General features: G+C 55.3%; 49 protein-coding genes and 1 riboswitch (1 of these 50 only partly in view). Of the genes, 44 read left to right on the top strand and 5 right to left on the bottom strand.

Translation table 11 applies throughout. From position 1 onward, the window contains the following. The first annotated feature begins 126 nt into the window (after window positions 1-126). From secA2 to JD108_RS19930, 15 genes are all read left to right on the top strand, one after another. A complete protein-coding gene (gene secA2 / locus JD108_RS20000; RefSeq protein WP_198827681.1) occupies window positions 127-2,649 on the top strand; it encodes an accessory Sec system translocase SecA2 in 2,523 nt (840 codons plus the stop codon). A gap of 239 nt (window positions 2,650-2,888) precedes the next feature. Further along, window positions 2,889-4,322 (top strand): S8 family serine peptidase, encoded by a 1,434-nt coding sequence (locus JD108_RS19995; RefSeq protein ID WP_198827680.1) that lies wholly within the window; start codon window positions 2,889-2,891, stop codon window positions 4,320-4,322. Between the two features lie 41 nt (window positions 4,323-4,363). After that, entirely contained in the window at window positions 4,364-4,882 is a 519-nt protein-coding gene (locus tag JD108_RS19990; protein ID WP_198827679.1) for a hypothetical protein, read from the top strand. Between the two features lie 106 nt (window positions 4,883-4,988). Beyond that, window positions 4,989-6,108, top strand: a protein-coding gene (gene prfB / locus JD108_RS19985; protein ID WP_198827678.1) for a peptide chain release factor 2 whose coding sequence is annotated in 2 segments (ribosomal slippage) — window positions 4,989-5,069 and window positions 5,071-6,108 — 1,119 coding nt in all. Because the reading frame shifts where the segments join, the coding sequence is not laid out codon by codon here. An 80-nt stretch (window positions 6,109-6,188) separates the two neighbouring features. Continuing rightward, complete coding sequence (locus JD108_RS19980; RefSeq protein ID WP_198827677.1) at window positions 6,189-6,458, top strand: YciI family protein; 270 nt, start codon at window positions 6,189-6,191, stop codon at window positions 6,456-6,458. A gap of 92 nt (window positions 6,459-6,550) precedes the next feature. Beyond that, window positions 6,551-6,916, top strand: a complete 366-nt coding sequence (gene cccB / locus JD108_RS19975; RefSeq protein ID WP_198827676.1) for a cytochrome c551 — start codon at window positions 6,551-6,553, stop codon at window positions 6,914-6,916. Window positions 6,917-7,036: 120 nt separating this feature from the next. Next, window positions 7,037-8,077, top strand: coding sequence for an N-acetyl-gamma-glutamyl-phosphate reductase (gene argC / locus JD108_RS19970; protein WP_198827675.1), 1,041 nt, complete (start codon window positions 7,037-7,039; stop codon window positions 8,075-8,077). Between the two features lie 13 nt (window positions 8,078-8,090). Continuing rightward, window positions 8,091-8,894, top strand: a complete 804-nt coding sequence (gene argB, locus JD108_RS19965) for an acetylglutamate kinase (protein ID WP_198827674.1) — start codon at window positions 8,091-8,093, stop codon at window positions 8,892-8,894. Between the two features lie 13 nt (window positions 8,895-8,907). Continuing rightward, window positions 8,908-10,089: an aspartate aminotransferase family protein gene (locus JD108_RS19960; protein WP_198827673.1), complete on the top strand. Its 1,182-nt coding sequence runs from the start codon at window positions 8,908-8,910 to the stop codon at window positions 10,087-10,089. A gap of 172 nt (window positions 10,090-10,261) precedes the next feature. Further along, window positions 10,262-11,368, top strand: a complete 1,107-nt coding sequence (locus JD108_RS19955) for a carbamoyl phosphate synthase small subunit (RefSeq protein WP_198827672.1) — start codon at window positions 10,262-10,264, stop codon at window positions 11,366-11,368. Next, window positions 11,361-14,597, top strand: a complete 3,237-nt coding sequence (locus JD108_RS19950; protein ID WP_198827671.1) for a carbamoyl-phosphate synthase (glutamine-hydrolyzing) large subunit — start codon at window positions 11,361-11,363, stop codon at window positions 14,595-14,597. Before JD108_RS19955 ends, JD108_RS19950 begins: the two co-directional genes overlap by 8 nt. After that, a complete protein-coding gene (gene argF, locus JD108_RS19945; RefSeq protein WP_198827670.1) occupies window positions 14,542-15,513 on the top strand; it encodes an ornithine carbamoyltransferase in 972 nt (323 codons plus the stop codon). The genes JD108_RS19950 and argF overlap by 56 nt, the downstream gene beginning before the upstream one ends. Before the next feature lie 93 nt (window positions 15,514-15,606). Further along, a riboswitch (cyclic di-GMP riboswitch) is annotated at window positions 15,607-15,690 on the top strand. A gap of 249 nt (window positions 15,691-15,939) precedes the next feature. Next, window positions 15,940-16,491: a DUF5317 domain-containing protein gene (locus tag JD108_RS19940; RefSeq protein WP_198827669.1), complete on the top strand. Its 552-nt coding sequence runs from the start codon at window positions 15,940-15,942 to the stop codon at window positions 16,489-16,491. Next, complete coding sequence (locus JD108_RS19935; RefSeq protein WP_198827668.1) at window positions 16,475-17,812, top strand: HD-GYP domain-containing protein; 1,338 nt, start codon at window positions 16,475-16,477, stop codon at window positions 17,810-17,812. The genes JD108_RS19940 and JD108_RS19935 overlap by 17 nt, the downstream gene beginning before the upstream one ends. 161 nt (window positions 17,813-17,973) lie before the next feature. Further along, window positions 17,974-18,405, top strand: coding sequence for a DUF4760 domain-containing protein (locus tag JD108_RS19930; RefSeq protein WP_198827667.1), 432 nt, complete (start codon window positions 17,974-17,976; stop codon window positions 18,403-18,405). Between the two features lie 201 nt (window positions 18,406-18,606). On the opposite strand, the gene JD108_RS19925 is transcribed toward JD108_RS19930, so the two are convergent. Further along, a complete protein-coding gene (locus JD108_RS19925) occupies window positions 18,607-19,371 on the bottom strand; it encodes a MerR family transcriptional regulator (RefSeq protein ID WP_198827666.1) in 765 nt (254 codons plus the stop codon). A 161-nt stretch (window positions 19,372-19,532) separates the two neighbouring features. Here JD108_RS19925 and JD108_RS19920 point away from each other — a divergent pair, with 161 nt between their 5' ends. Continuing rightward, window positions 19,533-20,792 carry an argininosuccinate synthase gene (locus JD108_RS19920; protein WP_198827665.1) on the top strand — a complete coding sequence of 420 codons (1,260 nt, stop codon included), beginning with the start codon at window positions 19,533-19,535 and terminating at the stop codon, window positions 20,790-20,792. Continuing rightward, window positions 20,789-22,234, top strand: coding sequence for an argininosuccinate lyase (gene argH / locus JD108_RS19915; protein WP_198827664.1), 1,446 nt, complete (start codon window positions 20,789-20,791; stop codon window positions 22,232-22,234). The genes JD108_RS19920 and argH overlap by 4 nt, the downstream gene beginning before the upstream one ends. A 127-nt stretch (window positions 22,235-22,361) precedes the next feature. Here the strand turns inward: argH and JD108_RS19910 are convergent, their stop codons facing one another. After that, the gene (locus JD108_RS19910) at window positions 22,362-23,519 is read right to left on the bottom strand and encodes an iron-containing alcohol dehydrogenase (protein ID WP_198827663.1); all 1,158 of its coding nucleotides are present in this window, start codon (window positions 23,517-23,519) and stop codon (window positions 22,362-22,364) included. Between the two features lie 312 nt (window positions 23,520-23,831). Between JD108_RS19910 and ftsE the strand changes: the two genes are divergently transcribed. From ftsE to JD108_RS19875, 7 genes are all read left to right on the top strand, one after another. Then, the gene (gene ftsE, locus JD108_RS19905; protein WP_198827662.1) at window positions 23,832-24,518 is read left to right on the top strand and encodes a cell division ATP-binding protein FtsE; all 687 of its coding nucleotides are present in this window, start codon (window positions 23,832-23,834) and stop codon (window positions 24,516-24,518) included. Beyond that, complete coding sequence (gene ftsX / locus JD108_RS19900; RefSeq protein WP_198827661.1) at window positions 24,508-25,404, top strand: permease-like cell division protein FtsX; 897 nt, start codon at window positions 24,508-24,510, stop codon at window positions 25,402-25,404. Before ftsE ends, ftsX begins: the two co-directional genes overlap by 11 nt. 24 nt (window positions 25,405-25,428) lie before the next feature. Then, window positions 25,429-26,628 (top strand): murein hydrolase activator EnvC family protein, encoded by a 1,200-nt coding sequence (locus JD108_RS19895; RefSeq protein WP_198827660.1) that lies wholly within the window; start codon window positions 25,429-25,431, stop codon window positions 26,626-26,628. 99 nt (window positions 26,629-26,727) lie between these two features. Then, complete coding sequence (locus JD108_RS19890) at window positions 26,728-28,206, top strand: S41 family peptidase (RefSeq protein ID WP_198827659.1); 1,479 nt, start codon at window positions 26,728-26,730, stop codon at window positions 28,204-28,206. A 121-nt stretch (window positions 28,207-28,327) separates the two neighbouring features. Next, window positions 28,328-29,596, top strand: coding sequence for a PDZ domain-containing protein (locus tag JD108_RS19885; RefSeq protein WP_198827658.1), 1,269 nt, complete (start codon window positions 28,328-28,330; stop codon window positions 29,594-29,596). Between the two features lie 231 nt (window positions 29,597-29,827). Further along, window positions 29,828-31,513, top strand: coding sequence for a YcdB/YcdC domain-containing protein (locus tag JD108_RS19880; RefSeq protein WP_198827657.1), 1,686 nt, complete (start codon window positions 29,828-29,830; stop codon window positions 31,511-31,513). A 286-nt stretch (window positions 31,514-31,799) separates the two neighbouring features. Next, window positions 31,800-33,515 carry an IS1182 family transposase gene (locus tag JD108_RS19875; protein ID WP_228728225.1) on the top strand — a complete coding sequence of 572 codons (1,716 nt, stop codon included), beginning with the start codon at window positions 31,800-31,802 and terminating at the stop codon, window positions 33,513-33,515. A 14-nt stretch (window positions 33,516-33,529) separates the two neighbouring features. On the opposite strand, the gene JD108_RS19870 is transcribed toward JD108_RS19875, so the two are convergent. After that, the gene (locus tag JD108_RS19870) at window positions 33,530-34,222 is read right to left on the bottom strand and encodes a flagellar hook assembly protein FlgD (RefSeq protein WP_198827656.1); all 693 of its coding nucleotides are present in this window, start codon (window positions 34,220-34,222) and stop codon (window positions 33,530-33,532) included. Window positions 34,223-34,398: 176 nt separating this feature from the next. Here JD108_RS19870 and uvrB point away from each other — a divergent pair, with 176 nt between their 5' ends. The 5 genes from uvrB to JD108_RS19845 are packed head-to-tail and all read left to right on the top strand — an operon-like array spanning window position 34,399 to window position 40,506. Next, complete coding sequence (uvrB, locus tag JD108_RS19865; protein WP_198830198.1) at window positions 34,399-36,375, top strand: excinuclease ABC subunit UvrB; 1,977 nt, start codon at window positions 34,399-34,401, stop codon at window positions 36,373-36,375. Between the two features lie 14 nt (window positions 36,376-36,389). Continuing rightward, entirely contained in the window at window positions 36,390-39,257 is a 2,868-nt protein-coding gene (gene uvrA, locus JD108_RS19860) for an excinuclease ABC subunit UvrA (protein ID WP_198827655.1), read from the top strand. Window positions 39,258-39,264: 7 nt separating this feature from the next. Further along, complete coding sequence (locus tag JD108_RS19855) at window positions 39,265-39,444, top strand: hypothetical protein (RefSeq protein WP_198827654.1); 180 nt, start codon at window positions 39,265-39,267, stop codon at window positions 39,442-39,444. Between the two features lie 18 nt (window positions 39,445-39,462). Next, window positions 39,463-40,092, top strand: a complete 630-nt coding sequence (locus tag JD108_RS19850) for an HD domain-containing protein (RefSeq protein WP_198827653.1) — start codon at window positions 39,463-39,465, stop codon at window positions 40,090-40,092. Between the two features lie 51 nt (window positions 40,093-40,143). After that, window positions 40,144-40,506 carry a phage holin family protein gene (locus tag JD108_RS19845; RefSeq protein WP_198827652.1) on the top strand — a complete coding sequence of 121 codons (363 nt, stop codon included), beginning with the start codon at window positions 40,144-40,146 and terminating at the stop codon, window positions 40,504-40,506. Window positions 40,507-40,785: 279 nt separating this feature from the next. On the opposite strand, the gene JD108_RS19840 is transcribed toward JD108_RS19845, so the two are convergent. Further along, complete coding sequence (locus tag JD108_RS19840) at window positions 40,786-41,403, bottom strand: accessory gene regulator ArgB-like protein (RefSeq protein WP_198827651.1); 618 nt, start codon at window positions 41,401-41,403, stop codon at window positions 40,786-40,788. Window positions 41,404-41,419: 16 nt separating this feature from the next. Then, complete coding sequence (locus JD108_RS19835) at window positions 41,420-42,760, bottom strand: sensor histidine kinase (RefSeq protein WP_198827650.1); 1,341 nt, start codon at window positions 42,758-42,760, stop codon at window positions 41,420-41,422. 241 nt (window positions 42,761-43,001) lie between these two features. Between JD108_RS19835 and hprK the strand changes: the two genes are divergently transcribed. From hprK to JD108_RS19760, 15 genes are all read left to right on the top strand, one after another. Then, a complete protein-coding gene (hprK, locus tag JD108_RS19830; protein WP_198827649.1) occupies window positions 43,002-43,937 on the top strand; it encodes an HPr(Ser) kinase/phosphatase in 936 nt (311 codons plus the stop codon). 26 nt (window positions 43,938-43,963) lie between these two features. Beyond that, the gene (locus tag JD108_RS19825) at window positions 43,964-44,470 is read left to right on the top strand and encodes an acyltransferase (protein WP_198827648.1); all 507 of its coding nucleotides are present in this window, start codon (window positions 43,964-43,966) and stop codon (window positions 44,468-44,470) included. Window positions 44,471-44,708: 238 nt separating this feature from the next. Continuing rightward, the gene (locus tag JD108_RS19820) at window positions 44,709-45,869 is read left to right on the top strand and encodes an ATP phosphoribosyltransferase regulatory subunit (protein ID WP_198827647.1); all 1,161 of its coding nucleotides are present in this window, start codon (window positions 44,709-44,711) and stop codon (window positions 45,867-45,869) included. Between the two features lie 87 nt (window positions 45,870-45,956). Continuing rightward, complete coding sequence (gene hisG, locus JD108_RS19815; protein ID WP_198827646.1) at window positions 45,957-46,607, top strand: ATP phosphoribosyltransferase; 651 nt, start codon at window positions 45,957-45,959, stop codon at window positions 46,605-46,607. Window positions 46,608-46,630: 23 nt separating this feature from the next. Then, the gene (hisD, locus tag JD108_RS19810) at window positions 46,631-47,926 is read left to right on the top strand and encodes a histidinol dehydrogenase (protein ID WP_198830197.1); all 1,296 of its coding nucleotides are present in this window, start codon (window positions 46,631-46,633) and stop codon (window positions 47,924-47,926) included. Beyond that, on the top strand, window positions 47,926-48,525 hold the full coding sequence (gene hisB / locus JD108_RS19805) for an imidazoleglycerol-phosphate dehydratase HisB (protein WP_198830196.1): 600 nt from the start codon (window positions 47,926-47,928) through the stop codon (window positions 48,523-48,525). Before hisD ends, hisB begins: the two co-directional genes overlap by 1 nt. 1 nt (window position 48,526) lies before the next feature. Next, window positions 48,527-49,156: an imidazole glycerol phosphate synthase subunit HisH gene (gene hisH / locus JD108_RS19800; protein ID WP_198827645.1), complete on the top strand. Its 630-nt coding sequence runs from the start codon at window positions 48,527-48,529 to the stop codon at window positions 49,154-49,156. A 2-nt stretch (window positions 49,157-49,158) separates the two neighbouring features. Continuing rightward, the gene (gene hisA / locus JD108_RS19795) at window positions 49,159-49,902 is read left to right on the top strand and encodes a 1-(5-phosphoribosyl)-5-[(5-phosphoribosylamino)methylideneamino]imidazole-4-carboxamide isomerase (RefSeq protein WP_198830195.1); all 744 of its coding nucleotides are present in this window, start codon (window positions 49,159-49,161) and stop codon (window positions 49,900-49,902) included. A gap of 1 nt (window position 49,903) precedes the next feature. Beyond that, complete coding sequence (hisF, locus tag JD108_RS19790) at window positions 49,904-50,662, top strand: imidazole glycerol phosphate synthase subunit HisF (RefSeq protein WP_198827644.1); 759 nt, start codon at window positions 49,904-49,906, stop codon at window positions 50,660-50,662. Next, on the top strand, window positions 50,659-51,366 hold the full coding sequence (gene hisIE / locus JD108_RS19785; RefSeq protein ID WP_198827643.1) for a bifunctional phosphoribosyl-AMP cyclohydrolase/phosphoribosyl-ATP diphosphatase HisIE: 708 nt from the start codon (window positions 50,659-50,661) through the stop codon (window positions 51,364-51,366). Before hisF ends, hisIE begins: the two co-directional genes overlap by 4 nt. 186 nt (window positions 51,367-51,552) lie before the next feature. After that, on the top strand, window positions 51,553-53,493 hold the full coding sequence (locus JD108_RS19780; RefSeq protein ID WP_198827642.1) for a transporter substrate-binding domain-containing protein: 1,941 nt from the start codon (window positions 51,553-51,555) through the stop codon (window positions 53,491-53,493). Continuing rightward, window positions 53,478-54,845 carry a sigma-54-dependent transcriptional regulator gene (locus JD108_RS19775; RefSeq protein ID WP_198827641.1) on the top strand — a complete coding sequence of 456 codons (1,368 nt, stop codon included), beginning with the start codon at window positions 53,478-53,480 and terminating at the stop codon, window positions 54,843-54,845. Before JD108_RS19780 ends, JD108_RS19775 begins: the two co-directional genes overlap by 16 nt. A gap of 179 nt (window positions 54,846-55,024) precedes the next feature. Beyond that, window positions 55,025-56,029 carry a TAXI family TRAP transporter solute-binding subunit gene (locus tag JD108_RS19770; RefSeq protein ID WP_198827640.1) on the top strand — a complete coding sequence of 335 codons (1,005 nt, stop codon included), beginning with the start codon at window positions 55,025-55,027 and terminating at the stop codon, window positions 56,027-56,029. 31 nt (window positions 56,030-56,060) lie between these two features. Further along, entirely contained in the window at window positions 56,061-56,570 is a 510-nt protein-coding gene (locus JD108_RS19765) for a DUF1850 domain-containing protein (RefSeq protein ID WP_198827639.1), read from the top strand. After that, window positions 56,567-57,671 carry the 5' portion of a TRAP transporter permease gene (locus tag JD108_RS19760; protein ID WP_198827638.1) on the top strand. It continues 863 nt past the right edge of the window, so the window shows 1,105 of its 1,968 coding nt (coding positions 1-1,105); its start codon is at window positions 56,567-56,569; the stop codon falls past the right edge of the window. The genes JD108_RS19765 and JD108_RS19760 overlap by 4 nt, the downstream gene beginning before the upstream one ends.

Genomic DNA, 57,671 nt, shown 5'->3' with positions numbered 1-57,671 from the left:
TTTAGGGAAGATGCATATATAGGATGTACACCCTGCAAGCCTCTATGGACTGCTGTAAGTGTGTACAAGAAAATACAAAGGTACTCATAATCGGGGTAGTTTTGCCACTAGAAAAGGGGTGTCCTTATGCTGGGACTCGTTAAAAAGATTTTTGGCGACAGCAACGAACGTGAAGTGAAAAAAATGTTCAAGCGTGTGGAAAAGATCAACGCGCTGGAACCGACAGTAGCGGCATTGTCTGATGAGCAGCTGCGCGCGAAAACAGAGGATTTCAAAAATCGTCTGGCGCAGGGCGAGACGCTGGACGATATTTTAAATGAAGCGTTTGCCGTCGTCCGCGAAGCCTCCAAGCGGGTGCTGGGCATGCGCCACTTTGACGTGCAGCTGATCGGCGGTATGGTCCTGCAGGAAGGACGCATTGCCGAGATGAAGACAGGGGAGGGGAAAACCCTCGTCGCCACGCTCGCTACTTACCTGAATGCCCTGCAAGGCAAAGGGGTTCACGTAGTCACAGTCAACGAATACCTGGCTGAGCGCGACTCCACGATCATGGGGAAGCTGTACAACTTCCTCGGCCTTTCGGTTGGTCTGAACAAGTCCGGCCTGTCCGCAGAGGAAAAGCGCGAAGCCTATGCCTGCGACATTACTTACGGAACCAACAACGAGTTTGGATTCGATTACCTGCGCGACAACATGGTGCTGTACAAAGAGCAAATGGTGCAGCGTCCGCTGTACTTCGCCATCATCGACGAGGTGGACAGCATCCTGATCGACGAAGCGCGTACACCGCTGATTATCTCCGGTGCTGCCAATCGGACGACAGAGCTATACTACATCTGCTCTCATTTTGTGAAGCGACTTGTGCAGGAGACGGATTATACGGTAGACGAAAAATTGAAAATTGTAACCTTGACCGACGAGGGTGTAGCCAAGGTCGAGCAGGCTTTTAATATCGATAACCTGTACGATACCGCCCACATGACCCTGAACCACCATATCAACGCTGCGCTGAAGGCGCAAGTTCTGTTCAAGCGCGATGTGGACTACGTGGTGCAGGATGGCGAGGTCGTCATCGTCGACGAATTTACCGGCCGTCTGATGGTGGGACGCCGCTACAGCGAAGGTCTCCACCAGGCGATCGAAGCCAAGGAAGGATTGCGCGTGCAGAGCGAGAGCATGACGCTGGCCACCATCACGCTGCAAAACTACTTCCGCATGTACCAAAAGCTTTCCGGTATGACGGGGACCGCCAAGACGGAAGAAGAAGAGTTCAAGAAAATCTACGGCCTGGATGTCGTCGTCATCCCGACGAACAAGCCTGTCATCCGTCAGGATCTGCCGGACTTGGTCTTCAAGACGGAGGCCGCGAAATACCGCGCTGTCGTGAATGATATTGTCGAGCGCCATAAAAAAGGGCAGCCGGTCCTGGTCGGTACGATCTCCATCGAGAATTCGGAGATGCTCTCCCACATGCTGAAACAAAAGGGCGTTCCGCACAACGTCCTCAACGCCAAGCAGCACGCTCGCGAGGCGGAGATTATCGCCCGTGCCGGTCAATACGGAGCTGTCACTATCGCGACCAACATGGCGGGGCGCGGGACCGACATTCAGCTCGGCGAGGGTGTAGCGGATCTCGGCGGTCTGCATATCATCGGGACGGAGCGCCATGAGAGCCGCCGGATCGACAACCAGCTGCGCGGTCGTGCGGGTCGTCAGGGTGACCCGGGCTCGTCCCAGTTCTTCCTGTCGATGCAGGATGAGCTGATGCGCCGTTTCGGAGCAGACAACATCATGAACATGATGGACCGTCTCGGCATGGAAGAAGATATGCCGATCGAAAGCCGTCTGGTGACCCGTGCAGTAGAGTCGGCCCAGAAACGGGTAGAGGGCGCCAACTTTGATGCCCGGAAAGTGGTTCTGCAGTACGACGATGTCATGAACCAGCAGCGTGCTGTCATCTACAAACAGCGCCGTGACATTTTGGAGAAAGAAGAACTGAGCGACGTGATCCTGCCGATGATCTACAGCGTGGTGGACCGCCATGTAGAGAGCTTCTGCCCCAAAGAAGAAGTGCCGGAAGAATGGAATCTGGAAGGATTGGTCGAAGCGGCCAACAACGGCTTCCTGCATGATGAGACACTGACTGTCAGCCAGTTGAAAGGCAAAGAGGCCGAGGAGATTGCTGAATTCCTCAAGGAAGAGGTAAACAGGCAGTTCAAACAGCGTGAAGCGGAAATTGGCGAGATGATGCGCGAGTTTGAGAAAGTCGTCGTCCTCCGTGCCGTAGACAGCAAATGGATGGATCATATCGATGCGATGGAGCAACTGCGTCAAGGTATCCATCTGCGCGCTTACGGTCAAAACGATCCGCTGCGTGAATACCAGTTCGAAGGCTACGAGATGTTCCAGTCGATGGTGGCGGCCGTCGAGGAGGAAGTGGCCATGTATATCATGAAAGCGGAGGTCAGCCAAAACCTGGAGCGTCAGGAAGTCATCCGCGGCCAGGCGGCGGACCAGTCTCAGCTGCAGACGTCCGGTCCATCCGAGCGTCCTGTCGGCGAGACATCCGGAGACGCCGATCCCAAAAATCGTGCGCAGCGCCGGGCTGCGGAGCAAGAGCGCCGTCGCCAGATGAAGCGCGGTCAATAAACAGAAACAATCGAGTCCCTTTCCCCACCTTTTCCGTACGGAAAAGGTGGTTTTTTTCGTTATGGTTCCTTACCGTCAGACAGGCTTCGCCGCTTTCCTCATGTTTTCGTAGAGAAAACGGGGAGGCTTTGTCTGACCTTGCAAAAACGAATCGAACGATTCTCCTGGAAAAAGTAGGCATAATCTTTACAATCAAGAGTAATGAACTCACTACTATTCCTGTGTGGAGGATGATAGCGATGAAGAAAACGGTAAAAGTATTGCTCAGTTCTACCTTGGTATTGGGATTGGCTGCTTCTGCTCTGTCTGTGGTGCAGTCACCTGTCTACGGGAAAGGTAAGGAAACGAGCTACCTCATCGCTTACAAAAATGAGCTTCCAAGAGATTTTGAGGAACGGATCGAAGAGTTGGGAGGGACGGTAGAGACAGTCGTCGATGAAGTAGGCATCGTTTCTGCCAGCTCCAATGATCCTGACTTTCTGGATAGAATCAAAGAGGAGCGGAACGTTCTGGCTGCTGAAGAGGAGCTGGAAATCTTCCTCGACCATGAAAAGCCGGATGCGGCAGACGGACAGCCGATTACGGATATTCCCCAGCCGGACTGGGATGACCCGGACCAGAACTACCACGATCTGCAATGGGACATCAAGCGCATCACGAATGATTTCCGCTCGCATGAGATCAGCAAAGGAAATGCACGTACCGTCGTCGGCGTAATCGATACCGGACTGGACTTTGACCACCCCGACCTCAGGGACAATGCGGATGAGGCGGGCAGCCGGACATTCGTGCCGGGCACGAGAGACGCCTGGGATGAAAACGGTCACGGTACGCACGTGGCCGGTTCGATTGCAGCCAACGGCAAGGTGCTGGGCGTAGGCCCCAATCTGACGGTGCGGGCGTACCGCGTCTTCGGCGCAACAGGGGGAGCTCAGCAGTCCTGGATTACCAACGCGCTGGTGGCCGCAGCCAACGATGGCGTCGATGTCGTGAACATGAGTCTCGGCGGTTGGCGGTGGATGGCTCATAACTATGGGGAAAAGGGAGACTCCGCGTCCATGGTGGCCTACCATCGCGCCGTACAGTACGCGGTGCAAAAAGGCGTAACGGTCGTGGTTGCGGCCGGCAACGATTCGCGCAACCTCGGAAGCCTGCATGACATGCAGGAGTACTGGAAGGAAACCTACGGACTGGACATCAAGGGACCATCCCGGGTCGTGCCGGCCCAAATCCCGGGCGTGATTACGGTGTCGTCGTCCAACGAGTGGTCCGAGGACGTGCTCGCCTTCTACTCCAACTACGGCAATCCGATCGATGTCGCGGCACCGGGCGGCGACAACGGTCCGGAGTACGACAGACTGTATCGCGAAGATCCGAAGGGCGACTATCTGCATAAGCGCGATTTCCGCTATCGCACCTTGTCAACGTACCCGACCTACCTGCCGCCGTACTTCACATCCAATCTCGAAGGCTATGCCTTCATGCACGGCACGTCGATGGCTGCGCCGAAAGTGGCGGGAATTGCGGCCGTCATCAAGTCTGAAAATCCGCGGATGAAACCGTCTCAAATTGCCAATTTGATCAGCAAAACCGCCGAGGACTTCGGAAAGCGCGGGGATGACAAATACTTCGGTGCCGGAGAAGCCAATATTTACAATGCGCTGACCGATTAAGCCAAACGAGACGGCGACGAGCCGGATAGGAGGAATGAGGGATGAGGACAGCGGGGAATGTCATGGGAGTTCAAGCCCGATTCATTCTGGAAAAAATAGATGAGACCTGGAAGGTGCTGAGGAGCGGAGCCGAGCAAAGCCATAAAAACTTTCTGTTTTCGGAAACGGAGCCTTGGGAAGCGATTCTTCTCGGGAGCGCCGATCTGCAGAGGGAAGACGAGTCTCGCGAGGAGAAGCCGGTCTATGCCGTGAGAAAGCCTGCCGTTTTTGACGATCAGCGCTTGAGCGAGCTGCCGGAGCCGAACTGGTCTTGCCTGGGCCATGGCTCCCCTCTCCCGGTCATGCTGCTGGCAGACCGGGGGAGGGAGTGCGGCGGAGCTCCAGCCCTGCGCAGCTCCCGCACGAGCCATAGCAGGTACAAGCCGAAGAGACAAAACCGCACGGGCCAAAGTGTGCTCGTATGGATCGGGGAAGCGGGAGGGAAAAAGGAGCCGGTACGTCAAAATGAACCGCAGGATACACGCTCTGCTCCTGCCCCTCCCCACACCGCCCCTGTCTGACATCCCAGGAAGTGGGACCTTGCCTGATCGGCAATCGGTCATGTTGCGAATCCGACAATTTGCGGTACAATGTAACATAGCAAACAAAAGAGTAGGTGATTCGCGCATGGCATTAATTGATATTGCCGATATCAAACAAGAGATGTCGAGCATGGCTAAACGTTTAGCGGATATCAGGGGGTCTCTTTGACCTCCCAATCAAACAGGAGCGCATCGGCGAGCTGGAAGAGCGCATGCTGGCCCCGGACTTTTGGGACGACAATGACGCCGCCCAGAAAACGATCAGCGAACTGAACGCGCTCAAAGGTCTGGTCGAGACCATGGGCAGCCTGGATGCCCAGTACGAGGATTTGCAAGTGATGCTGGAGCTGATCATCGAAGAGGGCGACGCCTCGATGATTCAGGATTTGTACAACAGCACGCAGGAGCTGAAAAAGGAATTCGAGAGCTTCGAGCTGGAGCTGCTTCTCAGCGACCAGTACGATAAGAACAATGCCATCCTGGAGCTTCACCCCGGCGCCGGGGGAACAGAATCGCAGGACTGGGCCTCTCTCTTGCTCCGCATGTATACGCGCTGGGCCGAGAGCAAAGGCTTCAAGGTGGAAACGCTTGACTACCTCCCGGGAGATGAAGCAGGGGTCAAGAGCGTTACCCTTTTGATCAAGGGACATAATGCGTACGGGTATCTGAAATCGGAAAAAGGCGTCCACCGCCTGGTTCGGATTTCGCCATTTGATTCTTCGGGCCGCCGGCACACCTCTTTTGTCTCCTGCAATGTGCTGCCCGAAATCGAGGACGACACGGAGATCAACATCCGCGCAGAAGAGTTGAAAATTGACACGTACCGATCCAGTGGAGCGGGCGGTCAGCACATCAATACGACAGACTCTGCTGTCCGGATTACCCATCTGCCGACCGGCATTGTCGTCACCTGTCAGACAGAGCGCTCCCAGATCAAAAACCGCGAGCGAGCGATGAAGATGCTGATGGCCCGGTTGTTTGAAGCCAAGCGGGAAGAGCAGGAAAAAGAGCTTCAGGCGATCCAGGGCGAGCAAAAGGATATCGCCTGGGGAAGTCAGATCCGCTCCTATGTTTTCCACCCTTACAGCATGGTGAAAGATCACCGGACCAATGTGGAGAGTGGAAATGTGCAGGCTGTGATGGACGGGGAGATCGATATGTTTATCGATGCCTACCTGCGTTCGCAGATCCGCCGTTCGGAATAGTTCTGTATCGCTCTGCCCATTTTGCCGCGGCTGCTGCTTGGCCGGATAGATCTGAATCATAGACAAAGGGAGAGGAAAGCATGCATTACGTAGCGATGCTTACGATTGTGGATCCAGATTTGAATGCCAAAGTTCGACCTGCCCATCTGGCGTACATCGACGATCTGTACAAACAAGGAAAAGTCGTCATGGCCGGTCCGTTTACGGATAAACAGGGCGGCATGGTAATCTATAAAGCGGCATCCCCCGAGGAAGCGCTGGAGCTGGCCAAGGCAGACCCAGTGGTAAAGGAAGGGGCCCGCACACTGGAGCTCCGCGAGTGGAGTCCGTTGGAATTTCCGTTAGGCTGATTGCGCCAAAATAAAGCAATTCAAAGGAATGAAGGCAGCGCAGAGGAGGCATACTTAGCGAAGAACTATTCTTCAATAAGGAGGGAACAGCCATGAAGCGATTCCCATTAGCCGTCCTTTCCGCTGCGCTTATTTTGTTGGTAAGTGCTTGTGGTGGCGGTGGTGGCGGTCAAGCGCAGCCCCCTGCAGGCCAAGGCGGCCAAAATGGCGGCCAAACAGCACCGTCGGGCGGGTATGACGCGGCTACGGCACAGACTCTATATAACAGCAAGTGCTCCAGTTGCCATGGGCAGGATCTTTCAGGGGCAGTCGGTCCGAATTTGACACAAGTTGGCGGCAAATACTCCAAAGATCAAATCTTGGATATCCTGCAAAATGGTAAAGGCGGAATGCCGGGTGGTCTGGTAACGGGTCAAGATGCGGAAACCGTGGCAGCCTGGTTGGCTGACAAAAAGTAAACAAGCAAGCAAAGCGTCCGAGAAAAGTGATCGGGCGCTTTTTTCTATGGCAAAGGGTTGTGTTTTGTATGAATTTTTATTATTATTCATGTATAAAAATACAAAAGAGGGAGAGAGACTATGATCCGGGTCGGAATTGTCGGTGCCACTGGTTACAGCGGCGTCGAGCTGATACGTTTCTTGGCTGGCCATCCCCATGTACAGGTGGCTCATTTATATTCAAGTTCGGCGGAAGGGGAATCGCTGGCGAGCGTCTTTCCTCATCTTCACGCCCATCCGCTGCCTGCTCTCGCCAAAATCGACGCAGAGCAGATGGGAGCGGAAAACGATGTCGTCTTTTTGGCGACGCCTGCAGGAGTGAGCGCCGAGCTATCGCCTGCCCTGCTGCAGCATGGCACCAAGGTGATTGATTTGTCCGGAGATTTCCGCCTGAGAAGCGGTGAAACCTATCAGAATTGGTACAAGAAAAAGCCTGCTGGAGACGAGTGGCTGCAACAGGCTGTATACGGCCTCTCCGAGTGGAATGGCACAGAGGTTGCGGCGGCCAAATTGATCGCCAATCCCGGCTGCTATCCGACGGCCACGCTGCTCGGTTTGATTCCGCTGGCCAAATCCGGCTGGGTTCACTCCAAAAGCTGGATCGTCGATGCCAAGTCGGGAGTATCGGGAGCGGGGCGCGGCGTTTCACTCGGCGTCCATTACAGTGAAATCAATGAAAGCATTCATGCCTACAAGGTAGCGGGCCATCAGCATACGCCTGAGATCGAGCAGGAACTGGGCAGGCAGGCCGGAATGGAGCAGCTCGTGCAGTTTACCCCGCACCTGGTGCCGATGACTCGAGGGATCCTGGTCACTGCCTACGGTCAGCTGGAAAAGAAAGTAAGCGCGGCTGATGTGCAGGAACTGTACGAATCCGCCTATGAGGGCAAGCCGTTTGTCCGGGTGCGCCCGCCGGGGAGCCATCCGCGCACAAAAGAGGTGTATGGTTCCAACTATTGCGACATCGCGCTGCATGTAGATGAGCGGACGGGACGGGTGATCGTACTCTCGGTGATCGATAATGTCGTCAAGGGAGCAGCAGGCCAAGCGGTGCAAAACATGAACCTCATGTTCGGGTTGCCCGAGACAGCCGGTCTGTCTCTCGTGCCGCTTTTCCCCTAGAGGAGGAAACAAGATGCGAGGAATTGTCGTGATCAAATGCGGGGGCAGTACGATGGAGCAGCTGCCCGACAGTTTTTTTCGGATGATTGCCGAGATTCAGCAAAGCGGAAAGCAACTGGTCATCGTCCACGGCGGCGGCCCGGCGATCAACAGCATGTTGGAGAAGCTGGCGATCCCGTCCCGATTCGCGGATGGGTTGCGGGTGACCTGCGAGGATACCCTGCAGGTAGTCGAGATGGTGCTATGCGGCCAAATCAACAAATGGCTGGTGAGGAAATTGACCGAGCACGGGGCCCGGGCTTGGGGCGTAAGCGGTATGGACGGCCGCATGATCTCGGCGGTTCGGACCGAAAGACCGCTCGGGCTGGTGGGCGATGTGCAGGCCGTGAGTGCGGATATCCCGCTGACGATGCTCGCCGCGGGATATATCCCGGTGATCGCGCCGCTGGCCATCGCAAGTGACGGGTGCGAGCACTACAATGTAAACGCCGATGTGTCTGCCGGCGCGATCGCGGCTGCGCTGGGAGCGGAGAGCCTGGTGATGGTGACCGATGTGCCGGGGATCTTGAAGCCGGAGGCGGATGGCAGCCGCTCGCTTGTCGAACGCACCGATGCAGGGGAGATAGACCGCATGATTCAGGACGGCACGATTACAGGCGGGATGATTCCCAAGGTACAGGCGGCTCTCGATGCGTTGTCGGCAGGTGTCGCCCAGGTCGTCATTTGCCGGGGGACAGCGGATGATCTCCTTCGCGTCAGCAAGGGAGAGGCGGCCGGGACGGCGATTGTCGCAGAAAGGATAGAGGCGGGTCTTTGAGAGGAGGAGAAAAATGAGTACGATGACAGCTCCATACCATTTGATGAATAACTATGCGAGGTGGCCGATTCAACTGGTGAAGGGGGAAGGCAACCGGGTGTGGGATGAATCGGGCAGAGAGTACCTGGATTTCATCTCCGGCATCGCCGTTGCCTCGCTCGGCCATGTGCCGCCTAAGGTAGCCAGAAAGCTGCATGAACAGGTAGATACGCTCTGGCATTGCTCCAATCTGTTTCACATTCCCCAGCAGAATATTCTGGCAGCCAAATTGAGCAAGCTGTCCGGACTGGATCGGGCCCTTTTCTGCAACAGCGGGGCAGAGGCAAACGAAGGCTTGATCAAGCTGGCCCGCCGCTACGCGCAAAAAGTAAAAGGCACCGATCGCTACGAAATTATCACTTTCGGGCAGTCGTTTCACGGCAGAACGATGGCGACGCTGACCGCTACCGGACAGGAAAAGGTAAAGGAAGGCTTCCTGCCGCTCCCCGCAGGCTTCGTCACCGTGCCGTACAACGATCTGGAAGCGGTCCGCGCAGCCGTCAATGAGAAGACATGCGCCATCATGCTGGAGCTCGTGCAGGGAGAGGGCGGCGTCCATCCTGCAGAGCCATCCTTTGTCACAGGGCTTCGCCAGCTATGCGACGAGCACGGCCTGCTGTTGTTGATCGACGAGGTGCAGACAGGGATTGGCCGTACCGGGACCTGGTTCGCCTTTCAGCAGTATGGGGTCATGCCCGACGCCATTTCACTGGCAAAGGGACTGGGCAGCGGCTTCCCCGTCGGGGCTGTCCTGGCGACGGAAGAAGCAGCACAGGCTTTCTCACCAGGATCGCACGGGACCACCTTTGGCGGCAATCCCCTGGCGATGGCAGCGGCGATCGCGACGGTAGAGACCATCGAAGAGGACGGCTATCTGGATCGGGTCAACCAGCTGCATGAACTGTTGGTGAGCCGCTTGCAGCAGTTGAGATCGGCGCATCCGGACAAGGTGGCACAGGTTCGAGGCAAGGGTCTGCTTCTCGGCATGGAGCTGTCCATCCCGGCTGCCGACGTGATCGAGCGTGTGCGGGAAAAAGGCGTGCTGCTGATGCTGGCCGGCCCGCAGGTGGTCCGAATGCTTCCTTCCTTCGTCACGACAGAAGCGGAAGTGGAGCGGGTGGCATCCGTACTGGACGAGGTACTGGCAGAGGTGTAGAGGCAGAGAATAATCGCTTCGCCTCCCGCCTAACCGCGAGAAAACATACATGCAATGAGTGAAAGCTGACAAAAAACTCATTGCATTTTTATTACTTCGAATGTATATTAATACATGTAGTTGCATAAATTTTCGTTAAAGCAAGCCCTTCGGAGAGGAGTGGACTTCATAGATGAACAAAGAAAAACAGGGGTATGGCCCCGGATATCTGACACTGGAGAGCGGTGAGGTGTTTGCTGGAACGCTCTATGGCGCTCTCCAGGATGGTTTTGGCGAAGTGGTTTTTCATACAGGAATGACTGGGTATCAGGAAGTGATGAGCGACCCTTCCTTTTCGGGGCAGATCGTCACATTCACCTACCCGCTAATTGGAAATTACGGGATCAACGATATTGATTTTGAAGCGGCAAAGCCTGCACTGGCAGGAATGGTGATCAGTGAGCTATGCCTGGAGCCCAGTCATTATCTCGCCGGGCGCACCCTGGCAGAGGCCGCGGAAGCGTACGGGTTCCCGATACTTGCGGGCGTCGATACGCGGACGATCACCAAGCGAGTGCGGCAGGAAGGCCCTCTGTGGGGAATCATTTCAGATCGCCCCCTCACCTCGGAAGAGTTCGCCGCCCGCGACAGAAAGCATCTCAAAAAATCGCTGGTTGCCGATGTATCCTGCCGCGAAGTGCAGCATTACCCCGGCCCGCATGAACATGTGGTGCTCGTGGACCTGGGCATGAAGCGGTCGATTCTGAATGCGCTGCTCGCGCAGGGCTGCCGCGTGACAGTCGTCCCTTTCGATACCACCTATGAACAGATACAAGCGCTCCAGCCGGATGGCCTGCTCTTTTCAAACGGCCCCGGCGATCCGGAAGATCTGCGCAGCTACTGCACCGAGTGGCGCAAAGCGGCCGAAGCATTCCCGACGATGGGAATCTGTCTGGGGCATCAGGTGCTGGCGCTGGCTTTTGGCGGAAAGACGGAGAAGCTGAAGTACGGCCACCGCGGTGGCAATCATCCGGTAAAAGAGCTTTTGACCGGCAAAGTGTACATGACCTCGCAGAACCACGGATATGTGGTGAAGGAGGAGTCTTTGGACAGTCGGCTGCTCGCGGTCACCTACCGAAACGTTAACGACGGCTCTGTAGAAGGATTGCGCCACCAAACCAAGCCTGTCATGACCGTTCAGTTTCATCCCGAGGCACATCCCGGTCCGAGTGACACCTCTCATCTCTTCGAACAATTTTTGCAGCTAATGCGTACAGAGGGGGCGAAAACCTATGCCTAAATTGACCCACATCCAAAAAGTGCTGGTGATTGGCTCCGGTCCGATCGTCATCGGGCAAGCAGCCGAATTCGACTACGCGGGGGCCCAGGCCTGCCTGTCCCTGCAGGAAGCGGGCGTCCAGGTCGTGTTGGTCAACAACAATCCTGCCACGATCATGACTGATCAGCAGGTTGCCGACAAGGTCTATCTGGAGCCGCTGACGCTGGACTCTCTCACGGCGATTATCGCCAAGGAGCGTCCAGACGGCCTGCTTCCTACACTGGGTGGGCAGACGGGGCTGAATCTGGCCGTTTCACTTTCGGAAGCAGGCGTACTGGAAAAGTACGGAGTGGAGTTGCTGGGTACACCCCTGACTGCGATTCAGAACGGAGAAGACCGCGAGCTGTTCAAGCAGCTGATGAAGAGAATCGGGGAGCCCGTGCCGGAAAGCGCGACTGTTGAATCCGTGGAGGAGGCCGTCAAGTTCGCATCCTCCATCGGCTATCCTGTCATCGTCCGTCCCGCTTACACGCTCGGCGGCGCTGGCGGAGGAATCGCCGACAGCGAAGCGAGTCTCCGGGAAGTAGCAGCAAACGGAATCGCCGCCAGCCCGATCAACCAAGTGCTCATCGAGCGCAGCGTCAAAGGGTGGAAAGAAATCGAATACGAAGTAATGCGTGATGCCAATGATACCTGCATCATCGTCTGCAACATGGAAAATCTCGATCCGGTGGGCATCCATACGGGTGACAGCATCGTCGTCGCGCCGTCCCAGACGCTCACCGACAGGCAGTATCAGATGCTCCGCAGTGTTTCCACCAAAGTGATCCGCGCGCTGGGAGTCGTCGGCGGATGCAACATCCAGTTCGCGCTGGATCCGCATTCGGACAACTATTACCTCATCGAGGTAAACCCGCGGGTGAGCCGTTCCAGCGCACTGGCATCGAAAGCCACCGGCTATCCGATCGCCCGGATCGCGGCCAAGCTGGCGCTGGGGTATCACCTGGATGAAGTGGTCAATCCGATCACCGGGTACACCTACGCCAGTTTTGAGCCGACGCTGGACTACGTTGTCGTGAAAATTCCGCGCTGGCCCTTTGACAAATTTCCGCTGGCGGACAGAGAACTGGGCACCCAGATGAAAGCGACGGGAGAAGTGATGGCCATCGCCCGCAATCTGGAAGCAGGAATTTTGAAGGCAGTCCGCTCCCTCGAACTGGGCTGCACCCATCTGCACCGTCCGGAGCTGGCCGAGGCGGATCGCGACACGCTGATCCGGCTCGGCCGGGAAGCAACCGATATCCGGCTGTTTGCGCTCGCCGAAGCGATTCGCCGGGGATGCTCGGAAAGCGAGCTGCACGAATGGACGGGGATTGACCCCTTCTTCCTCCGCAGCCTGGCCAGGATCGTCTCGCTGGAAAACAAGCTGGCGGAAAGCGATTTGCTGCATGCCGAACTGCTGCGGGAAGCCAAACAGCGCGGCTTCACGGATGAGACGATCGCCGCCTGCACCGGGCGGACCCCGGCAGAAGTGAAGCAGCTTCGCCAGCAATACGGCATCCAGCCTACTTATAAAATTGTCGATACCTGTGCCGCAGAGTTCGACGCGCAGACGCCCTATTACTACTCCGATTGGCAAGGTGTCGATGAAGTGGAGACTTTGTCTGGGAAAAAGATACTGGTGCTCGGTTCAGGTCCGATCCGAATCGGGCAGGGCATCGAATTCGACTACTGTTCGGTGCATGCCGCAAAAGCTTTGCAGGCAAAGGGAATGGCCGCAGTCGTCGTCAACAACAATCCGGAGACGGTCAGTACCGACTACGCGACCGCAGATCACCTCTACTTTGAACCCTTGCACGCGGAGGATGTGCTTCACATAGCGGAGCGGGAGCAGGTAGACGGCGTGATGGTGCAGTTCGGCGGACAGACCGCGATCAACCTCGCTGCCAAGCTGGAAGCGGCAGGCCTCGCCATACTGGGGACCAAGCTGGAAGCGATCGAGCGGGCAGAGGATCGCGAGCTCTTTTACGAGATGCTGCGGAAGCTGGAGATCCCGCACATACCCGGCAGGGGCGTATCGACTATCGAGGAGGCTGTCAGCGCTGCCGAAGAGATCGGCTATCCCGTGCTGCTCCGTCCTTCCTACGTGATCGGAGGTCAGGGAATGGTCGTGGTGCACGACCAGGCAGAGCTGTCGGCGATGATTGCCGAGTGGCTGAATCATCCAAACAGCGCGGCGTTCTTCCCGCTCCTCATCGACAAGTACGTACCCGGCCAGGAAGCAGAAGTGGATGCGGTCTGCGACGGCGAATCCGTCCTGATCCCGGGCATCTACCAGCACGTAGAGAAGGCAGGCATACATTCGGGAGACAGTGTCGCCCTGTTCCCGGCACCCAATTTGACGGAGCCGTGCAAAGAGACCATTGCCCGCTATACGGAAGCGATCGCCCGTGAGATGGGGGCAGTCGGGCTGATCAATATCCAGTTCGTCATCAGCGAAGGGACAGTCTACGTCCTGGAAGTAAACCCGCGTGCTTCGCGAACCGTGCCGATCACGAGCAAGGTTACCGGCATTCCGATGGTTGAGCTGGCCGTCCGTGCCCAATTGGGCGAAAAACTGAAAGAGATGGGCGCCGGCACCGGTTTGCTGCCCGATATTCCGTTTGCCGTGGTCAAGGCACCTGTCTTCTCCACCGTCAAGCTGACCGGCGTCGACCCGGTACTGGGACCGGAAATGAAGTCGACAGGGGAAGTGCTCGGACTGGGGTCTACATTTCCCGAGGCGGCAGGCAAAGCATTTTGCTTTAAGGACAATATCTTTGGCAAGTGGCAGGAAGGCCAGATCTGTCTGGTATCCTTGGCCGATGCAGATAAGACAGCGGCTGTACTGCCCGCTCTGGAGCGTCTGCAGGAGCTGGGAGCTGTCTGGGCAGCGACACCGGGCACTGCCGAATGGATGAGGAATGCAGGCTTTTCGATCGCGTACGAGATCTGCGGCCAGCAGGAACTTACCGAGCTGGTGCAAGCACAGCCCGTCGCTTTTGCCATGATCACGGCGACCAAAGGAAACCGACGCGGACGAAGCGGATTCGCCCTGCGAAGCCGTGCCCTGCAGCTGGGTGTGCCGCTGTTTACATCGACCGAAACATTTGATTTATATGTACAATCCATTTCTGAGAAAAGAGGTGTTGGGCATGCAATCTGTGAAGATATTGGATCAATTTCCAAACGTGCAGTGGGCCAATTTTAAGGGGAAGGATCTGCTGCGCATCGACGAGTTTACCGGGGAAGAACTGATGCAGCTACTGGAGCTGGCCGTCCATATCAAGCAACTGCAAAAGAGCGGGCAGCCGTATCAACCGCTTGTGGGCAAAACCATGGGCATGATATTTGACAAAGCGTCTACCCGCACCCGCGTCTCTTTCGAAGTAGGGATGCACCAACTGGGCGGCATGGCGATGTTTATGAGCGGCAAGGAGCTGCAGCTCGGACGCGGCGAGCCGATCAGCGATACGGCCAAAGTAATGTCCCGCTACGTAGATGTGATCATGATTCGCACGTTCTCCCACGCGGGCGTGGAGGAGCTGGCGAAGCATGCCACCATCCCGATCATCAACGGTCTGACGGATGAGTTCCATCCGTGCCAGGCCCTGGCTGACATGCTGACCATCTGGGAGCACAAGGGCAAGCTGAAAGGCATCAAGCTGGCATACGTGGGAGACGGAAACAACGTCGCCAACTCGCTCGTGCTGGCGGCTGCCCTGCTCGGTCTGGATGTGCGAATCGCCACGCCGCCAGGATATGAAATGAATGAGGAAATCGTAGAGCAGGCAAAAGTTTATGCGCAAACAAGCGGCGGAAAACTGCTCGTGACCCACGATCCGATCGAAGCGGTCAAAGACGCCGACGTCGTCTACACCGATGTCTGGACCAGCATGGGCTTTGAAAAGGAAAACGAACAGCGTTTGAACGATTTTGCCGCTTACCAGGTAAACGACGAGCTGGTCAGCCACGCGAGCCCGTCCTACATTTTCCTGCATTGCCTGCCTGCCCACCGTGAGGAAGAAGTCTCTTCCAGCGTGATCGATGGTCCTCACTCCGTCGTGTTTGATCAGGCTGAAAATAGACTACATGCACAAAAAGCCGTCATGGCCGCAGTTGTGTGAGGACATAGTTCTAGGTATATGTTCCTAGGTTGAATTGAAGCGAATAGACTACGAATCTACCATTGCCGAAAATTGTCAGTTTCGTGTAATATAAAGGCAAGAAGCTGCGAAGAAGTACAGACTGTATTTGGTCGCTTGGTCTGTATGGAGCGAGTAGCGAATCCGGCCTTTTCATTGAAAAGGAGAAAACGCGCGAGGACTTTATCTGGTCGCTTGGTCCTTGCAGTAGCAAATAGCGAATCCAGCTGTTTTCCACTATTTAATATAAGGAGGGAAATGGGCATGAAAAAATGGATCGTTGCTATCATGATGGTTGTTGCAATCGTAGCTGCTACTTCGGCGAACTTCCACATTGGCTAATAATGTTTAAGAAGAAACACCGCTTGGTTGAGTGGTGTTTTTTCTTAAGCTTTGGAGGAAAGTTACATGCTTTTGGATGTGATTTGCTTTTCTTTTATTGTTGCCCTTTTACGGGGAGGTAGAGTAAAGGAGTTACCAAAATTTTATAAGGTCGGGCTACTCGTTGGGAGCATTATTCTTCAAGTTTGTGCAGCTTTTTTTTCCAAATGGAGCGGTGTTTTCATATCCGTAGCCTATGTGCTCATTTTGGGTTTTTTCGTATTTAATCGTCAGTATGAAGATATGAGGATTTTTATGGTTGGCTGGTTTCTCAATGCCTTGGCGATCTGGACTAATCGAGGAAAGATGCCAATCGATCTGGAGCAGGCGAAAAGATTGCCATATGATTTAGAACCGGTCATCAACGGCACAAATTTTAAACACAGTGTGTTAACAGAAGCCTCGAATCTTCCATTCTTAACAGACGTCATTTATATGCCGTCGATTATCCCGAGGGTGATTAGCATCGGCGATATTTTTATCATGCTCGGAGCATTTTTGCTGGTGCAACGCTTAATGAATAAACCCATCTCGCTACTACAACTTCGAGAAGGTAAAAGCTATGCAGCCAAAAACTAGTTTGCGAAGAATTGCCAAGGGTACAGTTGTCCAATTTGGATTTGTTCTGGGAGCAATTCTTATCATTTATTCGTCTTTTTTTGATTGGCAGTCTCGTGATCACTGGGGAGTATTGTCTGCTTATACTCTCCTGACTATTCTTTCGACATTTACTCCAGTTCGACTGTCAAACACCATCTTGACCGTGAATAATGCCGTCATCTTCTCGGGGATACTACTTTTTGGAACTTCGGTTGGTGTGTGGTGTGCTGTCATTGAAGCCCTTATTATTTCTTCGTTAACGAGGGTAAATGTCATTAAAGCTGCCGTGAATATTGGTCAGCTTGTCATGACAATTTGGACTGTAGGATTTCTAAAAGATTGGATAGTTAGTATAAATGCCATTTCACCAATTCTTGCAGACCTTTTTCTAGCCGTTGTGTATTGGTTGGTCAATTTGATTTTATGCGGTCTTGGAATCTCGTATTTTTATAACAAAGGCTGGATAGAAACGGTCAAAGAAATGGCGAAAGGATTTACATCTACATACCTGCTCCTCATGGTATTGGCAGGTGTAGGGTCCCGTCTGGTAGAATCACACGGTCTGCTTACGTTAATCCCTATGATGATTGCTTTTATTACAATCAGCTACGTCTTTCACCAATACTATAGTAATGTTCAGAAACTACAGCAAAAAGTAGAGGAAATCAAAACCTTCAACCACCGCTTCCTCACGACAATGGCCGCCTCAATCGATGCTCGCGACCATTACACGAGCGGCCATTCCCAGCGGGTCGCACACTGGGCACGGGAAATTGCGAAAGCGATCGGCCTGTCGTCGGAAAAAGTGGAGGAAGTGTATTTCGGTGGAATTTTGCACGATATCGGGAAAATCGGCATTGAAGACAGGATTCTAAATAAAAAAGGGAAATTAACACCGGAAGAATACGACCAGATCAAGCAGCATACGGTGATTGGATATGACATTATTTTGCAAGCAGGCATGTTTCATGAGTTGCTGCCTGCCATTCGTTCTCATCACGAAAGAATGGATGGAAAGGGATATCCGGATGGCTTAAAAGGCGAGGACATCCCGCTCATGGCGCGTATCCTCGCAATCTCGGACGCATTTGATGCCATGGTGGCCGACCGGCCATACCGCAAAGGTCTTCCGGTAGAGGATGCGCTGCAGGAGATCAGACGGGGGGCTGGCACGCAGTTTGATTCGGAGTTAGCCCAGCATTTTATTCGGGTCGTCAATCAGTTGTCGCGAGAAGAACTGGAGAAAATCATCCAGCAAGATGGGCACGAAACCAAACAGTTACAGGAGGTGATCGACTAGATCATCCGACTGTAACTGTTTTTCTTTTGCAGCGAGGCTCCGCTCTATTGCCCTTGATCAGGCCAAATCTCGGAATGAATATGCTTGTGCCAATCCCCAACTGCGTGGATAATTATGGGAGAAGTCTACACACAGAAGAGAAAGGGAGAGTAGAACAAAGAATGATCCCAACCTATCAGGATGCTGACATTGTATTGAAGCTGTACGACCAGTTTGAATCGGACCGGCTGCGAGAGGCCAAACGGTGGTTTAGCAGCACCTTTCTCGGCGAGCCGTGGACGTATGAGTCTTTTATGCGGCTCCATCCGCGGGGTAGCGAAGGCTTCCGGCAGTTCGTCACGCTTTACGGATTTTTCGAGATGGTGGGCGTGCTCCATAAGAATGGCCTGGTCCACCCCGATCTGTTGTTTGACATGTGGTTTATAAATGGATATTTTATCCCGCTGTACCCGATCATCGAGGGCTGGAGAGCAGAAGGGGACATCCATGTGGCGGAAAATTTTGAACGACTCGCGCGGGCAGAGCTGGCCTGGATTGCCGAGAAGAAGGGAGCCCAGTATGTTCCGGAGGTGCCTTATCCCACAGCGGGATAAAGGGAGCCAAAGGAGCGTCTTCTCCGTCCGTCAAGTCACGGGAGGGTGTCGTCCAAGCTGTACTGCACCTCGGAGAAATTGCGGATGATCATTTCTTCGGCGAGGCGGTTTCCCGTTCTTTTGTCGATCACCAGTCTCCGAGAGAAAAGGAACAAGGGTGTACCGGGATCTATCCATCCGTCGGTACACCCTTGTTCCTTCTTACTGATCCTGACCGGTGAAAATCAGGATCGCATCTCGGAGAAACGCTGCCGTGCCGGGCTGCTTTTCATCGTAATGAGCCCGAAACCGTTCATCTTCGACATACATGCGGGCAAGTCCGGCATGTGCCTCCTTGCTGTAATCGCTCCAATGAAAGAGCAGCCATTGCTTATGCAAGCCGGCCGCTTTTTGGGCCAGCTCGCCCGCCGGATCGCCGGTCTTGTAGGCTTCGGCCAGGGTGGCGTACAGTTCGTTTGCGATCCGCGTCACTTCATCGTACTCTTCCTGCGTCATGTTCTTCAGTTTTTCATAGGACTTGTTGACCGTATCCTCCCCGTATTTCTCCCGGATCTCTTTGCCGTACTTTTGTTCATTTTCATCCAGCAGTTGTTGTTTGAAGCCTTCAAATTTTTCTTTGTCCGTCATCTTGATTCTCCCTTCCATCTCGGCGATGGTTTTTTCGACGTTGACAATCAAGAGGTCGAGCTGCTTGCGCTTGTCGAGCAGCTGCCGGCGATGTTCTTTCAGCGCTTTTTCCCGATCAAAGGTAGGGGCCGTTACGATTTCTTTGATCAGCTCGAGCGGAACCCCCAGCTCTTTGTAAAAGAGGATTTGCTGGAGGCGATCCACTTCAGCCTGACCGTAAATCCGGTATCCTGAGGAATTGATTCGGGCTGGCTTCAGAATGCCAATCTCATCGTAATACCGAAGGGTTCTGGTGCTGATTCCGGCTAATTGCCCCAGCTTTTGCACGGTGTATTCCACGGTATTCACCTCCTGACAACTTTACTGTACACCTTTACGCATACGTCAAAGTCAATCCCTTTCTCTCAGCTGCTCCCAAAGAAAAAGGTATTGTATTTTTATTAGTTCGTTTGTATAATTACTCAAGAACAATCTTCGATTATGTAAGGAGAGAGAAACCGATGGCAAAAGAAAAAATTGTTTTGGCCTATTCTGGCGGTTTAGATACATCTGTCGCAATCAAGTGGCTGCAAGATACTTACAATTATGACGTCATTGCTGTAGCGCTGGATGTAGGGGAAGGAAAAGATCTGGACTTCATTCAAAAGAAGGCGCTGAAAGTCGGCGCATTGAAATCGATCGTCGTGGATGCCAAAGAAGCTTTCGCCCGCGAATATGTACTGCCTGCCCTGCAAGCAAACGCGATGTATGAAGGCAAGTATCCGCTGGTATCTGCCCTGTCCCGTTATCTGATCTCCCGCGTGCTGGTAGAGATCGCGGAAAAAGAGGGAGCAGTCGCTGTTGCCCACGGATGCACGGGGAAAGGAAACGACCAGGTTCGTTTCGACGTATCCTTTACAGCGCTCAATCCAAACTTGAAAATTGTGGCGCCAGTCCGCGAATGGGGCTGGACGCGCGAAGAAGAGATCGAATATGCAGCCAAGAACAACATTCCGATCCCGATCGATCTGGACAATCCATACAGCATCGACCAAAACCTCTGGGGCAGAAGCTGCGAGTGCGGCGTTCTGGAAGATCCGTGGGCGGCTCCGCCGGAAGGTGCCTATGATCTGACCAAATCCATCGCGGATGCGCCGGATGAGGCCGAAGAAGTAGAGATCACCTTTGTCAAAGGCGTGCCGACTGCCCTGAACGGCGAAGAGCTGCCGCTGTCCGAACTGATCCTGAAGCTGAATAAAATCGCCGGCAACCACGGTGTGGGACGTATCGACCATGTGGAAAACCGCCTGGTGGGCATCAAATCCCGCGAGGTCTACGAAACGCCAGCTGCGACGACGCTGATTCTGGCTCACCGCGAGCTGGAATTCCTGACACAGCCGCGCGAAGTGGCGCAGTTCAAGCCGATTGTGGAGCAAAAAATGGCGCAGGTGATCTACGAAGGTCTCTGGTATTCGCCGATCCGCAATGCCCTGCAAGCCTTTATTGAAGAGACGCAAAAACACGTGACGGGCGTCGTGCGCGTGAAGCTGCACAAAGGCCACGCCATCGTCGTCGGACGCAAATCCGACTCGACGCTGTACAGCCACGAACTGGCAACGTATGCCGCTGGTGACCAGTTTGACCATAAAGCGGCGATCGGATTCATCAAGCTGTGGGGCCTGCCTACCAAGGTATACGCACAGGTGAACGAAGGCGTGCTGCATGAAAACACCAAGACGCCGATCAAGATTTTGGACGAAAAGGATGCGATTACGCAATGAAACTGTGGGGAGGACGCTTCACAAAGCCGACGAATCAGCTCGTAGAAGAATATACGGCTTCCATTTCTTTTGACAAGCAGATGTGGCGGCAAGACATCGTCGGCAGCCTGGCTCACGTAGCAATGCTGGGCAAGTGCGGCATCCTGCCGATGGATGAAGTGAGACAAATCATCGCCGGTCTGAAAAAGGTAAAAGAGAAGATCGAGCGCGGACAGGTAGAGTTCCTCGTGGAAAACGAGGATGTGCATATGAATATCGAAAAAATGCTGATCGAAGAGATCGGACCTGTCGGCGGCAAGCTGCATACAGGCCGGAGCCGCAACGACCAGGTGGCGCTCGACATGCATCTCTATCTGCGGGAAAAGCTGATGGAGATCATCCAGCTGGCGATGTACCTGCAAGAGGCTTTGGTCGAGCAGGCGAACAACCACCTCGATACCGTCATGCCGGGGTATACCCATCTGCAGCGCGCGCAGCCGGTGCTGTTCGGCTACCATATGATGGCCTATGTCTCCATGCTGCAGCGTGACATCGAGCGGATGCGCGACTGCTGGAAACGGGTCAATGTCCTGCCGCTAGGTGCCGGCGCACTGGCCGGGACGACTTTTCCGATCGACCGCGCCTTCGTGGCGGAGATGCTTCAGTTCGACGGCATTTATCTGAACAGCATGGACGCCGTGAGCGACCGCGATTTTATCGTGGAGTTCCTGGCGAGCGCTTCCCTCCTGATGGCTCACCTCTCCCGCCTGTGCGAAGAGTTGGTCATCTGGAGCAGCCAGGAGTTTTCCTTCGTCGAGCTGGACGATGCATTCTGCACGGGGTCCAGCATCATGCCGCAGAAGAAGAACCCGGACGTGGCGGAGCTGGTGCGCGGGAAGACAGGACGCGTGTACGGCAATCTGTTTGGTCTGTTGACGGTGCTGAAGGGGCTTCCCCTGGCGTACAACAAAGACATGCAAGAAGACAAAGAGGGCATGTTTGACACGGTCGCTACGCTGCACGGGGCCCTGGCCCTGCTGACGCCGATGATCCAGACCATGCAGGTGCGCACCGACCGCATGCGCCAAGCGGTGACGCAGGACTTCTCCAACGCGACGGATCTGGCCGATTACTTGGTGCGCAAAGAGATGCCGTTCCGCCAGGCGCATGAAGTGGTGGGGCGTGCCGTGCTCTACTGCATCGAACAGCAGAAATACCTGCTCGATCTGACCATGGAGGAGTACAAATCATTCTCCGCGCTCATCGACGAGGATGTGTACGAAGCCCTGGCTGTCGAGACGGTAGTCAATGCCCGCAACGTCTTGGGCGGCACCGCGCGCAATCAGGTGGAGCTGCAAATCTCGGAATACCGCAAACTGCTGGCGGAAACCCATCAGTGGGTCGATAAAAACAGCCAAAAGGTCATGATTGAATCGCTCATCGATGTAGGCTCGCCTGCATAAACGTGGATAAGCATACGCAAAGGGACAGAGATCATATCTGTCCCTTTTTCGTGTTTATGAAGAAAAAAGGATAGGGGCCTCATCCGGCTCCTATCCTTTTTGCATGCGGCGGGCCGACTGGATCAAACTACAGGCACATCCGCAAAATCTCTCGCACATCTGTGCTGGTCAACTGCTTGAAGTTGCCGATCGGGCCGAAGGGCGTCGCTTTTTCTGCCATGGCATCCAAGTTCTCCTCGCCGATCTGGTAATCGGCCAGGCGGGTCGGCGCCCCGATGCGGGCGAAGAAGGCCTCGGTCGCTTCGATGCCGGCGAGGGACAGCTCCTCGTCCGTCTTGCCGTCCGCATCGATCCCCCAGACTTCTGTGGCGTAGCGGCTGAAGCGCTCCACATTCTCCCGGTAGACGTAGCGCATCCATTTCGGGAAGATGATCGCAAGACCGCCGCCGTGGGGGATGTCGTAGATGGCGCTGACAGCATGTTCGATCTTGTGAGTGGCCCAGTCCGTCTCCACCCCGACGGGCAGTGTGCCGTTCAGTGCCATCGTGCCGCAGTAGAGCAGATTGGCTCTCGCGTCGTAATCGGCAGGCTTCTCCAGGACGCGCTCCGCATTTTCGATGACCGTTTTCAGAATCGATTCGGCGAAGCGGGTCTGTAGCGGGATTTCCGGCGTATGGCTGAAATACTGTTCAAAAACATGCGACATCATGTCGCAAATGCCGTAGATGGTCTGATCGCGAGGGACGGTGAACGTGTACGTCGGATCGAGGATGGAGAAGGCAGGAAATGTCGTGCTCGCTCCCAGCTTCTCCTGGGTCTCCCAATTGGTGACGACACTGCTGCGATTCATCTCGGAGCCCGTAGCTGCGAGGGTCAGCACGGTCCCGAGGGGAAGGGCTTTCTCTGGCACCGCGCGGCGCAGATAGAAATCCCAAACATCGCCGTCATAGGGGACGCCGACAGCCACCGCCTTGGCCGCATCGATCACGCTTCCTCCGCCGACCGCCAGGATCCAGTCTGCTCGCTCCTGACGACAGAGCTCGATGCCTTTTTTCACGGTGGCGAGGCGCGGGTTCGGCTCGACGCCGGGCAGTTCAATGACGCGGCAGCCTGCCTCTGCAAGATGGGCCGTGACTTGGTCATAGAGGCCGGAGCGCTTGATGCTGCCGCCCCCGTATACCAACAGGACAGTGGAGCCAAGCTGCCGGGCCTTTTCAGGCAAATGGGACAATTGTCCTGCACCAAAGATCAATTCAGTCGGATTACGGTAAACGAAATTGTTCATGGTAAAGCTCCCTCCACACCCTGTATTCCTCTCTATTGTAGCCAATCCCCCCCGTTCAAACCAGTTCGCGAGCCCGGCAAAGTGCGAAGACAAGCCCGGCGAAATGCCGATTCGACAAGAAATGAGAGATTTAGTGGATACCATGATCGAAACAGGGTGGTATAATAGGGAAGATGACTATATCTGCTGTCGAGCGAGAACAGCTCGCGGCATCGGCCGACGGATGGTAGCAATCTCTGTCGGATCAGCACCCAAAATCTAAGATCTGCAGCTTGTATACAGAGAGATCTGACAATGTAGGATGTGATTGGCTTGATCGAGATGTTTGACGTATGGAAAACATACCCGAATGGCACCAACGCCCTCAAAGGGATTAACGTACGTATTGAAAAAGGTGAGTTTGTCTATGTCGTCGGTCCGAGCGGCGCGGGAAAATCCACCTTTATTAAATTAATGTACCGCGAAGAAAAGCCGACCAAGGGGCAGATTTTCCTCGGGGGCTTCAATGTCAGCCGCATCAAGGAGCGCCAAATCCCCACGGTCCGCCGCAGCATCGGCGTCGTTTTCCAGGATTTCAAACTGCTCCCTACGCTGAGCGTTTTCGAAAATGTCGCCTTTGCGATGGAAGTGATCGAAGCTTCCCCCAAGCTGATCAAGCCCCGCGTGATGGATGTGCTCGGCCTGGTCAAGCTGAAGCACAAGGCCAAAATGCTGCCGCGAGAGCTGTCCGGCGGTGAGCAGCAGCGCGTCGCCTTGGCCCGCGCGCTGGTCAACAACCCCGGGATCATCATTGCCGACGAACCGACCGGAAATCTGGACCCGGAGACCTCCTGGGAGATCATGAAGCTGTTTGAAGAGATCAACCAGCGAGGCACCACGGTCGTCATGGCTACCCATAACCGCGAAATTGTGAACACCATGAGAAAACGGGTGATTGCCATCGAGGCGGGGCAGATTGCCCGCGACGAACAGAGAGGGGAATACGGTTATGAAGATTAGAACGCTGGGACGCCACGCCCGTGAAGGGGTCAAAAACCTCGTCCGCAACGGCTGGATGACCTTTGCTTCCATCAGCGCCGTGACCATTACTCTGCTCATTCTAGGCGTCTTTCTCATCCTGGCGATGAACGTAAACTTCTTTGCGCAAAACGTGGAAAAACAAGTCGAAATTCGCGTCTTTATCGACACGCTCGCGACAAAAGACAACATTACCGCTCTTGAGCAAAAAATAAAGGCAATTCCCAAGGTAGCCTCGGTTCAGTTTATTCCCAAAGATGAGGGATTGCGGCAGCTCCGGGAAAGCCTGGGCGAGAAAGCATACTTATTTGACGGGATGGAAAAGGAAAATCCGCTCCCGGACGCCTTTGTCGTCAAGACCAAGCTGCCACAGGAGACGGCTGCCGTCGCATCCGAGATCAAGCAGCTCGAATACGTCAGCAGCCTCAACTACGGCGAAGGCACCGTAGAAAAGCTGTTTGCCGCCACCGGCGCGGTTCGCAATGTCGGCATCGGTTTTATCATCGGCCTGGGCTTCACCGCCATGTTCCTGATCGCCAACACCATCAAGCTGACGATCGTAGCCCGCCGCCGGGAAATCGAGATCATGAAGCTGGTGGGCGCGACCAACTGGTTTATCCGCTGGCCGTTTTTCGTCGAGGGTCTTCTGATGGGCCTCGTCGGCGCGCTGATTCCGATCGTCATTCTGATCATCAGCTATCACTATCTGGTCGACGCCATCAATGGAAGCCTGATCGCATCCCAAATGTTCCAACTGTTGCCGCTGTTCCCGCTCGTCTACCAAGTATCGCTGGCTCTCCTGGCGATCGGCGCCTTTATCGGCATCTGGGGCAGCCTGGTGTCCGTACGCCGTTTCTTGCGGGTGTAATCACGCACGTTAGGGAGGAAAACCATGAGGAAGAAGATACTGTTATCCGTCCTGGCAACCGGCCTGCTGACCGCGTCCGTCGCACCTGTCACCGTCAGTTGGGCGGCGAGCAAGTCATCCCTGGAGAAAATCAACCAGGAACTGGAAGCCATTAAGCGAAAGAAGAATGCCCAAAAGAAGCAAGTAAAAGAAACCGAACAAAAAATTGCTTCTGTCAAAAAACAGGCGAAAGATCTGGAGACGGAACTGATGGCCATCGACCTGCGCCGCAACGAGACCCAGAAAAAGCTGGACAAGCTCGAAGCGGAAATGGAAGTGACCAAGGTCAGGGCCGCGGAAGCGCAGGATCAGCTGGATGAGGCCAAAGAACGCGTAGCCAAGCGGGACAGTCTCTTGCGGACGCGGGTCAAGGTCATGTATGAACGCGGTTCCGTGTCTTATTTGGACGTACTCTTGGGCGCCTCGGATTTCGGCGATTTTCTGACCCGTATGCAGGGGTTGAAGCTGATTTTTGAGCAGGATACCAAGATCCTGGAAGAGAACAAGCGCGACAAGGAAACGATCGAAAAGAAGAAAAGCGAGATTGACCATCAGCTGACGGTATTTGCCGCCATGTACGAAGAGGCGGAAAATCTCAAAGCCGAATTGGACAAGCAGTACAAGCGCAGCGTCGTAGTGAAGGCCGAGCTGCAAAAGCAGGAAGAAGAGCTGAACGAGAGTCTGGAAGAATACGGACAGCAATTATTGGCCCTTGTCAAACAGGAAGAGGCCAAGTACGCTGAAAAAGTGCGCGCGCTCAGCTCGAGCAGCAGCGGCTACAAGGGCGGGCGGCTTGCCCTGCCGATTGATGACGGACTGTTTCGCTGGACTTCCGGCTTCGGCGTTCGCAAAGACCCGTTTACCGGTCGCTCTGCTGGGCATAATGGAGTAGATATGGCAGCGCCAAAAGGAACGCCGATCAAGGCTGCGGCTCCGGGGATTGTCGTGTTCGCCGGCTACTACGGGGGATTCGGCAACGCCGTCATGATCAAACACAGTCCGGAGATCACGACGCTATACGGCCATATCCGCGAGGGTGGCATCAAGGTCTCCGTCGGACAAAAAGTGGACGTTGGACAAAAGATTGCAGAGGTTGGCTCCACTGGCCGTTCTACGGGGAACCACCTGCATTTTACCGTATACCAAAATGATGTGGCTGTGAATCCGATGCCGTTCCTGCGATAGGCTTGTTCCGGAGATGTTTGGGCAATATTGCTTGCCAGTTTCGCATACACTAGCTGCATACCTTTTCCACCGGGGAGCACAAAGGATGGTGTCGTAACGATGAAATGGAATGGACGTTCCGTGTTGGCCCTCGTGCTTGTTTCCATGGTCGCGAGCAGCTTTCTGACTATGGGATTGTTGAAAACGTCAGCCAGCACGCAGAGCACCTCAGCTGTCACGGCAGCAGCAGGCGCGCTGTTTAGCGGAGGACAGCAGGAATACCCGAAGGAATTCAAGAAGCTTCTCGATGCCTTTTCTGCCATCAAGCAGGAATACATTCAGGATGTCACGACGGAACAACTGGTTGAAGGGGCCATCAGCGGCATGGTAGGCTCCCTCAAAGATCCGTACAGCGACTATATGGACCCGACCTCCGCAGCGGAATTCAATTCCACGCTGCATTCCACCTTTCAGGGGATCGGGACGGAAGTGACGATGCAAAACGGACGTGTGACCGTGGTTTCTCCTTTCAAAGGGTCCCCGGCCGAACGTGCGGGCTTGCGTCCGAACGACCAGATCATCAGCGTGAACGGCGAATCGCTCGAAGGGCTGGATCTGCACCAAGCGGTCACGAAAATCCGCGGACCGAAAGGCACGAAGGCGGTTCTGCAGATCGTAAGGCCGGGCGTGCCGGAGCCGCTCACGATCGTCTGCATCCGCGACGATATCCCGATCGAGACCGTCACCAGTGAGCTGATGGAGAAAGATGGAGTCAAAATCGGCGTCATGAACCTGAGCCAATTCTCCTCGGAGACCGCGAAACATTTTGCCGACCAGCTGAGCGATCTGGAGAAACAGGGGATGGACGGGTTGGTTATCGACGTTCGCGGCAATCCGGGCGGCTATCTCTTGGCCGTCAAGGAGATCGGCGAAACGCTGATACCGAAGAAGGGCAAGATCGTGGAAATTGAGTATGGCTCGGCTACCAAGCAGCATGAAGAGTATTATTCCAAAATCGACGAAGCGAAGCCGTATCCCATCGCCGTCTTGATTAACGGCGGAAGCGCCAGCGCGTCGGAGATTCTCGCCGGAGCGATGAGCGAAAGCGGCGGCTACAAGCTCGTCGGGGAAAAATCCTTCGGGAAGGGCACGGTTCAGAGCACGATGGAGATGGCGGACAAGAGCCAGCTCAAGCTGACCATCGCCAAGTGGCTGACGCCCAAAGGAAACTGGATTCATGAAAAAGGAATCGAGCCTGACGTCAAGGTAGAGCAGCCCGCCTACTTTAACGCCACGCAGCTTCCCGCAGACAAGGTCCTGGCCCGCGACATGGCCGGCAATGACGTCAAGAACCTGCAGTTGATCCTGACCGGACTGAAGCTTCCGACCGGGCGGGACGACGGCTACTTTGATGAAAAAACTGAGCAGGCCGTCAAGAAGTTCCAGGCCGCGCATAACCTGCCGGCAACCGGAAAAGTAGATCAGGCGACGCGGACTGCGATGGAAGACAGCCTGCGCGAAGAGATGCGCAAACCGGAAAATGATCTCCAGCTGCAAAAAGCGCTTGAGGTCGTGGCCCAGCAGGCAAAAGCAAAATAATCCAGGAGCGAAAGGCAGGGAATTGCCTGCTCTCCGTAGAAGTGGTTACCACGGCTCGATATGGCCGTGGTTTCTTTTTTCTCGGACGATACAGAAGCTGTTCACAGACGAGGTGAAACAGATGGCGATAGAAAGCGATATAGGGGCGGTTCTCTCCGGGTTTGGCCGTTTCTTTCTGAACCCCGTATTTTACCTGTTTCTGCTGTTTATTTACTTGCACTATCGGCGCCAGATGCTGCTGGAAAGACAGCTCTTTGCCGTTCGCATTCAACATCCGCTGGAGCAGACGGTCCGCTCCCTGGGCATGGGCATCGTCGGCGGCTTGTTGATCTCTGTATTGGCTGCCGCTCTGGGGATTGTGATTCAGCTCCAGGATTTGTGGCTGCTCTGGGGATTGGCCGCCATCCTGGCACTCATCCGACTGCGCTACCTCTGTTTTGCTTACGCGGCCGGTTTGCTGACGCTGTTTCACGCGGCGGCGAAGCTGTTGCCCGACTTGACGCACACTCCCGGCATCGGATCGCTATGGAGCCTGTTTATCCAGGCAAAGCCGCTGCCGCTGCTCGGTCTTGTAGCGGTGATGCATCTGATCGAAGCGTTTTTGGTGCGCTGGAACCGGGGAAGGGATGCGTCGCCGATGTTCGTGGAGGGACAGCGGGGACGGATCGTCGGAGCGTATCTGCTCCATTCTTTCTGGGTGACGCCGCTGGCGCTGTTCGTGCCCGTGGAAGCGGGAGCATTTGGCGGAGAGCTGTATGCGGGCTGGCCGTTCTTTGGCACCGAAGCGGCTGCCTATGGTCTCTTGCTCCTCCCTTCGGTCACAGGCTTTTCGGCGTTGACGCAGACGGAGATTCCCGCTCGCAAGGCGGGGCATATTTCCAGACAATTGACTTTTTACGCCCTCCTGCTGCTCGGCCTGACTGCTCTGGCTGTATGGTGGCCGCCGCTCATTCTGCTGGCTGCGCTGTTTGCGCTGATTGGCCACGAAGGCTTGTTCTGGCTGGGCGAATGGCAGGAAAGGCAAAAGGCCCCGGCTTTTATCCAGTCTTCGCGCGGAGTAAAAGTGATGGCGGTGCTGCCCGGCACGCCCGCGGAGGAGATGGGCGTCCGAATCGGCGAGGTCATCGTCCGGGTGAATGGCCAGGCCGTGCGCAACAAAGAAGACTTGTATCCCGCCCTGCAGGCCAACCCGGCCTTTTGCAAAATGGAAGTGCTGACGCTGGAAGGCGAGCTGAAATTCGTCCAGTGCGCCGTCTATGCGGGCAATCATCATCAGCTGGGGATAATCGTCGTACCGGATGCGACGACGCGGGTGTTCGTCGATATGCGGCAGGCGAGTGTCATGCAGCTGGTGAAAGAGAAACTGGAAAAGCTGAATCTGGGTGCCTGATCGCGAAGGATCGATTCCCTATTGTAGAAGGCTCTGCCGACCTTGACTCGGCGGGGCTTTTTCTTTTTCCAATCCCAGGGGCGGTGCGGCCCTCGTCCGAAATAGGAGAGAGCGGTGTCGAAACAGTTAGAAATAGTTAGAATTCTTTATAATTGTTAACGGTGTGGTGCGTAACGCAAAGGCACCCCCCATCGTCTATTAGACGAGTAGAAAAAGGAGGAATTATTCACCATGAAGGCATACAAAAAACACGCCTTGCGCTTATGTGCAGGAGTCGTAGCGACAGCTAGCCTATTTTCCGTCCCGATCCATTCTCATCTGGCTGTGGCTGCCGAGGAGCAAATCGCGATGATGCCGGTTCCGGCGACGATATCCAAGGGAATTCAGCAATTGGCAAAGCTATTGCCTGAATTGCAGAACAGCACGGCAGTGTACCAGGGGCCCGTGGACGGACCTGGTGTCAGCGGGGACAGCGTCTCTTTTGTGCTCAAGACGAATGGAGCGGACGAAGCCGTCAGCAGGGCCATTTTTGATCCGCAAAATGGACAATTGCTGGTGCTGGATCTGCAGCCGAAAGCGCCGGATCAGACGCAAGCGTGGAAGCTGACGGATGAAAGCGCAAAGGAGAAAGCCGCCGCCTTTTTGCAAAACCTGCATCCCCATGGCAAATTCTATACAGCGGGAAGCGTCTCCCATGAGGAAGGCAAGGCGACCGTCCGCTTTGTACGCAAGCATAATCAGGTCGCTCTCACTGATCCTTACGACTGTTTTGTCACAGTTGACGGGACTGGGCGCGTCATCGGGTACCGGACGCATAACGGCGCGATGTACGAGACCCTCGATCCGCAGGGCATGCCATCTGCGCAGCGCGTGATGTCGGAGGCTACTGCCGCTCAGCGCTATGCCGACAGCAAGCCGCTTGAGTTGGTCTATCTCCTGGATGAGAAAGCGGGCGCAGAGGCGGAGTCTGACAGCGCCAAGCAGCCAACGGCCCAATTGGTGTACGCCCTCAAAGGCGGAGTTGTCAAGGGGCCTCATACGGGCGGCGCCCTAGATGCCATGAGCGGAAAACCGCTGGCGAACGCTGCGCAGCAGGGACAAACCGTCTCCGTGACGGGAAAGGCAACGTACGCTTCGTTAAAAAGGGAAGACTCAGTCAAAGCCTTCGCCAAGGAAATCACCGGCGCAGAGCTGGATAAGCTGCCGCTCATTTCCTACGCGGATGAGCAGACGCAGACCCGCTTGTATATTTGGGGCGTCTTTGGCAAAGAGCAGAAGGATGAGGAGAAGGTATACAGCCTCGGCCAGTTTCCCGAGGATGTGAAAAGCGATCAAAAGCTTCACGTGCTGGTCGAGGTGGATGAACAGACCGGACAACTGGTCAGAATGAGTCGGCACGACGGTACAGATCCGCGCAAACCAACCGATAAGGAAAGGGACTTGAAAACGGCGGTCTCCTGGATGGAGCGCCTGCTCCCGACAGGTTCGCATGAGTTCCGGCTGAAGGATGAAGGGGACGAAGAATTCAGCATCTGGGTAGCCGATCCTCTCCGTGAAGGTGTTCCTGTCTATCAGAAGGGGCAAAGCAAGCAGCAGGGAGCATTTGTCGTGCAGGTGAATCCGCTGAATGGCTCGATCCTGTCGCTAAGCCGGGCATCGGCAGAGGATGCCGTATATCCGGAGCGCGGAAAGGCGATCTCCGAACAGGCCGCTCTGGCCGCATTGCTGAAGGCATATCCCCTGGAGCTCGCCTATGTAAAGACGCAAGCGGATGCGGAGAAGGAAGCAGAATGGAAACTGGCGTACGACCTCTCCTTCCGCCAGACGAAACAGCATTGCTTCTGCGGTGTGGAATCCAAGGTAGACACGACGGTGTACGTGGATGCCTTGACAGGAAAAGTCATCACCGAGGAGTAAGCAAGGCGAGAGCGGATGTATTCCTTAGATGAAAATCACAACGGAAAAATAGAGGGGATCCGAAACAAAAAAGGGGGCTGTCCAGAAAGTCAGCATAAACTGACTTCTGGGCGCCCCGTTTTTGTTGAATGTAAAAAATAAGCACAAAAAAACCGTCTTTTCTTGTAAAATGGAAGTTACCACACTACCAATTCAAGAAAGGACGATTTTCTTGCGTAATCGGACGACTACTAATCATGATTATACCATGCAACTGGCTCTTCCTCTACAGGATGTGGAAGAAAAAATGATGCCCACGCGACATCTTGCCCCTACCTTCAAACCGTACGACAACAAGCAGGCTCAGATGATTCTGGATTTGGAGATGTATGTTCCCACCCATCATGTGGCTCGTGTCATTGATGAAATGATCGAAGCCATTCCGGATCAGCAGTTGTTTGCTCATTACACGGGCGGAGGCCGCAGTTCCTACCATCCCAAAATGATGCTTAAGGTGATCCTTTACGGCTACTCACAAAAGGTTTATTCCTGCCGCGGTATTGAAAAGCTGTTGCGTGAGAACCTCCCGGCCATGTGGCTGGCGGCGATGCAGCAGCCTGACTTCCGTACCTTGAACGATTTTCGCGGCGTGCGCATGAAAGCGTTCATGGACGAACTGTTTGAAACGATGATCCGCAAGCTCATCGCGGACAACTACATTTCGATGGAGCAGTACTTTTTGGATGGCACAAAGATTGAAGCCGATGCGAACAAGTACTCTTTTGTGTGGAAAAAATCCACGCTTCGCTTCGAGGAAAAGCTCAAGGAAAAGGTGCAGGCCACCCTTGCGCATATTCATACGCTCACGCAGCAAGAAGCTGGCGAATATGCAGCGGCAGACCCGGAAGAGCTCCCTGCCAAGCTCGAAGAAGCAGCGGCCGTGCTGGAGGAAAGAGTCGAAGGCTTAACCGAACAGCTCACGCAGACCAGCGGCAGCGAAGAGCGGAAAGCCTTGCGCAAAGCGCGCAGTGCCTTGAAGAGGCCGCTGAAACAGATTCGGAAGGATTTCCTTCCTCGCTTCGCCAAGTATGAGCAGCAGAAAGCCTGCTTTGGCGATCGCAACAGCTACTCGAAAACCGATCCGGACGCCACGTTTATGCGCATGAAGGAAGATCACATGAAAAATGGCCAACTGAAGCCAGGCTACAATGTGCAAATGGCCACGGAAAACCAGTTTGTTTTGTTCTACAGCATCCATCAGCGTCCTACGGATACACGATGCTTTATTCCGCATATGGAGCGATTGGCGGCGTCTTCGTTGCCGATGCCCAAAACCGTGATTGCCGACGCTGGCTATGGCAGCGAGGAAAACTACTTGTATGCGATGGGCGAAGAAAAACAGCCGCGATTTGAGTTTCTCATACCCTACGGCAACTATTTGAAGGAGAAAACCCGACGATACCAGAAGGACATCCGGCACGCTTCCAACTGGACGTATGAAGAGCAGGATGATCGCTTTGTTTGCCCGAATGGTCGATACGTTCGCTTTAAGAAATACCAGACGAAAAAAAACGCTTCTGGCCTGGAGCAAAGCTTCAAGATCTATGAATGTGAGGATTGTAGCGATTGCCCGCTCAAGCTCTCGTGCACCAAAGCAAAAGGGAATCGCCAGGTACACTGGAACACGATATGGGAAGAGTTAAAGGCAAAGGCCAAAAGAGCCCTTGAGGATGACGAGAAGTCCGCGATCTATGCTCGGCGTAAAGTGGAGGTAGAAAGCGTGTTCGGTCACCTCAAGGGCAACCGGTCGTTCCGACGGTTCTCCTTACGGGGGCTGGACAAGGTTCACGTCGAGTTTGGGATTGTGGCATTGGCCCACAATCTATTGAAAGTGGCAGGCATCCGCCTCGCTACTTTCCTGCAAAAGCAGCCGCACAAAAAAGTTGGACGGAAAACATTACGTTTTTCCGCCCAACTTTTTATTTTGGGGACTTATTGGACAGCCCCCTTCTCTGCGTACTAACGTCTGTTCTTGCCTTATGAAAACGTGCTTGCTTGCGCTTCGTAGCCGACGATCTGATTCAGCTTTACTTTTTTGCCGTCGCCGAGGACGAATTCAACCAATCCGTTTCTCATGCTGACGGCTTGAATCACGCCGCTCGATTCGCTCGTCGACTGCGAGCCGTCCGGCTGTGTGGCGGTTTCGGTGTAGGTAATCCCGTAGCCGATCATCTGCGCGTACTTCAGGCTGCTGTCCAGATTGTTGCCGGACAAGCCCTTGGACTCCAGGCCCTCAATCCAATCGCGTGGGATCGGCGTGGCCTCGCCCTGGATGCGGAAATAGATTTTTCCCTGGTCGAGATAGACCGCTTCGATCACGCCCGATTTTTTCTGGTGGCTGACTTCGCCGGTCAGCTCGTCCTTTGTCTGCAAATCATAGGTAGCGGTTCGGCCGACCAGGCTCTCATACTCGCGCAGGGTCAGCATGCTGTTGTTGGATTGCTCCATCAGGCTGGCCATCTTCGTTATTTTTTCCACCATGGTCATCATGCTGGTCTGCTGCAGGAATTGGGAGTTGTCCATCGGCGAGAGCGGATCCTGCTGCTTCAATTGCTCCAGCATCAGCTTCATGAATGCGTTTTGATCCAGCTCGGTGCTAAACTCCTTTTTCCCCTTGTAGCTGAGGTGAGGCTGTATATAGGCATTGTTATTTACGCGCGTATCGGACATGGTGAACCTCCCTGTCTTGGACGGGTCCGTCAATCTGACGAAAAAGCCGCTTCTTTAACAGGTATCGGCAAAAGGCTCCGGGAAATAAAGACAAACATTTGTTCGAATTTCCGGCTTATTTTTTGAATGATTGTGTTATAATGGAAATGAGAAGGTACAAGGAGATGAACGAGGGAATGGACCGTTTTGAATTGGTATCGGAGTTTCAGCCGTCCGGGGACCAGCCGACCGCCATTGCCGGACTGGTGGAGGGTGTACTCGCAGGGAAGCGGCACCAGACACTGCTCGGGGCGACGGGCACGGGGAAGACCTTTACGGCCGCCCAGGTGATCGCCAAGGTCAATAAGCCGACGCTGGTGATGGCCCACAACAAGACACTTGCCGCCCAGCTGTGTGCCGAGTTCAAGGAGTTTTTCCCGAACAACGCGGTGGAATACTTCGTCAGCTACTACGACTACTATCAACCGGAAGCGTACATTCCCCACTCGGATACGTATATTGAAAAAGATGCGAGCATCAACGACGAAATCGACAAGCTGCGCCACTCTGCCACCAGTGCGTTGTTCGAGCGGCGTGACGTCATCATCGTCGCTTCGGTGTCTTGCATATACGGCTTGGGTTCTCCCGAGGAGTACCGCGAGCTTCTGCTGTCGCTGCGGGTCGGGATGGAAAAGGGACGGGACGAAATCCTGCACCGCCTGGTGGACATCCAGTACGACCGCAATGACATCAACTTTACGCGCGGCACGTTTCGCGTGCGGGGAGATGTGGTGGAGATTTTTCCCGCGTCTCAGAGTGAACACGCCATACGCGTCGAGTTTTTCGGTGATGAGATCGAGCGGATTACATCCATTGATGTCCTGACCGGAGAAATATTAGGCGAGCGCGACCATGTGGCGATCTTCCCGGCTTCCCACTATGTGACCCGGGAAGAGAAAATGAAGCGCGCCGTTCAAAATATTGAGCGCGAGCTGGAGGAGAGGCTAGCCGAATTGCGGGATGCCGGCAAGCTGCTGGAAGCGCAGCGTCTGGAGCAGCGCACCCGTTACGATATTGAGATGATGATGGAGATGGGCTTCTGCTCCGGGATTGAGAACTACTCCCGCCATCTGACCGGCTTGCCTGCAGGACATGCGCCGTATACGCTTATCGATTATTTCCCGGATGACTTCCTGCTCATCGTCGACGAGTCCCATATGACCCTGCCGCAGGTGCGGGCCATGTACAACGGAGACAAGGCCCGCAAAGACGTGCTGGTGGAGCACGGCTTCCGTCTGCCCTCGGCGCGGGACAACCGGCCGCTCACCTTCCAGGAATTCGAGGCCAAGATCAAGCAGGCGATCTACATCTCCGCCACGCCGGGTCCTTACGAGCTGGAGCATTGCCCCGAGGTGGTGCAGCAGGTCATCCGTCCGACCGGATTGGTGGACCCGACCGTTACGGTACGCCCGATCAAGGGTCAAATTGACGATCTGATCGGCGAGATTCAAGCGACCATCGCCAAGGACGAGCGGGTGCTGGTGACGACGCTGACCAAAAAAATGTCAGAAGACTTGACCGACTATCTGAAGGAGATCGGCATCAAGGTCCGCTATCTCCACTCCGACATCAAGACGATTGAACGGATGCAGATACTTCGCTCCCTGCGCCTAGGCGAATTCGACGTGCTGGTCGGGATCAACCTGCTGCGGGAAGGCCTCGATTTGCCGGAGGTGTCTTTGGTCGCCATTCTCGATGCGGACAAAGAGGGCTTCCTGCGCAATGAGCGTTCCCTGATTCAGACGATTGGGCGCGCGGCGCGGAATTCCGAGGGACGCGTCATCATGTACGCCGATAAAATCACGGATTCGATGCAGGCGGCGATTCGCGAGACCGAACGCCGCCGGGCGATCCAGATCGAATACAACGAGAAGCACGGCATCACGCCGCAGACGATCAAAAAGGCCGTTCGCGAAGTCATCGAAGCGACCAGGGTCGCGGAGGAGAAAGCCGACTACCTGCCGCATGCCGAGTTTAAGAAGATGCCGAAGAAGGACCGTCTGCTCGTCATCGAGCGGATGGAGGAAGAGATGAAGGAAGCGGCGCGCAACCTGATGTTCGAGCGCGCGGCGGAATTGCGTGACTTGATTCTTGAGCTGAAGGCAGAGCTCTAAGGAGAGGTAAACTCATGCCATTGGAACATATTGTCGTAAAAGGGGCCCGTGCTCACAACCTGAAAAACATCGACGTCGTCATTCCGCGCGACAAGTTTGTCGTGCTGACGGGGTTGTCGGGTTCGGGCAAATCATCGCTTGCATTTGACACGATTTACGCCGAGGGACAGCGCCGATACGTCGAGTCTCTCTCCGCTTACGCCCGCCAGTTTCTCGGGCAGATGGACAAGCCGGACGTAGACTCGATTGAGGGGCTTTCCCCGGCGATCTCCATCGACCAAAAGACGACCAGCCGCAACCCGCGTTCGACCGTCGGGACGGTCACGGAAATTTACGACTATTTGCGCCTCCTCTACGCGCGCGTCGGCAGAGCGTTCTGTCCGCAGCACGGGATCGAGATTCAATCCCAGACCATCGAGCAGATGGTGGACCGCGTGATGGAATACCCGGAGCGCACCCGTCTGCAGATCCTGGCGCCGATGGTGAAAGGGCGCAAAGGGGAGCATGTGAAGCTCCTGGAGGACATCCGCAAGCAAGGCTTTGTCCGGGTGCGGGTAAACGGAGAGGTGCGCGATCTCTCCGAGGAGATCAAGCTGGAGAAGAATAAAAAACACAGCATCGAAGTCGTCGTGGACCGCATCGTGGTCAAGCCGGAAGTGCAGCCTCGTCTCGCCGACTCCCTGGAAACAGCGCTGCGTCTGGCTGACGGGAAAGTCATCGTGGACGTGATGGAGCATGAGGAGCTCTTGTTCAGCGAAAAGCATGCCTGCCCGGTCTGCGGCTTTTCCATCGGCGAACTGGAGCCGCGGATCTTCTCTTTTAACAGTCCGTTTGGCGCCTGCCCGGAGTGTGACGGCCTTGGCGTCAAGCTGGAGGTCGACCCCGACATGGTCGTCCCCGACATTACCAAGACATTGAATGACGGAGCGATCGGAGCGTGGGAGCCGAAGTCCTCTACGTACTACCAGCAGCTGCTGGAGTCTGCCTGCCGTCACTTTGGGATTCGGATGGACATCCCCTATGAGGAGCTGTCCGATGAGCACAAGCAAATCCTCATGTTCGGCAGCCAGGGTGAAAAGATCCAGTTCCGCTACGAAAATGAGTTTGGGCAGGTGCGAGAGGCAACCGTTCCTTTCGAAGGGGTGATCCCCAACCTGCAGCGCCGTCATTTGGAGACCAGCTCGGATTACATCCGGGAGCAGATCGAGGGCTTCATGAGCCAGAAGCCTTGCCCGGTCTGCAAAGGGCATCGCCTGCGCCAGGAAAGCCTGGCGGTGAAGGTCGGCGACCGCAGCATCTCCGAGTTGACCGATCTCTCCATTACCGAAGCGTTCCAATTCGTTGACTCGCTGGAGCTGTCGGAAAAAGAAGCGAAAATCGCCAATCTGATCGTCAAGGAAATCAAGGCCCGCCTCAATTTCCTGATCGATGTCGGGCTGGATTACCTGACGCTGAGCCGGGCGGCCGGGACGCTCTCCGGCGGCGAGGCGCAGCGGATTCGTCTGGCGACGCAGATCGGCTCCAGTCTGATGGGTGTCCTCTACATCCTGGACGAACCCAGCATCGGACTGCACCAGCGGGACAATGCCCGCCTGATCAAGACGCTGGAGCATATGACCAAGCTGGGCAATACTTTGATTGTCGTCGAGCACGACGAAGATACGATGATGGCCTGTGACTACATCATCGACATCGGGCCGGGTGCGGGCATCCACGGCGGGCGGATCATGGCTGCCGGCACGCCTCAAGAAGTGATGGAGAATCCCGACTCCCTGACCGGGGCCTACCTGAGCGGGCGCAAGTTTATCCCGGTGCCGATGGAGCGCCGTCAGCCCAATGGCAAATGGCTGACCATCGAAGGGGCCCGAGAAAACAACCTGAAAAACGTGACGGTCAAAATCCCGCTGGGGCTGTTCGTCGCCGTTACCGGTGTGTCCGGTTCCGGGAAAAGTACGCTGATCAATGAAATTCTGTATAAAACACTGGCCCGCGAGCTGAACCGGGCCAAAGCGAAGCCGGGTGAGCACCGCCGCATTACCGGTCTGGAGCATTTGGACAAGGTCATCGACATCGACCAGTCACCGATTGGGCGCACGCCTCGCTCCAATCCGGCTACCTATACCGGCGTCTTCGACGACATCCGCGACCTGTTTGCCTCCACGAATGAAGCCAAGGTGCGCGGCTACAAAAAAGGCCGCTTCAGCTTCAACGTAAAAGGGGGCCGCTGTGAAGCTTGCAGCGGGGACGGGATCATCAAGATCGAGATGCACTTCCTGCCCGATGTCTACGTCCCGTGTGAAGTCTGCCATGGCAAACGCTACAACCGGGAGACGCTGGAAGTGAAGTACAAAGGCAAGAGCATCGCCGATGTATTGGAAATGACCATCGAGGATTCGCTGGAATACTTCCGCAACCTCCCGAAAATCGAGCGGAAGCTGCAAACGCTGGTAGATGTCGGCTTGGGCTACGTGAAGCTGGGCCAGCCGGCCACGACGCTGTCCGGGGGAGAGGCGCAGCGCGTCAAGCTGGCCTCCGAACTGTACCGCCGCAGCTCGGGCCGCACGCTCTACATCCTCGACGAACCTACGACCGGTTTGCATACGGACGATATCGACCGTCTGCTGAAGGTGCTTCAGCGCCTCGTGGAAAACGGGGATACGGTGCTGGTGATCGAGCATAATCTCGATGTGATCAAGACCGTCGACTACATCGTGGACCTCGGACCAGAAGGAGGCACGCGGGGCGGACAGATCGTCGCCACCGGGACACCCGAAGAAGTGGTGAACGTAAAAGGTTCCTATACGGGTGAGTTTCTGGCCCCGGTGCTGGAGCGCGACCGTGCACGTACAGTCGCCCGCTGGGAGCAGCTGGCCGTCAAGTAGGCTTGCGATGACAGCAGCAGTCGCAGCCACGGTGACTGACAGCCGTGAAAACGGCAACAGCAATCAGAACAACAACAGCAATCAGCACAACAACAGCAATCAGCACAACAACAGCACGTTTCACACATCCCGGAGTCGCCGCTCCGGGATTTTCTTTCCTCGCTGCGAAACGAATGCTGAGGTGTGAGTACAGGAGGAATAGAGGATGGATTACGCACAGCAGGCACTGAGCCAGTTGCCCGTGTCCTTGGTCGAACAAGCCAAACAGTTTTTTGACGGCCAGGACCCGGCTCATGACTGGCAGCATAATTTGCGGGTCATCGGACTTTGCGAACGAATCGGCGGAGAGGAGTCTGCGGATATGGAGGTTTTGCGCCCTGCCGCCTTGCTTCACGATATTGGACGCGCCGAAGAGCGCCAGACGGGAGAGTGCCATGCCGAGATCAGTGCGCGGTTGGCTCCGGCGTTGCTGGCCGCATACGGCTATGACCAGGATGTGGTGGGACGCATCCAGCAGGTGATCCTGGCCCACCGCTTTCGCAAGGAGCGGCCCCCGGCCAGCCTGGAGGACAAGATCCTGTTTGACGCCGACAAGCTGGATTCGATTGGCGCGATCGGGATCGGCCGGGCCTTTGCCTATTCGGGCGTCATCGGGCAGCCGATCGCTTCCGATGACCCCGGCCAGCACACGCCGCTGAAAGAGTACGAATGGAAGCTGTGCCGCATTCAGGAACGTCTCCTGACCGCGACCGCTCGCCGCATCGCCCGCGAGCGTCACTCGTTCATGGTCCGTTTTTTCGAACAGTGGAAAAAGGAAATGCAAGGGGTCCTGTAGTCGTACTTCCGAACGGAGATTCATATATCTGGGAAGAGGGGGGACGAGGACATGATTCGCTGGATCATCAAGCTATTGTTGAATGGTGCGGTCCTTTTGCTGATCAGTCAATGGTTTGAGGCGGTCACGATCTCCGGGTTTGGAGTGGCGGTGTGGGCAGCATTTATCCTGGGCTTGGTCAATACGTTCATCCGGCCGATCTTGCTCTTTTTTTCGCTGCCGCTGCGCGTCATGACACTCGGTTTGTTCTGGTTTGTCATCAATGCCCTCACCTTTGCACTGACGGCCTATTTGATCAATGGATTCGAGGTCGGCGAATGGCCGGGCTCCTTTGGAACGGTGCTGATGGCGGCAGCTGTGATGAGCCTGTGTGGCTGGATAATCGAAAGCATCATTTCCAAAAAGAAGGGCTGACTAACAGGCTGTCCAGGGGTGACATCCGATAGGACAAACGCCGGCTGCTAGGAATGCATCAGAAACAGAAACAGGAAAGACCGCTCTTCCACAAGGCAAGAGCGGTCTTGTTTTTGCAGATCAATGACGATAGAGAGGTACCTGACGATAGGGACTACGACTGCTTATCTCGTTGACCAGGAGGCAGAGGCTCGTAAAAGACGCCTCCCTTTAAAACACCGGCAACACTGAGGGCAGACAAGGATGCAAAGAAACTAGACGCCAGAACACGCAATTTCTTCATTTGAAACCACCCTTTCCCATCGTTTTTTCGAGGCCCGCTACCAATCGGTAGGAGACCGGATGCAGGTGCACCGCTTGAAGCAAAACAGCTGTCGAATAGAGAATGGCTACCTTCTGCTCATAGTTTACCAGAAAAAGGAGGAAGGGACAACTGAGTAGTACCAAAATTGCGACAACTCTTCTACTGATGATTCGGATTCGATCATCAGTAGGCAGATAGGTGTGGGCAGCGGGGGCGTAGCGCAAGTTGATCAAAAGAGAAGCGCTCGTCGCGACCAGGATCCAGGCCGTGGCTAGAGAGGTGGAGAGCAACGGCAGGAGAGACACAGCGTAGCCGAGTCCGGATAGCAGCGCTGTCCCGACAATCAAACAGGAGAGGGGGGTGCTCATATGAACTCCCCCTGTGATGAGACGATGCAGATAGTAGACGAGTGTAAAGAAAAATACTTCCCAAACGGCATTGAGAAGGTAAGAGACGACGAACAAACTGGCAATATTCAATAGATACAAGAGAAAGATTTCGATGCCATGCGAAATTTCTTCGAACCGCTCATGGTTTTCGTCTGTCGTGATCTTTTTGGCGAGGTGGTTCGACAGCTTTGTCGTCCAGACCATGTGATCACTCCTTTTCCTATGCGTCAAAGGAAACGCGAAAACTGGTAACACCATTTTCCGATTGTACGTCGATCCGTCCGCCATATCGCTCGGTTACGGATTTTACTACCGCTAGTCCCACCCCTCCTTCTCCATCCGTTTTGGTTGTATAGCCCAGTTGAAAGATTGCGTGCAGCTTCTCTTTGGGGATCGTCGGGCCGCTGTTTTCAATATACAGGTATTGCTCCCCCGGGGCGGTTCCCCATTCCAGTTTGATGTAGCGGTTTTCTTCCAGCTCGTAAGAAGCGGCGCGAATCGCATTGTCAAACAGATTGCCGATAATTTTGATCAAGTCGTATGTACGGATAAAGGAAAACTGCTGCTTCTCGGAGATGTTGATGCGGCAGGAGATCCGATCCGCGATACAGATGGCCATCTTGGATTGGAGCAGCGAAGAGACAGCCGGATTTTCAATTCCATCCAACACTTGAATCGTCGTTTCGACTGCTTGTTCGATCGATAGAGTCTCCCGCAGCAGATGCTGTACGTATTCCTTGCCCTTCTCGTGCATTCCTTCCTTGAGGAAGCCATGGATCGCCGTATAATGATTGAGAGAGTCATGCTTGATCGAGCGAATCGCCGTAAGCATATCGTTTATATTTTGCAGATACGGAATCTCTGTTTCCGTTTCGACGCGATTGATCGTGAGACTGACGTAGACGCGAAACAAAAAGACAAGCACGATAAATAAAGCCAGAATGATCAATTGAAATAATAGCTGATACTGCGGCGCGTAAAACTCTTGCAAGGGCGAATTATTCCCCTTGATAAAGAAAGTCGTATTCATAAACAAAATAAGCAGAAACTCCACGCTTCCCACGATAATCAGCAAAATCAGATACCGGTGATGACGATTGCGCGGCACTAATTTTCGCAGATCAAAGCGGGTCGCCCGCAGGATGAAGGCCAGAAGCAGCAACAGGGACAGATAGACGGCGCTCCCGATGTACTTCAGATAGGGCGAGGCCAGGATGTCCGGCCAGTAGATATTCATGCTGTTGAAAAGAAGCAGCAGACAAAATTCCGATAGAAACAGGCTGCCAATCGCAGCAATCGACATGGATACTGCGGTGTGCATCTTTTCTTTAAAGAGGTAAATCAGCAGAACAATGTTCAGGATAAATATGATCGTGATCTTGGGTTGATAAGGGACATGGGCAAATGAGAGGAATTCTCCGAAAATCGAAAAAAGGAGGCCGAATAGCAAAGCCTTTCTTTTATACGTAAAAATAGAAAGGTTATAAACGGCAAACGCGATCGCCAGAAGCAAAAGGGCTTCGGGCATGTCTATCAAGACAAAACGGATGACGAAATCCAAAAGACTTGCCTCCTCTCAATCTGCGGCACACATACGAAAAACGGGCGGCAATCGGTAGACTTGGAAGCTACCATTATGTAACAAAAGGTGAAACACTAATCTTATCTTATGAAATAAAGGGTTCGATGTAAATGATCTTGCCACTGGAAAGCAGTGAGATGTTGTCGCCCCCCGTCCACTTTCGATACAATGGGGGTACGAAAAAGGGGACGAGAAAGAGAAACGATGAGGGGGAAGACAAGTGCGGAAGACAAAAGTAAGTCATCTGATGGATCAGTTCCACATGAAGCTGCTCAGTGGCGAGGAGGGACTGGGAAGAGAAATTACCGTTACCGACCTGAGTCGTCCCGGTCTCCAACTGGCCGGCTATTACTCCTACTACGCTGAGGAGCGCATTCAACTGTTTGGGCTGACGGAGATCAATTTCCTGCGGACCCTGGGCAGAGGGGAAAAGCTGGACCGGATGCGTTTTCTCATGCAGGACAAGACTCCCTGTATTTGCGTGGCCCGCAATCTCGATGTGCCGGAGGAAGTGCTGCAGGTCTCGAATGAACGCGGCCTGCCGGTATTGCAGTCTTCGCTGGCGACCACGACGCTCGTGGGAAAGGTCACCAACTTTCTGGAGAACCGCCTGGCTCCGACCACGACGATCCACGGGGTGTTGACTGATATATACGGCGTAGGCGTGCTGATCATGGGGGCGAGCGGGATCGGCAAAAGCGAGGCGGCCCTCGAGCTGGTCAAACGAGGGCATCGGCTGGTAGCGGACGATGCGGTGGAAATTCGGCAGACTCAGGGGGAGCAGCTGGTCGGAAGCGCTCCGGAGCTGATTCAGCATCTGCTGGAGATCCGCGGCGTGGGCATCATCAACGTGATGACGATGTTTGGCGCGGGTGCCGTCCGCAATGTGAAAAATATCGCGATGGTGGTGCAGTTGGAGCTGTGGGAGCCGCACAAACAATACGAGCGCCTCGGATTGGATGAAGAAAAGATCAAAATCATGGATACGGAGATTCCGATCATTACCGTTCCGGTTCGTCCCGGCCGAAATCTGGCCGTGATTATCGAAGTGGCTGCGATGAACTTCCGACTGAAGCGGATGGGCTACAATGCTGCGGTCCATTTCACCAAAAAGCAATCCGATATGATTTTTGAGGATACGGATTCCGACCTGTAGAGGCAGGGGCAGAAAGGGAAGAGCACATGAGCAGACAGACCAGACGATTCCCCGTTCACGGGGCCAATCCGTTATGGCAGCTATATCGCACGGTCAGCTTTTGGAAAGTGATGAAAAACTTCATCGTGATTCAAATCGCCCGGTACACGCCGTTTCTCTCCTGGAAAAATTGGTTGTACCGTACCTTTTTGCGCATGGAGATCGGGCAACAGACCGCCGTGGCGCTCATGGTGATGATGGACGTGATGTTTCCGGAGTTGATCAAGATCGGGCGGAACTGTGTCATCGGCTACAATACAACCATCCTCGCGCACGAGTATCTGGTGGAGGAGTATCGGCTCGGCGAGGTGCGCATCGGGGATGGCGTGCTCATCGGAGCAAACAGCACGATTCTGCCTGGTGTGACGATTGGCGAGGGAGCCATCGTCGCAGCCGGAACCGTCGTCCACAAGGATGTCCCGCCGGGAGCTTTTGTCGGCGGGAATCCGATGCAGCTGATCCGCGAAGGGAATGGCGGGCAAAAGGAAGAATAGGAATCAGAGAACAACCATCAGTGAAGACGAGCTGGCCCGGAGAAGCAGGTTTCCTGTGAGAACATCCGGGCTTTTTTCTGTTGCAAAAGAAGTGCCGGATAAAGACCCGAAAAACTGAATATTCACATTAATATCAACGGAGTTGACCGTAGGGAAGCAACGTGATACTCTTCTACATAACACTTTAGTTTGCTACCATATTAGCAGAGTAAAGCATTTGGATACGGAGGGACTTGCGATGACGAAGCCGTTGGGATTTGAAAAGCCTTTGGGCATGCGGGATATACTGCCGGAATCACTGGCCAAACAACGGCATTTGGAGCGCGAATTGCGTGCCTGCATAGAGCGGTGGGGATACCGGGAGATTCTCACGCCTTCCCTGGAATACTACGATACCGTCGGCGCTGCCAGCGTCACGCTGACTGACAGAATGTTTCGGCTGCTGGACAAACAAGGGCATACGGTGGTGCTTCGGCCTGATATGACATCGCCGATCGCGCGGGTCGTCTCTTCCTTGTACCAGGATGTGCCCTTTCCCATACGACTTTTTTATCAGACCAATGTGTTTCGAGCACAGGAAAAGGAAGCCGGGCGCAATGCAGAGTTTTTTCAAACCGGCATTGAATTGATCGGGGACGGAGCCGTGGACGCAGATGCGGAAGCGATCGCGCTGGCGGTCTTCTGCTTGCGGGCGGCCGGTGCCGAGACCTTCCGGATTGCGATCGGACATGTGGACTTTGTGGAAGGGCTGTTGGAAGAGACGGTGAGCGAAGCAGCTGTCCGCTCCCAATTCCGCCGCTTTCTGTACGAACGCGATTTTGTCGGGTTCCGTCAACTGGCGGATGAGCTGGACCTCGCCCCCGATGAGAAGAAGAGGCTGCATTCGCTTCTGCGGCTGCGCGGGGGAAAGGGAAAGATCCAGGAAGCGCGGGAGCTGACCGTGAACGGGAAAGCCCGCCGCGCCGTAGAGACGATCTCTTCCTTGTGGGAAGCGCTGGAGGCATACGGCGTTACGGAGGCGCTGCTGCTCGATTTTAATCTGATCAGCAATATGGACTACTATACCGGTGTCGTGTTTGAGGGATATGCCGCCGACCTCGGCTCGCCGCTGCTGGGAGGGGGCCGGTATGATCGCCTGCTGGAGCAGTTTGGCCGCCCGGCACCCGCTACCGGCTTTGCCATCAAAATGGATCGTTTGCTGCAGGTGGCCCCCGCGAATGAACAGCCCTGGAAAAAGCCGGTTCAGGTGTACTATACGGATGAATACCGTGCCCAGGCTCTCTCGGAAGCCCAAAAGATGCGACAAGCGGGGCAGGTGGTCGTCACCAAGCGGGTGCGAGACCGGGAGGAGGCGCGTCTCTGGAGCGAGCAGGATGATGATGCTGTGCTGTACGTCTAGGGAATAGCGAGCCGCTCTACTGACATGCGGAGACAGCCGCATCCAAAAAAGGCTGCGGATGTCCGAAGGGACGGGAGGAATCAATACATGAGTCTGCCAGATAATGAACGGAAATTAACTATCGCCATGCCCAAGGGAAGGATTTTTGAAGAAGCGATCGCCTTCCTGCAGCAGGCAGGTTTGGAGGTAACGAGGGAATTGCAGGACTCCCGCAAGCTGATCATCCCTGTGGAAAATGCCAGCCTGGAGTTCATCCTGGCCAAACCGACCGATGTTCCTACCTATGTGGAGTACGGCGTAGCCGATGTGGGAGTGGTGGGAAAGGACGTTCTCTTGGAAGAGGAGCGCGACGTCTACGAGCTGCTCAATCTGGAGATTGGCTATTGCCGGATGGTCGTCGCCGGGCTGGGGGACTGGAAGCCGGCGGAGGCGCCGCGGGTCGCGACCAAGTATCCGCGGATTGCCTCCCGCTACTTCCGCGAGCAGGGACAGCAGGTAGAAGTGATCAAGCTGAACGGCTCCGTCGAGCTGGCCCCTTTGATTGGCCTGGCCGACCGGATCGTCGACATCGTCTCTACGGGACGGACATTAAAAGAAAACGGACTCGTGGAGCTGGAGCATATCTGCGAGATTACGACCAGACTGATCGCCAACCGGGCGAGCTATCGGATGAAGAGCGAAGCTGTGGATGATATAGCCCAGAAATTTCTGGAGGTCGTGCCCCGGTCACGGGGATAGGGAATGGGAGAGTGAAAAGCATGATCCGAATAATGCAAGCCGCCGACTACGATGGCAAACGATCGGTCGAAACCGGAAGCCTAGAGCAGCGGGCCGCGGTTCAGTCGATTCTGGCCGAGGTGCGCCAAAAGGGCGACGAGGCGGTTCGTGCGTATACTGAGCGTTTTGATCGGGTGCGACTGGAGCGCTTTCGCGTCAGTGACGAAGAATACGCGGAGGCGGAGGGCTTGGTCTCTGCCGAGGTAAAGGCCGCGCTGGCCGAGGCCGCCGCAAACATCCGCGATTTTCACCAGCGGCAAGTGCGCCAGTCGTGGATGGCGATGCGGGAGAGCGGGACATTGCTGGGTCAGATCGTACGGCCACTCAAACGCGTCGGGCTCTATGTGCCGGGGGGGACTGCGGCTTACCCCTCGAGCGTCCTGATGAATGCGCTGCCGGCGAAAATAGCCGGTGTGCCGGAGCTGGTGATCGTCACTCCTCCGGGAGAAGACGGGAAAATCAATCCGGCCATCCTCGTGGCAGCCAGGATCGCGGGAGTAACGGAGATGTACAAAGTGGGAGGAGCGCAGGCGATCGCCGCCCTGACCTACGGGACCGAGCAGATCAAGCCCGTGGATAAAATCGTCGGACCCGGCAACATCTACGTCGCGTTGGCCAAACGGGAAGTTTTTGGCCTGGTCAGCATCGATATGGTGGCGGGGCCGAGCGAGATCGTGGTGCTGGCTGACGACTCGGCCAACCCGCGCTATGTGGCGGCCGATCTTTTGTCCCAGGCCGAGCACGACCCGATGTCTGCGGCGGTGCTGGTCACCCCTTCCCGGGCGTTGGCGGAAGCCGTGGCCGCGGAGCTTGCGAGACAACTGGCCGACCTGCCGCGCCGCGCGATCGCGGAGGCTGCCTTGCGCGACTTCGGCGCCATTTTGCTCGTGAAGGATCTGGACGAGGGCTTTGCTGCCGTCAACCGATTGGCTCCCGAGCATTTGGAGATCATGGTGGAGAATCCGTTCGACCAGCTCGGCAAGGTGGAAAATGCCGGGGCGATTTTCCTCGGTCCTTACTCTTCGGAGCCGGTCGGCGACTACTTCGCAGGGACCAATCACGTCATCCCGACCAACGGAACGGCCCGTTTCTCTTCGCCGCTGTCCGTGGATGACTTTATCAAAAAATCAAGTGTGATCTCCTACAGCAAACAGGATTTGCGGGAACACGGCCACAAAATCATAACGCTGGCCGAACAGGAGGGCTTGCGCGCACACGGTGCCGCCATCCGGGAGCGGCTAATAGACTTTGCCAAAGAAGAGGGGGAGCGTGACCAATGATGAGCGAGACGACCAAGCGGACGGCGGAAATCGCCCGCACGACCAATGAGACGGATATTGCCCTGACATTTTCAGTCGACGGCCAAGGGGCCAGCATACAGGATTCCGGGGTGCCTTTTCTCGATCACATGCTGGATTTGTTCACCAAGCACGGCCATTTTGACCTGACGGTAAAGGCAAAGGGCGACATCGAGATCGACTACCACCACACCGTCGAGGATATCGGCATCTGTCTGGGGCAGGCACTCAGGGAAGCGCTGGGCGACAAAAAAGGGATCAAGCGCTACGGAAACGCCTTTGTCCCGATGGACGACGCGCTGGCGCAGGTCGTGATCGACATCAGCAACCGGCCGCATCTGGAGTATCGGGCGGTCTACCCGTCCCCTGTCGTGGGTCAGTTCCCGACCGAACTGGTGCATGAATTCCTCTGGAAATTTGCGCTGGAGGCGAGGATCAATCTTCACGTGATCTTGCACTACGGCCACAACACCCATCATATGATCGAAGCGATTTTCAAAGCGCTGGGACGCGCCCTGGATGAAGCGACGACGGTCGATCCGCGGGTAAAAGGTGTCCCGTCCACCAAAGGGGTTTTATAACATGATCGGCATTATCGACTATGGCATGGGCAATCTCTACAGCTTGAGCAAGGCGATCGAAAGGCTCGGCTATGGGTACGAGTTCATCTCCCGTCCGGAGCGGCTGGACGATTTTTCCGGACTGATTCTGCCGGGGGTGGGCGCTTTTGGCGATGCGATGAAAAATATTCAAGTCCTGGGTCTGGATGCGGGCATTCATGCCTACGCCGATTCCGGGCGGCCGCTTCTGGGGATTTGTCTCGGCATGCAGCTACTGTTTGAGCAGAGCACAGAGCATGGCGTAAATACTGGTCTCGGCCTGCTCGGCGGAGAAGCGGTTCGCTTCGAAGGAGACTACAAGGTGCCGCATATGGGCTGGAATCAACTCTCCCTGTGCGGGGAGAGGGCTTCGGAGCATCCGCTGCTGCGCGGCGTGGGGAGCGGGGAATACGTCTATTTTGTCCATTCCTACCACGTCCGTGTGAGCGATCCCGAGGTGCTGCTCGCCACGACCGATTATCATCAGCCGGTGACGGCCATCGTGGGACGGGGGCGGGTCTACGGCATGCAGTTTCACCCGGAAAAGAGCGGAGAGACGGGGATGAGGCTGCTCGCCAATTTTGCAGAACAGTGTGAGGGGGAAACGGCGTGAGTGTGAGCGAGCGTTTTACGATCTATCCGGCTATCGATATACGGGGCGGAAAATGTGTCCGGCTCTTCCAAGGAGATTACGCCCAAGAAACCGTCTATGCCGACTCTCCTCTGGAGATGGCGAAGGAGTGGGAAGCGCAGGGGGCTTCCTGGATCCATCTGGTCGACCTCGATGGAGCAAAGGCCGGGGAGCCGATCAATGGGGAGCTGATCAAAGAGATCGCCCAAGCAGTGAAGGTGCCCGTGCAGGTCGGCGGAGGAATTCGTACAGAGGAGCAGATCCGCGATTACCTGGAGGCGGGTGTCGCCCGCGTCATTCTGGGTACGGCCGCAATCGAGAATGAACCGTTTACCGAGGCGATCCTCGGCCGCTATGGCGAAAAGATCGCAATCGGACTGGATTGCCGAAATGGCATGGTGGCGACGCGGGGCTGGCTCACCACCACCGATGTAAGCGCCGCCGAACTGGCGGGCAGGCTCGTCTCCTACGGGGCCGAGACCTTTATCTACACGGATATTGCGCGTGACGGCACGCTGACAGGCCCGAATGTGGAGGAGATTGCCGCACTGGCGCGGGCGACCGGAAAAGAAGTGATCGCCTCTGGCGGCGTCAGCGTCCTGGATGATCTCGTGGTCCTCCATCGCTTTGCGGGCGAAGGGGTTCGCGGTGCCATCGTGGGCAAGGCGCTGTACACCAAAGCCTTCACCCTGTCCGAAGCCGTAACGCGTCTGAGGGAGTGTGAGTAGCATGCTGGCCAAACGAATCATTCCCTGCCTGGATGTAAAGGACGGGCGCGTGGTCAAAGGCGTACAGTTCGTCGGCCTGCGAGATGCGGGCGATCCGGTGGAGCTGGCGAAGAAATACAGCGAGGAAGGGGCGGACGAGCTGGTCTTCCTCGATATTTCGGCGTCACATGAGGGGCGCAAGACGATGGTGGATGTGATCGAGCGGACAGCGGCCAACATCACGATCCCGTTTACCGTCGGCGGCGGGATCAACAGCGTCGACGACATGAGGCGCATCCTGCGCGCAGGAGCGGACAAAATTTCCCTGAATACGGCAGCACTGCTCAGACCGGAGCTGATCCGCGAGGGCGCGACTGTCTTTGGCTCTCAGTGCGTAGTCGTGGCCATCGACGCCCGCCGGGTGGGAGAGAACAAGTGGGAAGTGTACACGCACGGCGGACGAAACGCGACCGGGCGGGATTTGATCGAGTGGGCACAGGAAGCGGAAGCGCTGGGAGCCGGCGAGATTCTCCTCACCAGCATGGATAATGACGGGGAGAAAAAGGGCTTTGGCCTTGCGCTGACCCGTCTGGTCTCGGAAGCCGTAGGAATTCCGGTCATCGCGTCGGGCGGGGCAGGAAGCCGCGAGCATTTTTATGAGGTGCTCACCGAAGGCAAGGCCGATGCGGCACTGGCCGCCTCCATTTTCCACTACGAGGAGACCTCGATTCAGGCAGTCAAAGAGTATTTGCAGGCGAAAGGAGTCGACATCCGGTTATGACTACGTTTTCCACCGAAGCGCTGCGATTTGATGAAAACGGCTTGATCCCGGCCATCGTGCAGGATGCCGTGAGCAAGGAAGTGCTGACTCTCGCCTACATGAACCGGGAGTCCCTGGCGAAGTCTCTGGCGACCCGAGAGACTTGGTTCTGGAGCCGCTCCCGCCAGGAGCTGTGGCACAAAGGGGCGACTTCCGGCAACACCCAGCGAATCGCCCAGATCAAATACGATTGCGACCAGGATGCGCTCGTCGTCCTCGTGGTTCCACAGGGACCCGCCTGCCATACCGGATCGTACAGCTGTTTTTCCCATGAACTCTGCCCGGACGCGGCAGATGCCAGCGCCGGTGGCATCAGTGCCGGTGGTGAGGTAATTCCCAGTGGCGAGGCAAATGCCAAAGCGGCAGCATCTTTGCCCGGGTCCGAGCGCTTTGCGATCTTGAGCGAATTGGAGCAGCTGATCGCCGCCCGCGAAGCGGAGCGTCCGGAGGGAGCCTACACCACGTACCTGTTCGAAAAGGGCGTGGACAAGATTTTGAAAAAGGTGGGCGAGGAGGCGGCTGAGGTGATCATCGCCGCGAAAAATCGCAATCCGGAAGAACTTCGCTGCGAGGCTGCCGATCTTGTGTACCATCTCCTGGTGCTGCTCCGCGAACAGAAGCTGCCGCTGGACGAAGTACTGGCGGAGCTGCGGAAAAGACGGTAACACACACTCATAGATACCATCAGCTTGAATAACAGCCTTTTTTCTATCCACCCGCGAAATAAAGCCAGGGTGGATTTTTCTTTCCATATAAGAAATATTCCGGGCTATAATGGACTCATCGTAACCTAGCGAGCTTGCCGTCCAAGAAACAAGGAAAACGAGGACACGTGGAAAGGAGGAGATCTCATGTGGAAACGCTATTGTGGCTGGATCCTGATATGGGCTCTGTTTTTCGGGCTGTTCCCGCAGGCGGCAGGGGCTGAGGCCAAGGTGCTTCGCGTAGCGTTCGACAAGGAGCTTCCCCCTTTTACCTATCTGGATCGCAGCGGCCAGCCTCGTGGGTTTAATATCGAACTGATGAAAGAAATCGCGGAAGAAAACGGATACGAGCTGCAATACGTGCCATTGGAGTGGGAGGACGCCCTCGCCTATCTGCGGGAGGGACAGGTGGATGTTCTTCTCGGGATCAAATATACCAGCACCTATGACCTCGTGTTTGACTTTAGCGAATCGTTTTTTACCATGTCCGAAGTGCTGCTGGTCCCCAAACATGACAGCGAGATCTATACGCTCAACCAATTGCGGGAAAAAGTCGTGGCGGTGCAGCGGGGAAATGTCGGCATGGACCTGCTCAATAATGTCCGAAGAGTCAAAATGCTTGTTTCTTTCAACCAGCGGGATGCCTTGGAAAATCTGATGAGAGGGCGGGCGGACGCGTTTATCGGGAACCGCTGGACGGCGGAGTATCTGCTGAATGAAGCGGGCAAACCGGACGAGTACGTCATGCGCTCCGGCCTGATCAACCCCACGGACTATGCCTTTGCCGTACGGGAGGGCAATTACGAATTGCTGGAAAAGGTAAATGAAGGTCTGAACAAGCTGTATCGGGACGGCACCTATACCCGGTTGTACAGCTATTACTTTGAGCCGTACTCGCCGCATGTCACCGATCGGTATCGAAAAGCGGTGATCGGCCTTTTGATCATCATGTCTCTGGCAGCGATCACCCTCGTCGCCATTTTCTTTTGGAACTATCGGCTGAAAGCGGAGGTAAGACGCCAAACCGCCGCCTTGGCCGATGCGTTGGCCTTCCAGCGAGAGGTGCTGGACAATACCGAAAGCGCGATCCTGTCCCTCGATGTCGGCGGCCGCATCACGCTGGTTAATCAGGTGGCGCGGCGGCTGCTGGTGACCGATGAGCACGCGCTGGGGCTGCCGATCGGGACGCTGCTGCCGCAGCTGCCTTTGCAGCAAGCGCTGGCGGCGGACAAGCCGTCCCTGTTCGAGGGCGAATTTGAATTCGGGGAGGGCTCCGGCCGGGTTTTTCATTATTATATGGCGCCGTTTGGCAATGCCGAAAGCGAGCACGTCGGGTGGATCGTCAATTTGCAGGACCGAACGGAGCAAAAGCGGTTGCAGGCCCGCTTGATCGCCCAGGAGAAGATGCACGCCCTGGGCCAACTCGCGGCCGGGATGGCCCATGAGCTGCGCAATCCGTTGACGGCCATCAAGACGTTTATCGAGCTATTGCCGAAAAAGCTGGATGACCAGCGCTTTCGCTCGCAGCTGCTGCAATACGTCCCGGAAGAGATGGAGCGGATGAATCGCATCCTGGAGGATTTGCTTGATTACTCTCGCTCCAAACCGCTGGAAATGGCGATGACCGATGTGCGTAAGCTGATCGATTCCGTCATCGGGCTATTCGCCAAGAGAGCGGCCAATGAACAAGTGGAGGTAAAGGTGGATATACCGCCCGGCATAATGGTATGCATGGACCGCGGCCGGATGAAGCAGGTGCTGATTAATCTCGTGATGAACGCGCTGGAAGCGATGTCCGCCAGCCAGACAAAACGGCTGCATATCCGGGCGATGCAAGGAGAGGACGGCGTCCAGCTGTCAGTCAGCGATTCCGGCGAAGGCATCGCCGATGACCTTTTGCCTCATCTGTTTGAACCGTTCCTCACGACCAAGACACAGGGAATCGGACTCGGCCTGTACGTCAGCGAAAAAATCATGCGGGAGCATGGAGGGCGAATCGAGGTCAGCAGCCGAAAGGGAGAAGGAACGACGTTTATTCTATACTTTCCAGAGCCAAGAGAAGGAGTGCCGTCATGCCAAGATTACTGATTGTGGACGACGAACCGGCTATTTGCGCCTCGCTGTCGTTCGCCTTAGAGGATGATTTTGAGGTGTTTACAGCCAAGGAAGAGAGAAGCGCCCTCTCTCTCTTGCAGCAGGAGGAGATCGACTGCGTGCTGCTGGACCTCAATCTGGGGGTGATCAGTGGACTGGATCTGCTCCCGAAGATCAAACAGCTCCGACCCGATGTCACGATTATTATGATGACCGCGTTCGGGACGATTGAATCTTCGGTCGCCGCGATGAAGGCCGGCGCCTACCATTACTTGACCAAGCCGCTTCATCTCGATGAAGTAAAGCTGCTTGTGGGCAAAGCGCTGGAATTTCAAAAGCTGCACAAACGGGTAAAAGTCTTGAGCGACGCAGTCAAGCAGCAGCAGTCCTATGCGGGAATGATCGGGAAAAGCCCGCAAATGCAAAAGTTGTATCAGCTTATTGAAAAAGTGAAGGATATTCCGTCCAATATCCTCATTACAGGGGAGAGCGGCACGGGCAAGGAGTTGGTCGCCCGCGCCATCCACTTTCAAGGGGTGCGGCGGGATGCCGCATTTTCCGTGATCAACTGTGCGGCGATCCCCGAGAATTTGCTGGAGAGCGAACTGTTCGGCTACGAGAAGGGCGCATTCACCGGAGCCCTGCAGACGAAAACCGGCCTGTTTGAGCGCTCGCACCGCGGCACCGTCTTTCTCGATGAGATCGGCGAGATGCCGCTCGCTCTGCAAGCGAAGCTGCTGCGGGTGATCCAGGAGCGGACGGTAATGCCGCTGGGCAGTTACCAGACCAAGGAAGTCGATATTCGCTTCATCGCGGCGACGAACCGGAATCTGGAGGAGGAAGTCGCCAGGGGGGCTTTTCGCGAAGATTTGTACTACCGGCTCAATGTCATTCCGATTCACACCCCGGCTCTGCGGGAGCGGCCGGAGGATGTGCCTCTTTTGGTAGACCATTTTCTCGACCTTTCTGCGGCCAATATGGGAAAAGAAAAGAAGGAGTGCAGTCCGGAGGCGAAGAAAAAGCTCTTTTCCTACACCTATCCGGGAAATGTAAGAGAGCTGGCCAATATTATCGAGTACGCCGTAGCGCTCTCCTCGGGCGATGTAATTACGGTGGATGATCTGCCGGCATCCGTTGTGAATCAGCAGTCGGCAAGGCGTATGAGCCAGCAAGGGCAAGACGGCCTTTTCATCCCCTCTCACGCCTCTCTGGAGGAAGCGGAACGGCTCGTCATCCTGCACGCCCTGGAGAAAAACGGGGGGCATCGGAAAAAAACGGCTGATCAGCTGGGGATCAGTGAGCGGGGACTCCGGCAAAAGCTAAAGCAGTATTTCGAATCCGAATAAGCTCTGGCCTTCAATACCGGAAAAAAATTCCGCATCAAACGGATCTTTTTTCCGGTTTTTCTGTTGCGAATCGACGAAAAACGGGAAAAAGGCTCTTTAACGTGGTGCTCTTATGTTTGGCATGGATGTTGCTTATTAATCAGATTGCAAACGTTTTCACAAAAAAAGGGGGATTCAACATGCTAAAGAAAATGGTATCGATTCTGTCATCCACCCTGCTGGTCCTTACGGTATCAGCCTGTGGTGGGCAAACCTCGACACAGGGCGGAGCTGCTGGAGAGGCTCCATCCGGAGGCGGAAGCGAGCAGAAATTCCTGACGATTGCCACGGGGGGAAGCTCGGGCCCGTACTACACCATTGGCGGGGCGATGGCCAAAATCTACAAGGATAAGCTGGGTTACAACGCCTCTGTCCAATCTACCGGGGCTTCCGTGGAAAACATCAACCTTCTGAAAGCGAAAAAAGCCGACCTCGCTTTTGTGATGTCGGATGTCACCTCGTTTGCGTACGAAGGTCAAGAGAACTTCAAAGATAGCGGCGCCATCAAGGAGCTGAGAGCGATGGCCGGGCTGTACCTCAACTACGTACAGGTCGTCACGCTGAAGGACCGCAATATCAAATCCATCCATGATCTGAAAGGGAAGCGCGTCGGTGTCGGGGCGCCCAACTCCGGGGTAGAGGTAAACGCGCGGATGGTGCTGGCCGGTCACGGTCTTACCTACAACGATATCAAGGCCGACTATCTTTCCTACGCCGAGGCGATCGAGCAGCTGAAAAACAATGCGATCGATGCCGCCTTTGTCACCTCGGGATTGCCCAATTCTACGGTGATCGATTTGATGACGACCAAAGATGTGGAAATCGTCCCGATCAAAAAAGAGGACGTCGACAAAATGGCAGAGCAGTTCCCGTTCTTCGTCTCGGCGGAAATTCCGGCGGGTCTCTACAAAAACGATGAGGCTGTCCAGACGGCGGCGATCCGCAATATCATGCTCGTGCGGAGCGATTTGTCGGATGATCAGGTGTACAAGCTGACGCAAGCCTTCTTTGAGAATCTGGATATGTTAAAGGACGCTCACAACGCCGCCAAAGACATCGATGTGAAAGAAGCGGGGAAAAACCTCGTAGTTCCGCTCCATCCTGGGGCAGAGAAATACTATAAGGAAGTAGGCGCGCTCGACTAATCCGCTTATTCGACAAAAAGGGGGAAGCATCATGAAGAATTGGACACGCGTGGGAATTCTCCTGATCGTGGGCCTCGCGCTGCTGGGGCCCCACCCCTTTTTGCTGATGCGGGATTTTCATCAACAAGCCATGATTGGCGCGGTGCCTCTCTACTGGCGGGATCAGTTCGAGGTAGAGTGGGTTCACTCCGTGGAGCGGACCCCGTGGAGGGAGACGTACACGGTGGATTGGCTTCGCGGGATGGAATTAACGGAAACGACTTTTCGTGCTTTTGGGGCGGGCGTCCCCTCGGAAGTTTCAGATGCGACTGTCACGGTTCAAGACGGCTGGATCAAAATCACAGCGCTCCATCAACGGAGAGATTCCGTTTTGTACTTAATCACCCGAGATGACTACCTGTTGCGCGTTCGTCATCAACAGTGGAAATTATCCGATGTACTGCCATTGGGCACATCGTTGGAGTTGTCCGTCAAATGGTTCCCCTGGTGGTACCGGTATCTATACAAACTAGAAACAAGGAAGGGAGTGACGGGGAGATGAGTGCTTCGAACCAGATGCTCACGGATGAAGAAGTGCGCCAGAATGAAAGCAAGGCGCAAGCGATCCTGCAAGAATACGACAAAGAAGCCGGCTATCGCGTGTTTGATAAAAAGTGGATCACCGTCCTCGTTTCTGTTATTGCGATAGGCTTTGCACTCTACCATCTCTACGCCGCATACGCCATCCCCTTTGTAACCCTGAAACATCGTTCGCTCCATGTGGCGATTGTCCTGTGCCTGATCTACCTTTTATATCCGGGGTGGAAAAAGGCGTCACGCAAGAGGCTGTCGCTGTTTGATGCGGTGCTGGCGTTGGCTTCGCTTGGGACGGCAGGCTATATTTTTATCTATTATCTGGAGATTGTGAATCGCGGGGGTATTCCCTCGACGCTGGATGTGGTTTTTGCGACGGTCACCTGCTTGCTCGTACTGGAAGCCTCCCGCCGGGTCGCGGGATGGGAACTGACCGCGATGGCGAGCATTTTTGTCGCCTATGCCTACCTGGGTCCCTATTTGCCGGGAGATTTTGCCCATCGGGGCTATACGTTCAGCGACATTTTTAATTACATGTACGTGACCACCGAAGGCATTTTTGGCGACGCGACGGCGGTATCTGCCTCTTTTATTATCTTGTTCATCATCTTTGGGGCATTTTTGTCCAAGTCCGGCATGGGCACGCTGTTTAATGACTTGTCATTGGCCGTGGCCGGAAGCAGCAAAGGGGGACCCGCCAAAGTAGGGGTCATCGCCAGCGCGGTGCACGGCTCGATCAACGGTTCGGCCGTTGCCAGTGTGGTGACGACGGGCTCCTTTACCATTCCGATGATGAAGCGCGTCGGCTATAAACCGGATTTTGCTGCCGGCGTAGAAGCCACGGCAGCGGTGGGCGGACAGATTTTGCCGCCGATCATGGGAGCGGCTGCCTTTATCATGGCGGAAACCTTGGGGGTTCCCTACATTACGATTGCCATCGCTGCGCTGATTCCCGCGATCATGTACTACTTTGGCTTGCTGGCTCAGGTGCATCTGCGGGCAGACCGGGACAATCTGCAAGGCTTGACCAAGGAAGAGCTGCCCAAGGTGAGGGACGTGCTCCGTGAGC

It is taken from the genome of Brevibacillus composti (genome assembly GCF_016406105.1).
Lineage (GTDB): Bacteria > Bacillota > Bacilli > Brevibacillales > Brevibacillaceae > Brevibacillus > Brevibacillus composti.
This window is presented reverse-complemented; position numbering and strand designations above follow the sequence as displayed.

What these genes read in the sequence shown, in the direction of transcription:
- secA2 (WP_198827681.1), top strand. Translation starts at nt 127, where the DNA reads ATGCTGGGACTCGTTAAAAAGATTTTTGGCGACAGCAACGAACGTGAA.
- JD108_RS19995 (WP_198827680.1), top strand. Translation starts at nt 2,889, where the DNA reads ATGAAGAAAACGGTAAAAGTATTGCTCAGTTCTACCTTGGTATTGGGA.
- JD108_RS19990 (WP_198827679.1), top strand. Translation starts at nt 4,364, where the DNA reads ATGAGGACAGCGGGGAATGTCATGGGAGTTCAAGCCCGATTCATTCTG.
- JD108_RS19980 (WP_198827677.1), top strand. Translation starts at nt 6,189, where the DNA reads ATGCATTACGTAGCGATGCTTACGATTGTGGATCCAGATTTGAATGCC.
- cccB (WP_198827676.1), top strand. Translation starts at nt 6,551, where the DNA reads ATGAAGCGATTCCCATTAGCCGTCCTTTCCGCTGCGCTTATTTTGTTG.
- argC (WP_198827675.1), top strand. Translation starts at nt 7,037, where the DNA reads ATGATCCGGGTCGGAATTGTCGGTGCCACTGGTTACAGCGGCGTCGAG.
- argB (WP_198827674.1), top strand. Translation starts at nt 8,091, where the DNA reads ATGCGAGGAATTGTCGTGATCAAATGCGGGGGCAGTACGATGGAGCAG.
- JD108_RS19960 (WP_198827673.1), top strand. Translation starts at nt 8,908, where the DNA reads ATGAGTACGATGACAGCTCCATACCATTTGATGAATAACTATGCGAGG.
- JD108_RS19955 (WP_198827672.1), top strand. Translation starts at nt 10,262, where the DNA reads ATGAACAAAGAAAAACAGGGGTATGGCCCCGGATATCTGACACTGGAG.
- JD108_RS19950 (WP_198827671.1), top strand. Translation starts at nt 11,361, where the DNA reads ATGCCTAAATTGACCCACATCCAAAAAGTGCTGGTGATTGGCTCCGGT.
- argF (WP_198827670.1), top strand. Translation starts at nt 14,542, where the DNA reads ATGCAATCTGTGAAGATATTGGATCAATTTCCAAACGTGCAGTGGGCC.
- JD108_RS19940 (WP_198827669.1), top strand. Translation starts at nt 15,940, where the DNA reads ATGCTTTTGGATGTGATTTGCTTTTCTTTTATTGTTGCCCTTTTACGG.
- JD108_RS19935 (WP_198827668.1), top strand. Translation starts at nt 16,475, where the DNA reads ATGCAGCCAAAAACTAGTTTGCGAAGAATTGCCAAGGGTACAGTTGTC.
- JD108_RS19930 (WP_198827667.1), top strand. Translation starts at nt 17,974, where the DNA reads ATGATCCCAACCTATCAGGATGCTGACATTGTATTGAAGCTGTACGAC.
- JD108_RS19920 (WP_198827665.1), top strand. Translation starts at nt 19,533, where the DNA reads ATGGCAAAAGAAAAAATTGTTTTGGCCTATTCTGGCGGTTTAGATACA.
- argH (WP_198827664.1), top strand. Translation starts at nt 20,789, where the DNA reads ATGAAACTGTGGGGAGGACGCTTCACAAAGCCGACGAATCAGCTCGTA.
- JD108_RS19910 (WP_198827663.1), bottom strand. Translation starts at nt 23,519, where the DNA reads ATGAACAATTTCGTTTACCGTAATCCGACTGAATTGATCTTTGGTGCA.
- ftsX (WP_198827661.1), top strand. Translation starts at nt 24,508, where the DNA reads ATGAAGATTAGAACGCTGGGACGCCACGCCCGTGAAGGGGTCAAAAAC.
- JD108_RS19895 (WP_198827660.1), top strand. Translation starts at nt 25,429, where the DNA reads ATGAGGAAGAAGATACTGTTATCCGTCCTGGCAACCGGCCTGCTGACC.
- JD108_RS19890 (WP_198827659.1), top strand. Translation starts at nt 26,728, where the DNA reads ATGAAATGGAATGGACGTTCCGTGTTGGCCCTCGTGCTTGTTTCCATG.
- JD108_RS19885 (WP_198827658.1), top strand. Translation starts at nt 28,328, where the DNA reads ATGGCGATAGAAAGCGATATAGGGGCGGTTCTCTCCGGGTTTGGCCGT.
- JD108_RS19880 (WP_198827657.1), top strand. Translation starts at nt 29,828, where the DNA reads ATGAAGGCATACAAAAAACACGCCTTGCGCTTATGTGCAGGAGTCGTA.
- JD108_RS19875 (WP_228728225.1), top strand. Translation starts at nt 31,800, where the DNA reads ATGATGCCCACGCGACATCTTGCCCCTACCTTCAAACCGTACGACAAC.
- JD108_RS19870 (WP_198827656.1), bottom strand. Translation starts at nt 34,222, where the DNA reads ATGTCCGATACGCGCGTAAATAACAATGCCTATATACAGCCTCACCTC.
- uvrB (WP_198830198.1), top strand. Translation starts at nt 34,399, where the DNA reads ATGGACCGTTTTGAATTGGTATCGGAGTTTCAGCCGTCCGGGGACCAG.
- uvrA (WP_198827655.1), top strand. Translation starts at nt 36,390, where the DNA reads ATGCCATTGGAACATATTGTCGTAAAAGGGGCCCGTGCTCACAACCTG.
- JD108_RS19855 (WP_198827654.1), top strand. Translation starts at nt 39,265, where the DNA reads ATGACAGCAGCAGTCGCAGCCACGGTGACTGACAGCCGTGAAAACGGC.
- JD108_RS19850 (WP_198827653.1), top strand. Translation starts at nt 39,463, where the DNA reads ATGGATTACGCACAGCAGGCACTGAGCCAGTTGCCCGTGTCCTTGGTC.
- JD108_RS19845 (WP_198827652.1), top strand. Translation starts at nt 40,144, where the DNA reads ATGATTCGCTGGATCATCAAGCTATTGTTGAATGGTGCGGTCCTTTTG.
- JD108_RS19840 (WP_198827651.1), bottom strand. Translation starts at nt 41,403, where the DNA reads ATGGTCTGGACGACAAAGCTGTCGAACCACCTCGCCAAAAAGATCACG.
- JD108_RS19825 (WP_198827648.1), top strand. Translation starts at nt 43,964, where the DNA reads ATGAGCAGACAGACCAGACGATTCCCCGTTCACGGGGCCAATCCGTTA.
- JD108_RS19820 (WP_198827647.1), top strand. Translation starts at nt 44,709, where the DNA reads ATGACGAAGCCGTTGGGATTTGAAAAGCCTTTGGGCATGCGGGATATA.
- hisG (WP_198827646.1), top strand. Translation starts at nt 45,957, where the DNA reads ATGAGTCTGCCAGATAATGAACGGAAATTAACTATCGCCATGCCCAAG.
- hisB (WP_198830196.1), top strand. Translation starts at nt 47,926, where the DNA reads ATGAGCGAGACGACCAAGCGGACGGCGGAAATCGCCCGCACGACCAAT.
- hisH (WP_198827645.1), top strand. Translation starts at nt 48,527, where the DNA reads ATGATCGGCATTATCGACTATGGCATGGGCAATCTCTACAGCTTGAGC.
- hisF (WP_198827644.1), top strand. Translation starts at nt 49,904, where the DNA reads ATGCTGGCCAAACGAATCATTCCCTGCCTGGATGTAAAGGACGGGCGC.
- hisIE (WP_198827643.1), top strand. Translation starts at nt 50,659, where the DNA reads ATGACTACGTTTTCCACCGAAGCGCTGCGATTTGATGAAAACGGCTTG.
- JD108_RS19780 (WP_198827642.1), top strand. Translation starts at nt 51,553, where the DNA reads ATGTGGAAACGCTATTGTGGCTGGATCCTGATATGGGCTCTGTTTTTC.
- JD108_RS19775 (WP_198827641.1), top strand. Translation starts at nt 53,478, where the DNA reads ATGCCAAGATTACTGATTGTGGACGACGAACCGGCTATTTGCGCCTCG.
- JD108_RS19770 (WP_198827640.1), top strand. Translation starts at nt 55,025, where the DNA reads ATGCTAAAGAAAATGGTATCGATTCTGTCATCCACCCTGCTGGTCCTT.
- JD108_RS19765 (WP_198827639.1), top strand. Translation starts at nt 56,061, where the DNA reads ATGAAGAATTGGACACGCGTGGGAATTCTCCTGATCGTGGGCCTCGCG.